We start from the raw sequence: 55,729 nt of genomic DNA on the forward strand, positions 1-55,729 counted from the left end.
GCCAGCCACCCGCCGAGGGTCGTCCGGTCCCACCCCTCGGCCTCCGGCGTCGCCCAGGGTGCGGCCGGGTCGAGTCGTGCGGCGTACTCGTCGAGCAGACCGAGCACCTGGCCGACCTGCGCCGGCGGCTCGGCCCGGCGCTCACCGGCCCAGAGCACTGTGGGCGCGCCGACCGATGCCGAGGCAAAGGTGGCCAGCCCGTGCTCGGCGACCAACGCGTACATCCGGTCCTGGGTCGGCCCGATCCACTGCGCCCCCAGGTCGAGCTGCGTGAGCTCGGGCAGCCAGCGGGTCAACACTCGTCCGCCCACCCGGTCGCGGGCCTCCAGCACCCGCACCTGGGCACCGGCGCGGCTCAGCGCCAACGCGGCCGCGAGACCGGAAAAGCCGGCGCCGACCACGACCACCCGTAAACCGTCGACCACACAGCGGTCTACCCACAACCGTCGCAGGCATGACTACCGGCTCCGGTCGCGGCACTGGCGGACCTGCCCCCGGTCCTTCGTCCTTTGCTCTGCACCCGCAGACGCGACACCCGTGTCTTCGCACCCGTCGCGTCCGCGGGTGCAGAGCAAAGGATGCCAACACCGGGCTGGTCGGCCGCCGAGAATTTTCCGCCGGCCTGTCGATCTGGACGGCGGCCGATCGTGTGGAGGATGAGAGGTCGGCGACGGGCCGGCCCCCCGCGAGGAGGAACGATGACGCTGTACCTGCTCAGCCTTCACCAGCCGCAGGGTGAGCTGCCTCCGGACCCGGAGTTTCTGGCCGGGGTGATGCGCCAGCTCGGTGAGCTGCGCGCCGAGTTGGCCTCCACCGGCTCGTGGGTCTTCGGCCAGGGACTGCACGGCCCGGAGACCGCCACCGTGCTGCGCGCCCGCGACGGCGACGTCCTGGTCACCGACGGCCCGTTCGTGGAGGGCAAGGAGTACCTGGGCGGCATCACCATCATCGACGTGCCGGACCTGGACGCCGCGATGCACTGGGGTCGCCGCTACGCGCTGGCCACCACCCTGCCGATCGAGGTGCGCCCCTTCCAGGGCGGGGCCGGCGACTGACCGTGCCCGAGGTGGAGGCGGTGTTCCGCGCGGAGTACGGCCGCGCGGTCGCCGTCCTGGTCCGCCTCCTCGGTGACATCGACCTCGCCGAGGAGGCCGTCCAGGAGGCTTTCGTGGTCGCGGTGGCGCGCTGGCCGACCACCGGCCCGCCGCCCAGTCCGGCCGGCTGGATCATCACCACGGCCCGGAACCGGGCGATCGACCGGCTGCGCCGCGACGCGTCCCGGGTCGACCGGCACGCCCAGGCGGCCCTGCTGTACGCCGCCGACCCACCCGCGGAGGAGGGACCGGTGCACGACGACCGGTTACGTCTGATCTTCACCTGCTGCCATCCGGCGCTCGCCCCGAACGCCCGGGTCGCCCTCACCCTGCGCCTGCTCGGCGGCCTGAGCACCGCCGAGATCGCCCGAGCCTTCCTGGTGCCGGAGCCGACCATGGCGCAGCGGCTGGTCCGTGCCAAGTCGAAGATCCGAAACGCCCGGATCCCGTACCGGGTGCCGCGCGACGCCGACCTGCCCGACCGGCTGCACGCGGTGCTCGCGGTGCTCTACCTGATCTTCAACGAGGGCTACACGGCCAGCGCCGGGCGGCAGCTGGTCCGCGCCGAGCTGTGCGTCGAGGCGATCCGGCTGACCCGGCTGCTGGTCGAGCTGATGCCGGACGAGCCGGAGGCGCTCGGTCTGCTCGCGTTGATGCTGCTCACCGAGTCCCGCCGCAACGCGCGGACCAACGCCGATGGCGAGCTGGTGGCGCTGCCGAGCCAGGACCGGGCCCGGTGGGACGCCCAGCTGATCACCGAGGGGCAGGCGCTGGTGCGCCGCTGCCTGCGCCGCGACCGGCCCGGCCCGTACCAGATCCAGGCCGCGATCGCCGCCGTGCACAGCGCCGCGCGGCGCGCCGCCGACACCGACTGGGCGCAGATCCTTCAGCTGTACGACCAACTGACGGTCGTCGCCCCCAGCCCGGTGGTGGCGCTGAACCGGGCCGTCGCGCTCGCCGAGCTGTCCGGACCGGCGGTGGCGCTGACCGAGGTGGACCGCCTCGACCTGGACAGCTACCACGTCTACCACGTGGTACGCGCCGACCTGCTGGCTCGGCTCGGCCGGGGCGGGGAGGCCGTCGAGGCGTACCGGACGGCTGTCGCCCTCACGGACAACGCGGCCGAACGGGCCTTTCTCACCGCACGCGCGACGGCCCTGGCGCCGCACTGACCCGCCGGGGGATCACTGGTCTGCCACCATCGGCTGACGCGTCGGTTGACCGGGGACGGTCTGCGGCTCGGCGAGGATGCCGCGCATCACGTCCTCGACGTTGGGCACCTGGGCGAGCTCACCCAGACCTTCGACGTAGCGCAGCAACCGGAGCTGCATCGCCGCCAGCTCCGCGCGGCAGGCGGCGTCGTCGGGCCAGGCGGACTCGGGCCCATCCGGGTTGGCCTGCTCCCACGCTCTCAGGCGAGGATGCCACGTCGAGAGGAAGGGCCTGAGCTCGTTGTTGAGCATGGCGATCCCGAGGTGTTCCACGGTGGGGCGACCGGTGGTACGAACGGACGGCGCCGCCTGGCTCAGCACCTCCCGGGTGATCGAGAACAGCTGGTACAACGACGTCATCGCCTCCCGGACGAGGCCCGTGCCGGTCCCCAGTGGCTGGCCGGACACCCGCGTGACCGCCTCGACGAACAGGCGCCACGCGGTCTGCTTGTTGTCCCGGGTGACGGCGAACCTCAGCTCGCTGAACTGCGGGACCGAGACGGTCACCTCGGCCAACTGGAAGAACCGCGAGTAGGAGGACGCCACCACCGCCGCGACGCCGCCCGCCGTCGTGCCACAGAGCGCGAACAGGGCAGGCCCGGTCAGTCGACTGGCCAGGTACACCGCCAACCCCGCAGCGGCACCGACCACCAGACCCAGGGCGACGTGGAACCACCGGGAACCGCGCCAGCGCATCAACATTCCTGCATCGTCCCAGACAAAATCCACTGCGGAACCGCGCGCCCCGCGACAACCTGTGCCGGTGTCACACCGGGGAGGACGGACCGACGCCGATGGTCCGGTCGATCGCCATCCTGAGTCTCTCCAGCCGGGCGTCGGGTGGCGCCGCCGATGTCCACTGCCGGAAGTCGGCTGCCAGGCGGTCACGCCGGACCCGGGTGGTGTCGAGGTCGGCTTCGTCAAGCAGAACCGGAATGAGGATCGGCTTCCCGGTGGCCTCCTCGCGCTCAAGGCAGTGGTTGATCTCCGCCTGCACCCACGAACTGGACAGCGCCGCTTGCGAGCAACAGAGGACAACCGCGTCGACGCCGTCGAGCGCCTGCTGAACGGCCGACAGGATCACGTCGCCGGGCAACAGGTCGACCCGGTCGAGCCAGCACCTGAATCCCCAGCCGGTCAACTGGTTGTAGAGCCAGACCGCGAAGTCCGCCTGGTCCCAGCTGTAGGAGATGAAGACGATGTGTTCCGGACGGCGCTGGACCGGGCAGACCAGGTAGCCGGGGGTCCGGCTGGTCCAACCGGCATCGAGCAGGATTCCGCTGAGCCGGTCGTAGTCGATCAACTCGATGTGCTGGCTGCGCGCGCCGTAGCCGGTCCGGACGTCGTCGGAGAACGAGGACCGCGTGACGATCGCGGCCTTGGACACCATGCTGCGGTCACGTGCCCCGTTGATACGGTCCACGACATCAATGCCGACGATCCCCGAGGGATCATGTTCGATCGACAGCAGCATCGCCGCCTCTGACCGATCTCCCGGATAGGCCAGCCAGAACCTGCCTCCCGCAACCTCGACCAGGCGGACACCCTGAGCGTTCGACTCGTTGAGCAGACTCAGCACCGTGCGCTCGAGGCCGGTCTGGCGCAGCCGGTCGAGGTAGTCGGGATGACGACGCAGAGATCGGAGGAACGCCCGGTCGAGCTCACCCCGTGGTTCGAGGATGCCGGTGCGGGCCTGGTCGGTCTCGGCGAACGCGGCATCGTACGAATCCAGCAGAAGGAGGTCGAAGCGGCGTTCGGTCAGCACCATGTGGGCCTTGGTGGGCGAATGAAGGCCGTCCTGTCCCACCTCTAGGTAACGACCGCTGATCGATGCCTCTCGAAAGTGCCAGGATGCTCCCTCCTGCACTCGCGTGAGGGCCTCGGCGAACTCGACCGCGTCGAGCTCGACGTCCGCCCAGTTGTACTCGTTGGTCCCCTCACTGACCTCGGCGCTGGCGGACCAGAGGTGCCCGCTCAAACGTACGCGCGGCCCGACCGACGTCGCGCCGACTCCCCAGTACGACCCATCCCACGAGTTCTCGTGGTGGGCGAGGAGCAGGGCGGGATCGTCCGCGGCGTTCTCGTCCGTCATCTGCCACTCCGTCCCGTACGTGTCCGGCTGGCTCGATGGTAGGAGGCGTCCCTGCCTGGGCGTGCGTTTGGCTGGGGACCGCGCCGGGAAACCGAGGCGTCCCGACCACGGGTCCGCCCGTGGTCGCACGAGTGGATGGAGGCGGCATGGCCTACCGTGCGACGACGGTTACGGACACCGCGCCCGATCTGTCCATCCTCACGCTCGGCGTGGAGGAGGAGTTCCTGCTGCTCGACCCGGACAGTGGCCGGAACCTGCCGGTCGCCGACCAGGTGCTCGCCGCGCTGCACGGCCCGGCCCGGGAGCAGAGCCGCCAGGAGTTCCGGCACAGCATGGTGGAGATGGTCACCCCGGTCTGCGCCGACCTCAGCGAACTGCGCACGCACCTGGTGGCGCTGCGCCGCTCCGCCGCCGAGGCCGCCACGGCGGCCGGGGCCCGGCTGGTGGCGGTCGGCGCCACCCCGGTGGCCGAGCCGCACCGGACGGTTCCCGACGAACCGCGCTACCACGCGATGTCCCGCCGGTACGGGCCGGTGGCGCACGACCCGGCGGTGTGCGGCTGTCACGTGCACGTCGGGCTGCCTGACCGGGAACTGGCCGTGCAGGTCTGCAATCACCTGCGGGGGTGGCTGCCGGTGGTGCAGGCGATCACCACCAACTCGCCGCTGCACGACGGGTACGACACCGGGCACGCCAGTTGGCGCTCGATGCAGTTGGAACGCTGGCCCAGCATCGGACCGACGCCGTACTTCGACTCCCTCGCCGACTACGACCGCACGGTCGACGAGCTGATCGCCGCCGGCATCATGCTCGACGCCGCGATGGTCTACTGGTACGCCCGCCCGTCGTCGACCTTTCCGACGGTGGAGGTGCGGGTCGGTGACGTCTGCACCGAGGTGGACGACGCGGTGCTGGTCGCCGCGTTGGTCCGGTCCCTCGTGGCCACCCTCGCCGACGACGTCCGCGCCGGGGTGAGCGCCCCGAACGTCCGGGACTGCCTGGTCGCGGCGGCGCACTGGCGAGCCGCCCACGACGGCCTCGACGGCGAGCTGATCGACCTGCGTGCCGGTGGCACTCGGCCGGCCTGGGCGCTCGTCGACGAGCTGATGGCGGTGATCGCCCCGGCCCTGCTGCGCCACGGCGACCTCGGGTACGTGTTGGCGCAGCTCGCCCGGCTGCGCCGCGACGGCACCGGCGCCACCCGGCAGCGGCAGGTGCTGGAACGCGCCGGAGACCTGCACCGGGTCATCGACGACCTGATCGTCCGCACGGCCGCCGGCTGACCACCCGACGCGGCGGGCCGACGGCTCAACGGATGTCGTGCGTCTGAAGCCACAGCTCCAACAGGCCGAGCTGCCACAGCTTGTTGCTGCCGGCCGCCGCCTGCGCCCGGTCCGGCTCGGTGAGCAGCTGCGCCACGTACTCCGGGCGGAACAGCCCCCGCTCGCGCGCGGCCGGCGCCTGCAACGCCTCGGCGACCAGCTCGCGCACCGGGCCGTCCACGTTGCGCAGCGCCGGCACTGGGAAGTAGCCCTTGGGCCGGTCGATCACCTCGGCGGGCAGCACCTCCCGGGCGACCTCCTTGAGTACGCCCTTGCCGCCCTGGGCGACCTTGTGCTCCGGCGGGCAGTGCGCGGCCAGGGTGACCAGGTCCTGGTCGAGGAACGGTGTGCGCACCTCCAGGCCCCACGCCATGCTCATGCTGTCCACCCGCTTCACCGGGTCGTCGGGGAGCATCAGGTGGGTGTCCAGGCGCAGTACCGCGTCCAGCGCGCTCTGCGCCCCGGGCGCGGCGAGGTGCCCGGTGAGCAGGTCCCGGCTGGCGTCGTGCTCCAGCGCGTACGCCGGGCCGACGATGCGCCGCAACTCGTCGTGGTCGCGGTCGAAGAACGCGGCGGCGAACGTCTCGGCGGCCCCGTGTCGGGGTGCGTCAACCAGCGGCTGGTGGTAGCCGTAGCCGGCGAACACCTCGTCGGCGCCCTGCCCCGACTGTGCCACCTTCACGTGTTGTGCCACCTGCTCGGAGAGCAGGTGGAAGGCGACCACGTCGTGGCTGCCCATCGGCTCGGTCATCGCCAGCACGGCCCGTCGGACGGCGGGCACCAGGTCGTCGTCGGCCAGTCGGATCCGGTGGTGGTCGGTGTCGTACGCGCGGGCCACCAGGTCGGAGTAGTGGAACTCGTCGCCGGACTCGCCGTCACGGCTGTCGAAGCCGATGCTGAACGTACGCAGGTGTCGCTGGCCGGCCTCGGCGAGCAGCGCCACGATGAGGCTGGAGTCCAGTCCGCCGGAGAGCAGCACTCCCACCGGCACGTCGGCGACCAGCCGTCGGCGAACCGCCGCGCGCAGCGCGTCGCCGATGGCGGCCCGCCAGTCGGCGGCGTCCATCCCCGCGTCGGCGGGCTCCCGCACGTAGTCGGGTCGCCAGTAGACCTCCTCGCGGCTGCGCCCGTCCGCCTCGATCACCCGCAGGGTGGCCGGCGGCAGCTTGCGCACGCCGCGCAGCACGGTGCGCGGCGCGGGCACGATGGAGTGCCAGGACAGGTAGTGGTGCAGCGCCACCGGGTCGATGCCGGTGTCGACGTCGCCGGCCCGCAGCAGCGCGGGTAGGGTGGAGGCGAACCGGAGCCGCCCCGGTGTCTCGGCGAGGTAGAGCGGCTTGATGCCGAGCCGGTCGCGGGCCAGGATCAGTCGCCGCCGGGCCCGGTCGACCAGCCCGATCGCGAACATGCCGACCAGGTGGTCGACGAATCGTTCACCCCAGTGCGCGTACGCCACCAGGATCACCTCGGTGTCGCTGGTGGAGTGGAAGGCGTACCCGGCGTTGCGCAGCTCCTCGCGCAGCTCCGGGTAGTTGTAGATGCAGCCGTTGAAGACCAGCGCCAGGCCCAGGTCGTCGCGGACCATCGGCTGCCCGCCCGCGTCGGACAGGTCGATGATGGTCAACCGACGGTGCCCGAGGGTCACCCAGCCGTCGGCGAACAGGCCCTCGTCGTCCGGGCCGCGTGAGCGCATCGCCTCGGTCATCCGGGTGACCGCCGCCGCGTCGGGCGAGCGGCCGTCGAATCGCGCTTCCCCGCTGATCCCGCACATCAGCCGGGCCTCCTGTCACCTCACCCCCGGCCGGTGCCGGCCGGTCCCGCCGACCGGACGGGGGCCGCTGGCTACCCGGGCGGGCGGCGGGCAAACCCGTCAGCCACGCAGGGTGCGCAGGATGCGGGCCAGCTCGGCGCGGTCGGTGTTGTTGAGGTGGCCGAAGAAGCGGTCGGCCTCGGCCCGGCGCGCGGCCCGGATGGCGGTGCTGACCCGGTCGCCCTCCTCGGTGAGCGCGACCAGGGTCGCCCGACGGTCGGCCGGGTCGGGTCGACGCTCGACCAGCCCTCGGGTCTGGAGGTCGTCGACGACCTCGGTCGCCGAGCGGGGCGCGATGTGCAGGTGCTCGGCGAGGGTGCCGGGACGTACCTCGCCGTGCCGGGCCAGCACGCCGAGGGCCCGGGATTGGCTGGGGGTCACATCCCAGGGTGCCAGTGAGTCGCGGGTCTGCCGGCGCAAACGGGACGCCACCGCCCAGAACGTCTCCGCCAGGCTCTCGTCATCGGCGCTGTCGACGGTGTGCTCGGTCACCGGAATACCGTAGCAGGAGATGTGGTTGCTACCTCATGATGAGGTAACCTCAGCAATATTGCCCGACGAAAGGTAGTGCCCCGTTGGAACCCACCCCGAAGGGCCGCGACCGCGGCCACCGCACCCTCAGCGCCGAAGAAAAGACGCAGGCCCGTCAGGTGTCGCTGCGCCGCATCGGCCGCCTGTTCACCCCCCACCGGCCCGCGCTGGCCGCCGTCACCGCGATCATCGTGGTCTCCTCGATCATCGCGATGGCCACCCCGTTCCTGCTGCGCGCCGTGATCGACCGGGCCCTGCCGCAGCGCGACGTGACGCTGCTGGTCTGGCTGGTCCTCGGCATGGTCGCCGTCGCGGCGGTGACCTCCGCGCTCGGCGTCGTGCAGACCTGGATCTCCACCCAGGTCGGTCAGCGGGTCATGCACCGGCTGCGCACCGACGTCTTCAGCCACCTCCAGCGCCAGTCACTCGGCTTCTTCACCCGCACCCGCACCGGTGAGGTGCAGTCCCGCATCACCAACGACATCGGCGGGATGCAGTCGGTGGTCACCTCCACCGCCACCGCCGTCGCCGCCAACCTCACCACCGTGGTCGCCACCGCGGTCGCCATGGTCGCGCTCTCCTGGCAGCTCTCCCTGGTCTCGCTCGTGGTGCTGCCGCCGGCCATCTGGCTGACCCGCCGGGTCGCCCGGATGCGCCGCGAGATCACCGCCCAGCGGCAGCGCGAACTCGCCGACCTCAACGTCACCGTCGAGGAGGGGCTCTCGATCAGCGGCGTACAGCTGGCCAAGACGCTCGGCACCGGGCCCGCGCTGATCGAGCGGTTCACCGCCTCCTCGGCCCGCCTGGTCGACCTGGAACTGCGCAGTGAGTTGGCCGGCCGCTGGCGGATGGCCTCGATGAGCATCATCTTCGCCGCCGTACCGGCGGTCATCTACCTCGCCGCCGGGCTGCCCGGCACCGCCGGCACGCTGAGCATCGGCACCCTGGTCGCCTTCACGGCCCTCCAGGGCGGCCTGTTCCGGCCGTTGATGGGGCTGCTCAACGTGGGTGTGTCGCTCACCGCGTCGCTGGCGCTCTTCGCCCGGATCTTCGAATACCTGGACCTGCCGGTCGACGTGGCCGACCCCGACGAACCGGTCCGCCTCGACCCCACCCGGGTTCGCGGCCACCTGCGCCTGGAGGACGTCACCTTCGGCTACCCGGGCAGCGACACCGCCGCCCTCGCCGGGATCACCCTCGACGTGCCCGCCGGCACCAGCCTCGCCCTGGTCGGTGAGACGGGCTCCGGCAAGAGCACCCTCGCCGGGCTGGTCAGCCGGCTGCACGACCCGACCGCCGGCCGGATCACCGTCGACGGCGTCGACCTGCGCGACCTGCGCCTGACCGACCTGGCCGCGATCGTCGGCGTGGTCAGCCAGGAGACGTACCTGCTGCACACCACGGTCCGGGAGAACCTGCGCTACGCCCGGCCGGGGGCCACCGACACCGAGATCGAGGACGCCGCCCGCGCCGCCCAGATCCACGACCTCATCGCCGGGCTGCCCGACGGGTACGACACCATGGTCGGCTCACGCGGCCACCGGTTCTCCGGCGGTGAGAAGCAGCGCCTCGCCATCGCCCGGACGCTGCTGCGCGACCCGCGCATCCTGGTCCTCGACGAGGCCACCAGCGCGCTGGACACCGAGACCGAACGCGCCGTACAGCGGGCCTTCGACGTGCTCGCTCAGGGGCGCACCACGATCACCATCGCGCACCGGCTCTCCACGGTCCGCGACGCCGACCAGATCGCGGTGCTCGACCACGGTCGGATCGTCGAGGCCGGCACCCACGACAGCCTGCTGGGCCGCAACGGCCGCTACGCCACGCTGGCGGCCTGAGCCTTCGGCTCACAACCGTCTCGAAACAGTCTTAGAACCGTCTCGTTATGACGCCGTCAGGTGGCGATAGACGGTGGCCCGCGAGACACCCAGCGCGGCGGCGATGGCGTCCACCGAGTGGGTGCCCGCCGCGTGCATCCGCCGAGCCGCCTCGACCTGCTCCCGGCCCAAGGCCGGCGGCCGTCCCGGCCGCCGACGCCGGCTCGCCGCCCCCGAAGATGTCGTCGATGTCGCGCTTCCCGGGGCCGCGTCCCCCGCGCTCACGGGCGTCGGATTCTCCCGCGCCAGCGCCGGGATTGTCGTGGTGGTGCGCGCTCCGGCGTGCGGTCCCGCCGCGGGGTTCGCGTGCGGTCCCGCCGCGGCGTCCGTTCGCGCCCCGGCCGTGGGTTCCGCGTGCGGCGTGGCTGTGGCGTCGGCGGGCAGCGGGGCCAGCAGTCGGCGTACGCCGTCGAGCATGTCGGCGCGCAGCACCTCGTCGGACACGTCGGTGAAGAAGACGACCGGATCACTGCACGCGGCCACCGCCTGTTGCGCCCGGACCCGCTCGCGACGTCCGGCGTCCGGCCCGGCGATGAGGTCGTTGGCCCGCATCGCGATCACTATCAACCGGTGGTACGTGTCGCCCCGGCCGATCAGCGCGATGTCGTGGAAGAGCATGCCGAGCGGTCGGCGATGGGCGAGCATGATGTCCACCCAGCCCTCCAGCACCGCCCACCGGGCCCGCTCCGTGGGCTGTGTCTGGGCCGAGTCGAGCAGCGCCTCCAGGTCCGCCACCAACGGCTCGACCAGGGCGGCGAGCAGGTGTTCCTTGGCCGGGAAGTGGTACAGGATCGCGGTCTTGGTCAGCCGCAGCCGCTCGCCGATCTGGCGCAGCGAGGTGCGCTGGTAGCCGTGTTCGGCGAACAGGTCGAGTGCGGCGCGCAGGATCCGGCTGCGGGTGTCGTCCGCGGGATCGGCGGTCATGCCGGCCAGCCTAGCGACGTCCTGACCGGTGGGCACGATCACCGTTGATTCGACTGACCGGTGGTCAGTACAGTGGTGACGGTCGACGCAGCCAACGGCAGGAGGGGCGATGCCCGTCATCTCGATCGGCAACCTGGTCAAGACGTTCGGCGCCATCCGGGCACTCGACGGGCTGGACCTGCGGGTCGAGCAGGGGGAGGTGCACGGCTTCCTCGGGCCCAACGGCTCCGGAAAGTCCACCACCATTCGAATCCTGCTCGGGCTGCTCCGCCGCGACTCCGGTGACGCCCAGGTGCTCGGCGCGGACCCGTGGCGCGACGCGGTCCGGCTGCACCGCCGGCTGGCGTACGTGCCGGGCGACGTCAGTCTCTGGCCCAACCTCACCGGCGGGGAAGCCATCGACCTGCTCGGTCAGCTACGCGGCGGCCTCGACCGGCGTCGCCGCGACGAGCTGCTGCACCGTTTCGACCTGGACCCCACCCGCCGCTGCCGCACCTACTCCAAGGGCAACCGGCAGAAGGTCGCCATCGTCGCCGCCTTCTCCTCCCCGGTGGAGCTGTACGTGCTCGACGAGCCGACCTCCGGCCTCGACCCCCTCATGGAGGCGGTGTTCCAGGACGAGGTCCGGCGGGTCAAGCAGGCCGGCGCCACCGTGCTGCTCTCCAGCCACGTGCTCGCCGAGGTCGAGGCGCTCTGCGACCGGGTCAGCATCATCCGCGAGGGCCGCACCGTCGAATCCGGCACCCTCGCCGAGCTGCGCCACCTCACCCGCACGGCGGTGACCGTCGAGACCACCCGCCCGGTCACCGGCCTGGACGCGCTGCCCGGCGTGCACGACGTGCACGAGGTCGACGGCCGTACCCACCTGGAGGTCGACCCCGCCCACCTCGACGAGCTGCTCAGCCAGCTCATCCGCTTCGGCGTCCGCGCGCTGACCAGCACGCCACCCACCCTGGAACAGCTCTTCCTCCGCCACTACGGCGACGACCCCGCCGCCGCAGCCACTGGCGCTCCTGCCGCTGCCGCATCGGGCGCTTCCGCCGCTGTCGCCTCGGACGCCGATGCGCAGGCTGACGCCCCGCAGGGCGGTGCCCGGTGAGCGCCCTCACCGGCACCACCCGGCTGGCCCGGCTCGTGCTGCGCCGCGACCGGATCCGCCTCGCCATCTGGATCCTCGGCACGCCCCTGCTCGGCTACGCCCTCGCCGGCAGCGTCGCCGGCATCTACCCGGACCAGGAGGCCCGGCTCGGCTACGCCACCACCTCGGCGTCCAGCCTGGTCGCCCGCGCCTTCAACGGCCCCATCCACGGCACCGACCTCGGCGCCGTGGCGGTCGCCGAGACGTACGTGACGCTGGCCCTGATCGTCGCGCTGCTGAGCACCTTCGCGGTGACCCGGCACACCCGGCAGAACGAGGAGACCGGCCGGGCCGAACTGCTCGGCGCCAACGTGGTCGGCCGGTACGCGCCACTCACCGCCGCGTTGCTCGTCATCGTCGCGGCGAACGCCCTGGCCGCCGCACTGCTCGCGGTCGCGCTGGTCGGCGCCGGTCTACCGCTCGCCGGCTCCGTCGCGGCAGCGGCCGCCATCGGCGGCGTCGGAGTCGCCTTCACCGCGATCGCCGCGGTCACCGCCCAGCTCTCCGTCACCTCGCGCGGCGCCAACGCGCTCGCCGCCGCCACCGTCGGGCTCTCCTTCGTGCTACGCGCCGCCGGAGACGTGCTCGGCGAACAGAGCGCCGACGGCACCCGCGTGCGCAGCGCCTGGCCATCGTGGATCTCCCCGCTCGGCTGGGGCAACCAGGTGCGAGCCTTCGACGGCGAACGCTGGTGGGTGCTCGCCCTACCCGTCGCGCTGCTGCTCGCCGGGGTGGCGCTGGCGTACGCCCTCGCCGAGCGACGCGACCAGGGCGCCGGGCTGATCGCACCCCGACGGGGCCCGGCCACCGGCGCGCCACGGCTGCTCAGCCCCGCCGGGTTGGCCTGGCGGATGCAGCGCGGCACGCTGCTCGGCTGGGCGGTCGGGGTGGCCGTGCTCGGCTTCTCCATGGGCGTCGCCGCCGACGAGTTCAACGACATGATCGACGCGAATCCAGCCGCCGCCGAAGCGATCAACGCGATGGGTGGCGGAGCCGACCTGATCAACGCGTACCTGGCCGCGATGCTCGGCCTCTTCGCCCTGACCATCGGCGCGTACGTCGTGCAGGCCCTGCTCCGCGTACGCGCCGACGAAGCCGACGGGGTGCTGGAGGCCGCCCTCGCCACGGCGGTCAGCCGCACCCGCTGGCTCGGCACCCAGGTGCTCGCCGCGACACTCGGCGCGCTCGCCCTGCTGCTCCTCGCCGGCGTGACCACCGGCCTCGGCTACGGCATCGTCACCGGAGAGCCGCTCGGCCAGGCCGCCGAGCTGGGCGGCGCCGCCCTGCTGCGCCTGCCCGCCCTGCTCGTGGTGGCCGGGGTGGTGACCGCGATCTTCGGGCTGCTGCCCCGCTGGTCGGTGGTGCTGTCCTGGACGGCGCTGCTGGTCTTCCTGCTCCTCGGGCAGCTCGGCGCGGTGCTGGAGTTGCCGCAGGCCGCGCTCAACGTCTCGCCGTACACCCATGTGCCGTCCGTGCCCGCTGTCGACCCGGCGGCGCTTCCCCTGGTGGTGCTGGCGGCGGTGGCCGCGGCCCTGCTGGCCGTCGGCGTGGCCGCCTTCCGCCACCGCGACGTCCCGTCCTGAGCCGCAGCTCGGCGTCCCGATGATCGCTGGCAGCTCAGCGACTCGACACGGCGACACCAGCTTTGCTGAGCTGCCACCGATCATCCGGTCCAGAGCCGGGCAATCAGTGGGCGTGGGCCGGGGCGGACGGGGTTGCCCGGGGCTGGCAGCCTCGACCGGGTGAGCGATTTCCTGACGCAGCTTCCGGCGCTCCTCGGCGTCCTGGTTGGCACCCTGGGCACCATCCTCGCCACCTCGCTCGCCGACCGTGCCCGGTGGCGGCGCAGCCAAAGCGTCCGCTGGGACGAGCGGCGGCTCGACGCGTACGTCGACTACGCGCACGCCCTCAAGGAGAGTCACGCGGTGGCGCTGCGACTGACGGCCGACCACCGGCCGGGTTCGCGAAGCCACCCCATCGACCGCGAGGAGGGGCTGACCCGGCTGGCCGAGGCGGACGCTCGGCGCACCATCGTCTGGGAGAACCTGCTGCTGCTCGGCGACGAGCCGACGGTCGCCGCCGCCGCCAACTGGCGGGACGCGATCTGGCAGGTCGAACGACTCGCCCGGGGGATCGTCGAGGCGCCACCGGACGTGGCGGAGATGCTGACCCGCGTCAACGATGCCCGCGACGGGTACTACCGGGCGGCCCGGCGGAGTCTCGGGGTGCGCGGGGGGTCGGTGGAGCAGTCCGCGACGCTACGGCAGGCGTTGGTCGACCGGTCCACCGTGACGCCGGAGATGCCCGCCAACTGAGCGCGGCGGTGCCGGGGCTTCAGCTGTGCCACGCGGTGATCGTGCAACAGGCGTTGGGCCCATTCGCGGTCGCGGTGTCCCGAGGGCTGGTCGCTGTCCTCGCCGAGCCGGCCATCGTCGTGCAAACCGTCAACCGCAACGCCCCCCATGTGGCACGGCGGCTGAGGTCTGATCAGGGCGGATGCCCATTCGATGGAGATCGACCTGGCGGATCATCGCGGTAGCGCCGCCCGTTGTCGGGAGCCGAACCGCATGCGCTCATGCAAGCCTCTACTTTCACAAACTTCGATGTCACGGTCTCGGCTCGACGCGGAGCTGCCATGCACCGTGGACGGTGATGTGAGGAGGCTTCATGCGCGGACGCAGATGGGCGACCCTGGTGACGGCGGTGGCGTTGGCGCTGGGCGGGCTGGTCGGGTTCGGTGCCACTCCGGCTGCGGCGGATCCGCCGGGCGGCACGCTGCGCAATGTCTACTCCGACGGTCAGTTCTGCAACAGTTACGGCAGTGAGGGTGTTCAGACCGGCTTGTGGAGCGGGTACTACTGCGAGTACCGCCAGTACGGCCCCAACGCCCCCGGCTTCTACTTCCTCTGGACCTTCACCTACTAGCGCTCGCTGCTCGGAGGGGCGCTTTCGGCCCCGATTGGCCGCCGCCGGGTCGACCAGACCGGCGGCGGCCATTCGCCATGGGTAGGTGGCTGCCCAACCGGTCCGTCCGTGCGGCGCGCTCAGCGGCGCCTACCACAGCCGGGTAGGACTCGGGCGTCATCCACAGGTGCTTCTGCTGTCCACAGCACCCCCCGCGAGGGCGACGCTCGACGGCAGGGTGGGCCGGTGGACGCACGCTCGCAATCCCTGCTCGACCGAGGCGGTGGCCTGGCTACCAGACGGGACGTACTCCGCGTGGCGCCGCCGTGGACACTCCAGGGCGCGTGCCGGGCCGGTCGAGTGGTCCGAGTCCTGCCGGAGGTCTACGTCGATACAGCGCTCGTCCGGGATGCCCACCCTGATCTGCCACCTCTCGCGCGGGTCGAACCGTCGCTGGCCCGTCGCGCCGCGCTGGCTTATGTGGGAGGGCGCGGGGCGCTCAGTCGACTGACCGCGCTCGACGTCTGGGGCCTGCGGAGTCAACCACCGGGTGAGCCGGTGCATATCGACCTGCCCACCGAATCGGGCATGAGGAGCCTGCCGCATCTCGTGATGCGGCACCGGCCCGGCTTGGCAATGGAGCCGCCGCACGTGGTGATAATGCCGAGGTTCACCCGGCAGGCGCGGGTACGGGTCGGCGCTCGGACGATCTATCTCGACATGTTCGCCGAGGCGGAACGGGTCAACATCGAGCTGGACGGCGCGACAAGCCATGGCGATCCGGCCGAACGCGAGATCGACCTCCGCCGCGACGCCCTGCTCGCCACCGTTGGCATCCTCGTCGTCCGCTTCAGCCACCGTCGCCTCACCACGGATCCGGCCATGGTCCGCCAGGAGACTCTGGCCATCCTCGCCAACCGTCACGGCCGCCCATGATCACTCGATGCTCAGTAGTTCTCGACAGCCCCAAACAACTACTCACCATCAAGTGATCGTGAAGAAGCTTGTGGGGGGACTCGGGCGGTCGGGTCGCTCGAGGGGTTGGCGTGGCGGTGGAGGAGTTCGGCGATCCATCGTGCGGCTTCTCTCTGCGCGGTGAGCATGTGGTCGCGGGCGTCGGCCAGGTCGTGGTCGTCCGCGTGATCATCCAGGATCGCCGCCCACTGGCGGCTCAGCTCCTCGGCGTACCGGGCCATTCGGATCTGCTCGTCGAACTGGTACTCCAGCTTGACCAGGCGGTCGACGTGCGGCTGAAGCGCCGGCATGATCCGTTCGTCGAGTCGTACGGCGGCGTCGGGGCGACAGGTGAGCGTGATGTCGCCCCGCTGGTAGTGCCACAGGGGATCCTCGGCGAGCGCCCGCTGCAACGCCACCTCCAGGTCACCGGCCCGGTGCGGGGGCAGGTCCCGGGCGGCGTCGGCAGCGAGCCGGGTCAGCCGCTGGATGGCGTTGGCTTGGAAGTACTGCACGTACCAGCTCAGCACCTCCGACCGCAGGCTCGCCGGCGACGACCAGGCGAACGTGGCGCGGATGTAGAACGAGTACACGTACCCGCGGGCCGGGACCGCGATCAGCCGGGGCGCGTCGCGTTGTTCGACGAGGGGACCGGACGGCGACGGCGCGGCGGCGGAGCCGACGGGCGCCTCGTCCTGGAGTGCGGCGACCAGCCGATCCCAGCTTCGCGCCCACCACCGCCAGCCACGCACACCGGCGTCGCGGGCGATGGTCAACCCTCGTGTGCCCCGGTGCCGCCACTGGTCCGCCGGCCTCGGCCTCCCGTCGGGGGCGTCCGTCATGGCACCCCTCCACGGTCCCGGATCCGCGTTTCACGCTAACAACCGATGACCGATATGCCGGCCGCCACGCCGTCACCGAGCAGACCGCATATCGACACGAATCCGACGCCGTGCCGTCGACGACGGGACGACCGAGCCGGTACGTCATCACCCCGTCGCCTGGTGATCGTCCGGGCGTCGGGTGCCGGTCAGCCGTGGACGACATCCTGCCCGGGTGCGCACACTGCCGACCGTCGTCGCGTACCGGCTGCTCGGGGGCGTCGGTGCCACGTTGCTGTCCGGCGCCGGTCTGGCCGCCGGTGCGCTCCCCATCGGCGCGCACGCCGCCTGGTGGAGCGCGCTGCGGCAGCTCGCGGGGCCGGGTCTGCTCTGCGGGTACGCCGGCCTGACCCTGCTCGTCGCCGCCTGGTGGTGGGCGGGCCGGCACCCGCACGCACCCGACGAGGTCGTCGACCGGCGGTCCGCTGCGCTCACCCTGCTCTGCTGGGCGGGGCCGTTGCTGGTGGCGCCGCCGCTGTTCAGCCGGGACGCGTACAGCTACCTGGCGCAGGGCGCGATGGTCCTCGCCGACATCGATGTGTACCGGCACGGGGTGGCCCAGTTGGGCGGCGCGTTGGCCGGTGAGGTGCCGCAGATGTGGCAGCAGACCCCCGCGCCGTACGGGCCGGTGTTCCTGGCGGTGGCGGCAGTTGTCAGTGGCGTGACCGGCGGCAAGCTGGTGCTCGGCGTGCTCGCTCTGCGCCTGGTGGCGCTGGCCGGGGTGGCGCTGCTGGTGGCGTACCTGCCCCGGTTGGCCCGGCACTGTGGTGTCGACCCGGCCGCCGCGCTCTGGCTGGGCGTGCTCAACCCGCTCGTACCGCTGCACCTCGTCGCGGGCGCGCACAACGAGGCGGTGATGCTGGGGCTGCTGGTGGCCGGGCTGAGTCTCGCCTTCGAACACCGCTACGGCGCGGCCACCGTGCTGGTCACCCTCGCCGCGCTGGTCAAGGTGCCGGCGGTGGTCGGGCTGCTGGTGGTCGCGTCGCTCGCCGCGCGTCACCGCGGGCTGCCGACCTCGGTGGCCCGCACCGCCGGGTTCGCGCTGGGCACCGCCGCCGCGGTCACCTGGGCCACCGGCATCGGGTACGGGTGGGTCGGTGCGCTCGGCACCCCGATGTACCGGCACAGCTGGTCGATCTCCAGCGCGCTGGGTCGGGTGGCGGTGCGCGCGGCTGGGCGGTTCGGTCTGCACCTGGGCGACGCACCGATGCGGCTCTGCCTGGCGCTGGGCGTGGCCGCCGCACTGGCCGTGGCGGTCGGCGCGTGGTGGCATCGGCGGCGGCTCGGCCCGGCGTACGCGCTGGGGTTGGTGCTGGTGGCGGCGGCGCTGCTCGGCCCGGCGACCCGGCCCTGGTACGCGCTCTGGGGTCTGGTGCTGATCGCGGCGGCGGCGCACGGCCGGGCCCGGCCGGTGGCGGCGCTGGGCGCGGTGGTACTCGCGTTCGTGGCGCTGCCCAGTGGCTTCGGACCGGACATGGCGCAGGCGGTGCTGTCCACCGCCGGGGTGCTGGTGGGGTTGCTCGCGGTCGGTTCGCTGCGGTTGCTGGTGCCGCCCGCCCCGGTGGAGTTGGCCCGGTGAGCGCGGGTTGGCGGCAGGTGGTGACGATCCTCGGCCTGGTCACCGTGCTCGCGGTGGCGATCGCGGTGCTGCCCGGGCATCGGGGCTGGTTCGACGTCGGTGTCTACCACGGCGCGGTCGGGCACTGGGCGCGCGGCGGCGACCTGTACGAGTGGACCACCGGCAACGGGTACGGCTTCACCTATCCACCGTTCGCGGCGGTGACGATGGCGCCGATGGCCGCGCTGGCCTGGTACCCGACGATCGTGGCGAACCTGCTGCTCACCGCGTTGGCCGTCGCGTTCCTGCTGCACCTGCTGGTCGACCCGTTGGCCCGGCGGCAGGGGTGGACCCGCTGGTACGCGCTCGCGTTGGCCTGCTGTCTGCTGGCCGGGCTCAACCCGGTGCGGGACACGGTCAGCTTCGGGCAGGTCAACCTGCTGCTGGTGGCGCTGGTCTACCTGGACCTGTGGTTGGTGGAGCGGGGCAGCCGGCTGGCCGGCGTGGGGGTGGGGCTGGCCGCCGCCGTCAAGCTCACCCCGGCGGTCTTCATCGGGTATCTGCTGGTCACCGGGCGGTGGCGGGCCGCCGCCACGGCCATCGGCACCGCCGTCGGCGCCACACTGGTCGCGGCGGCGCTGGCGCCGCAGGCCAGCCGCACGTTCTTCGCCGAGGCGCTGTGGGACACCGACCGGGTCGGTGAGTTGGCGTACGTGTCGAACCAGTCGCTGCTCGGCCTGGTCGCCCGGCTCGGTCCGGCGCACCCGGACCGGCGGCTGTGGCTGCTGCTGGTCGTCGCCGTGCTGGCGGTGTGGGCGGTACGGGTGCGTCGGGCCGTGCGCGACGGCGACGAACGGGCCGGCTTCGCGCTGACCGGCGTCGCCGCGTGCCTGGTCAGCCCGGTCACCTGGGTGCATCACCTGGTGTGGCTGGTACCGGGGCTGGTGGTGCTCGCCGCGTCCACGCTGCCGTGGCCACCGGTCGACGCGACGGCCCGTCGTCGGGCGCGCGCCGGTGCCGTCGGCTACGTCGTGCTGTGCAGTGGGCTGGTCTGGGTCTTCGCGAACGGGTCGGCCGGGCCGTGGGGGTTCGTGGGTGCCAACGCGTACGTCTGGGTCAGCATCGGCATGCTCGCGCTGCTGCCGATCGGGCGCGCCGAGACAGATGATCATTCGGGGTTAACCGAGCATTGTGGAGCCGTTGGGGCGCCGAGGGGTGTTGTCGCCGACCGGCGGCGGTGAGACTGGGTCCGGTTCGACAATCACTCGGATCGATGGATCGGATGGTCTGGAGGCAGCCTGTGTCCACCCTCGTGTCCCCGCTGGCAACGCTCGGCGCGATCCGCCGGCGTACCACCACCCTCGCCCTGCTCCTCGCCATGGTCGCCGCCGCGCTGGTCGGCCCGTCCGTGGTCTCCCCCCGGTTGACCGACCCGGCCTCGGCGGCGGTCTACAGCTCCTGCACCATGAGCCGCTGCGCGGACGCCCGCACCGCCCGTTCGGGCTGGTCCGCCAAGGGGTTCCCGACCAGCCGAGGCTGGTACTCCTGGAGCGGCGGGAAGTCCAACTTCGCCGGCGGTCAGTTCTACAACTACGAGGGTCAACTGCCCGCCAACGCCACCTACTACGAGTACGACGTCTACCCGCGCACCCAGGGCGCCGCCCGGGACGCTTACCGGATCGTGGTGAACCGCAGCACCGGGGTCACCTGGTTCTCGCCCAACCACTACACCGACTTCTACCGGCTCTGACCGGCCTGGGGGCCGGCCGGTCGGGGTCGGTCGGCCCCCGCGTCGTCGTCTCGGTCAGGTGTCGCCCGGTCAGGTGTCGCCCGGTCAGATCAGGAGGAACGTGATGGTCGACGAGCACGCGGGTCGGGTGCCCGATTGGCTGATCGTCTGCCACGACGGTGGCCTCGACATGCCTGGCGCGGTGGTGCTGGCCGGAGCGACGACGCGGACCAGGGCGGGCTTGTTCGCCGCGCTCGCCGCCGTACTGGCCCTGCCGGCGTACCTGGGGGACACCTGGGACGCCCTCTCCGACGTGCTCCGGGACCGGCTCGACGCCGGCCCCCTCACCCTCCTGATCACCGACGCCGGCCAACTGCTCGTCGACGAGCCGACCGATCAGTACGGCCTGCTGCTCGCCGTGCTCGGCAACCTCGCCACCAGCGCCCCGCATCCGCTGCGCGTCGTCCTCGACGAGGCCGCGCCCGCCTGATCGCTGATTCGGGCCCGGCGTGGGCGGCGGTGGGGACGGCCTCTCACCGTGGGTGACGGTCGCCGGAAACAGCTCCTTCGATGAGCGATATACCTCAGAGGTATCAATATGACTTTGAGGTATATCGCTCTCCGGAGTGACACGCCTCCCGCGCCGGGGCGCGCCTCCCTTCCGGGCACGAGGTTGGTGGCCCGGCGGTGCGGGTGGCGGGACCCGCACCGCCGGCCATCCGGGTCAGTGTGTCGCGGGCGGGATGCTCTGCTCGTACTGGAAGACGTTGTGCGGGTCGTACTTCGCCTTGATCTTGCGCAGCCGGGGGAAGTTGTGCCCCCAGTAGGCATTCTCCCACTCGGCCATGCCGATGTTCGGCACGTTGACGTACGCGCCGTGCACGTAGGGCCGCAGCGCCTGGCTGAACTCGGCGATCCAGGTCTGGGCGATCGGAGTCACAGCGTCGTCGCTGTCCGGTTCGCCGCGGGTGCCCCAGCCGACGCCGGGCTCGGAGTAGAAGAGCGCGTCGCGGTGCGGGAAGGCCGCGCCACCGAACGGCTCCTGCCGGTGCGCCCCCCTGCCGAATGCCTGAGTGAAGAAGTTGCTGTCGGGCGAGGGCGACTTCTCCATGAAGGCTTGGATCACGCTGACCGCCTTCGCCGGGAACGGCTCGCGGGTGAACTGGGAGAAGAATGTCCACTTCGCCGGCTCGTCCTCGTTCGGGATCTGGAAGCCGGCGTAGACGTCGCCCCAGCCGCCCGTCTGCACGGTGAGCGTGGGGTTGCCGATCGACAGGATCGGCGCCAGCAGCTTCCTGGCCTCTGCCTCCGACCCGTCCGCGAGCACCGCGAACAGCAGGATCTCATCCGGGTGGACCTCGACCTGGGTGCCGAGGCGGGGGTCGGTGAACGGTGCGACACGCTGCCAGGCGTCGAAGACCTCGTGCAGGTCGCCGAGGCTGGGCCAGGTCACCTGAAGGTAGGCGACGCTGGTGAGCGGAGCGACCTTGTAGGTCAGCGGTTCCTCGCCTATCCGAGAACGTGTCTCGGAACCCGGTCGGGTGATCCGGCCGTCGTCAGTTCGGCGCGGGCTGGTCCAGGATCGCGCTGAACCGCTCCTCGGCAAGGTCCAACTGACCGAAGATGTGCCGCTTCACCGCCGGTGACAACGGGGTGTCCGGCCGGCCGATCAGGTCCCGGAACAGCGGCACCAGCGGCCGGTACTTCCGGGCCGACGAGATCACCTTCGGCCCGACCGTGTGGATCACGCCCACCCCGTTGTCGGTGAAGTCCGACACCTTGATCACTCGGGCCCAGGGCTCCCGGTCCAGGCTGACCGCCAGGTGCTCCCGGTACTGCTCGTTGCGGTCCCGCTCGGGGTCGTACACCGGGTTGGTGACCGCGGCGACCAGGGTGGCCACCCGTGGCCCGAACCGCGCCGCGAGCGCGGCCAGCGCGGCCCCGGTCGGGTCGGTGCCCGGGTCGCCGTCGGCCAGCTCGGCCGGGTGGTCCTCCACCGCGTCGTGCAGCAGACCGGCGACGATCACGTCCACGTCCCGCACCTGGTAGTGGTGCATCAACCGGATCGCCACCCGCAGCAGGTGGTTCAGGTACGGCTCACGGACGCGTCGATCGTCGCGGTGCAGTTCGGCGGCGAGGTCGAGCGCCGCGGTCAACCGCGCCCGGGCGGCGTCGTCGAACTGCTGGACCTCCAACCGGAAACGTTCCAGCAGGCCCGGTTCGCCGTGGATCTCGGTGATCGCGTGCATCGGCATACTGCCCAGGTGCGGCGGGAAGTCCATGCGTCACTTATAGCCGATCTTCACCACATCGATGAGCCCGTACGTCGCGGACCCGACCGCGAGTCGCCGGCGCGCCGAGCCCTCAGATCGGCAGCCGGTCAGCGCCGGCGAGCGGGCCCACCAGGAGGGGGACCAGCGGCGCCGGCAGGACGGGGTCGCGACGCAGGGTCGGCGTCCAGCCCGCGTCCGCGGCCAGGTCGGGGTCATGGGTCGCGTTGTACGCCGCCAGCAGGTCGACCGGTCGGGCCGTGCCGCCGCCCTGGCGGACCCAGGAACCTCGCTCGGTCACCGCGGTGCCACCCCAGTCGTAGAGCAGGTCGGCCGGGTCGACCGGCGCGTCCAGGGTGAAGAAGTTGTTCTGCGCGTAGATCGCCGACTGCACACCGACGCCGAGTGCGTACTGGAAGCCGTCCCCACCGAGTCGGTAGTGGTTGTTGTAGACGTCGACCTGACCGAAGCGCACCCGGGGCAGCCGTTGCAGGACGCCGTCGAAGAGGTTGTGGTGCAGGGTGACCCGCAGCCGGCCCACGTCCGGGCCGACGGTGTTGGACGAGCCGATCAGCAGCAGCTTGTCCCGACCCGTGAAGCGGTTCCACGACGCGGTGACCAGGCTGGCGGTGTGCGTGATGTCCAGCGAGCCGTCGTGCACCTGGTAGGGCCGTCCGAAGTACACCGGCTGGGCGCTGTCCGGGTTGTCGCCGTCGGTGAAGGTGTTGTGGTCGACCCAGACGTTCTCGCTGCGGCGTACCGAGATCTGGTCGTACTGGCTGTTCCAGTTGCCCGCCTCGCCGTCGGTCGGTGACCAGGCGGGGAAGCAGTCCCGGGCGTCGACGAGGGTCAGATTGCGGACGATGACGTTCGACGCCCGGTCGATCATGAGGGTGAGCCCGGTCAGGCGAGCGCCGCGCAGCCCGACGATTGTGGTGTTCGGGCCGACGTTGATCTGGGTCTGCCGGGTCTGGTTGGTCACCGAGCGCAACCGGGCCTCCTCCAGCGGCCCGCTCGGTGGCACCCGTCCCCACACCGCCGGGTCGTACGCGGCCAGGTAGGCGTCCAACCGGTACCCCGGGTCGGCCAGGTCGGCGCAGCTCAGCGCCGTGCCGTCCGGCCCTTCGAAGCCGTCGACCACGCCGTCGACGTAGATCAGCTTCGGGGTGGCGTCGGTGGCGTTGCTGGCGTTGTCGCCGCCCAGCGCGGCGACCAGCCCCGCCCGGTCGTGGACCACCCGGGTTCGCTCGGGGGTGGCCGCCGAGCCGCCGGTGGTGCCGGGGCCGTCGGCCGCCCAACCGTCCCGCTCGGGCAGCGCCTGCCGGCCGAGGTGCCGGGCGGTCCAGGAGAGCCGGTCGGCGGACAGGGCGTCCGAGTGGGCGGCGGCGACGGTGGGGGCCGCGCCGAGGAGGAGGGCGACCACGGTGGCGCCGCCGAGGATTCTGCGCATCAGCGCTCTCCATTCGTTGGTGGTGGGTCCGTCCCAGGTGCCGCCTGTCCCGCTATCCGGCCAGCTCGGCGCGGTACGCGGCGGACGCCCACGGCACCGCCAGCTCGCTCGGCAGCGCCCCCCGCTCGGCCGCCCTCCGCAACACGTCGACGACGCCCCGCAGGTGGCGGACCCGCTCCCCGCCCTCGCCGACGGTGCTCACCAGGTCGCCGTCGAGCAGCCGGGGCTCCGGCGCGGGCCGCAACGCGTCCAGCAGCGCGGTGAACGGCGCGGTACGGGCCAGCGGCGCGATCAGCGGCACCCCCACCGGGTCGACCCGGTGGGCGAGCAGGTTCTCCAGCAGCCCCACCCGCCCCGGCACGCGGCGGGTCACCACGTCCCCGGGCAGACGCAACCGGTCGGTCGGGTACTCCAGCACCGCCTGCCCCGTCGTACCCGTCACCACCACCTCGCCCGCGACGAACTCCTCGGCGGCCAGGGTCACCGCCACCAGCACCGGCGGCCCGACGCGGAACAGGACCCGCAGCACGGCCGTGTCCTCCACCTCGATCGGCCGGACCCGGTACCGCTCCACCTCGATCGCGACCGGCCAAGGTGTCGCCCCGGCGAGCGCCTCGGCGATCGCCAGGCACTGCATCACCGCGTGCGCGAGCGGGTTGGCGAGCGCGCCGTCCAGCACCGGCCGGCCGTCCAGACTCCGTCGACCGGCCCAGGGGGAGCGGGCGTAGTAGGCGTCCGGTCGTTGCCAGGCGGCGATGGTGGAGATGCCGGTGACCGTGCCCAGCCGGCCGGCGGCCAGCGCGTCGGTCAGCGCGGTGAGGGCCGCCGAGCCGAGCGCCTGGAAACCCACCTGGGCCACCCGGCCGGCGGCGGTGAGCGCCCAGGTCAGCTCCTCGTGCTCGGCCAGCGACAACACCGGCGGCTTCTCCAGGAGCAGGTCCGCGCCGGTGGCCAGGGCGTCGCGGGCGATCGCCAGGTGGGTGTGCGGCGGCGTGCAGATCACCACCACCTCGGGCCGGGTGGTGGCGAGCATCGCCCGGTGGTCGGTGAACACCTCCACCCCGGGCGGCACCGGGGCTGCCGGGTCGTCCTCCACCGGCCGGACGTCGACCAGGGCGACCAACCGCAGCCGACCGGCGGCGTGCAGGGGCGCGATCACCCGCCGGTGCCAGCGACCGTGCCCGTTCGCCCCGATCACCGCCACCCGGGGTGGCGGCGTAACCCCGCTCACCGCCGACCGGCCCGGGTGGACCCGGTCACCGGGCACCGGCCAGGGTGGCCTCGACGCCGTGCCGTTCCAACGCGGTCAGCCAGGCGATCACGTCGGCGCGGACCTCGTCGTCCTCGGCCACCTCCATCGGGATGACGTCGCGCAGCGCGAAGACCGCGTCGACCGCGCCCTCCGGGGTCTGCGCGCCGGCGTCCAGCGCGGCCCGGATCGGCCCGGCCAGCGGGTCCTGGAACGGCAACGGCCGGCCGTCATCGGCGTACCCGAGCGCGAAGCGCAACCAGGACGCCACGACCAGCGCGCCCCAGCGCGCGGACCGCCCGGCCGCGCGCAGGTCGGCGATGGTGTGCAGGACGCGCTGCGGCAGCTTCTGGGAGCCGTCGATCGCGACCTGGAGGGTGCGGTGGTGGATCGCCGGGTTACCGAATCGGGCCAGGGCCTGCTCGCCGTAGTCGACCACCCGGACCCCGTCCGGTGGGGTGAAGCTGGCCGCCACGTCCTCGGCGATCAGCCGGCGCAGCACGTCGCGCAGGTGTGGGATCTCCAGCGCGTCGGCGATCGTCTCCCGGCCGGCCAACGCCCCGAGGTACGCGATGGCCGAGTGCACCCCGTTGAGGGCGCGCAGCTTCAACCGCTCCCACGGGCCGGCGTCGTCGGTGAGCACGGCCCCGGCGAACTCCCAGCCCGGTCTGCCGCCGGGGAAGTCGTCCTCGATCACCCACTGCGCGTACGGCTCGGCGGCCACCGCGGCCAGGTCGGTCACGCCGAGCGCCCGGCGGGCCGCCTCGATCGTCTCCGGCGTGCTGGCCGGCACGATCCGGTCCACCATGGTGCCCGGGCAGGTGACGTTGCCGGCCACCCACTCGACCAGCCCGGTGGGCACACCGCCGGCCCGCTCGACCGCCTGGTCGAGCATGCCGCGCAGTCGTCGACCGTTGGCCGGCAGGTTGTCGCAGCTCACCAGGGCCACCGGCCCGGCGTCCGCGGCGGCCCGGGCGGCCAGCCCGCGCAGCAGCAGCCCCGGCACCGTGGTCGGGCGTCCGCCGCCGGCCAGGTCCGCGGCGAGCGCCGAGTCCGGGGACAGTTGGCCGGTCACCGGGTCGAGTTGGTAGGCCTTCTCGGTGACGGTCAGGGTCACCACGCGGACCGCCGGGTCGGCGAGCAGCGCCACCACGGCGTCCGGGTCGCTGGGTGCGTGCCGGACGCCGCTCAGGGCACCGACCACCCGGGTGGCGCTGCCGGCGGCGGAGAGGGCGCTGACGCTGAACAGGTTGTCCTGGGCGGCGATCGCCTCGACCATGGCGGTGCTGCGCGGGGCGACGGCCACGATGCCCCAGTCGCCGCCGGCCGCGCCGACCGCCGCCTCGGTGAAGACGGCCTGGTGGGCCCGGTGGAACGCGCCCAACCCCAGGTGCACGACGCCGGTCGGCACGGTGCCCGGCCGGATCAGCGGGCGGGCCTCGGCGGGCAGCCGACGCAACATGCCCAGGCCGAGCCGGGAGGCCCCGATGGTCACCGCCATGCCGGACCGTCCGGGAAGCGGAACTCGGCGATCGACGCGGGCTTCATGGTGGCGCTGTAACCGGGCCGCTCCGGCAGCAGGTAGCGGCCACCGCGGGTCCGCACCGGATCGACGAAGTGTTCGTGCAGGTGGTCGACGTACTCGATCATCCGACCGTCCAGCCCGGTGCCCACCCGCAGGTAGTCGAAGATCGCCAGGTGCTGGACGTACTCGCAGAGGCCCACGCCGCCGGCGTGCGGGCAGACCGGCACGCCGAACTTCGCCGCCAGCAGCAGCTCGGCCAGGACCTCGTTGACGCCACCGACCCGGCAGGCGTCGATCTGCATCACCCCGATCGCCTCGGCCTGGAGCAACTGCTTGAAGATCACCCGGTTGGCGGCCACCTCACCGGTGGCCACCCGGCAGCGGCCGGCGGTCAACTCGGTCACCGCCCGGGCGATCCGGGCGTGCCCGAGGATGTCGTCGGCGTGGGTGGGCTCCTCGATCCAGTACGGGTTCACCTCGGCCAGCGCCGTCATCGCGGTGATCGCCTCGTCGACGTCCCAGACCTGGTTGGCGTCCATCATCAACAGTGCGTCCGGGCCGATCTCCTCCCGGATGATCCGGGCCCGCCGCAGATCGTCGGCGAGCGGGCCGCCGACCTTCATCTTCATCGCCCGCCAGCCGTCGGCGTACGCCTGCCGGGTCAGCGCCCGCACCTTGTCGTCGGGGTAGCCGAGCCACCCGACCGAGGTGGTGTACGAAGGGAAACCGTCACGTTCGAGGACGGCCAACCGGTCGGCCAGCCCGTCGCGCCCCTTGTCCAGGATGGCCGCCGCCTCGTCCGGGGTGAGCGCGTCGGTGATGTGCCGGAAGTCGACGCTGGCCACGAGGTCGTCGGTGGGCAGGTCGGCGAGGAAGCGCCACATCGGCTTGCCGGCCAGCGTGGCCCGCAGGTCCCACACCGCGTTGACCAGCGCGCCGGTCGCCATGTGGATGACGCCCTTCTCCGGGCCCAACCAGCGCAGCTGCACGTCCGCGCTGAGCGAGCGCCAGAACGCCACCGGCTCGGCGGTGATCTCCTCGATGGTGCGGCCCCGCACGTGGTGGGCCAGGGCACGCACCGCCGCGCAGGTGATCTCGTTGCCCCGGCCGTTGGTGAAGGTGAACCCGGCGCCGGTCGGGCCGGCGTCGGTGCCCAGCTCCACGTACGTCGCCGAGTAGTCGCCCCGGTTGATCGCGTCGGAGCCGTCGCCCCGGGCGGCGGTGGGGAACCGCACGTCGTGCACCTCGACGGAGGTGATGGTGACCGTCATTGAGCCTGCCTTTCGTTCGCGACTGCGGGGCTCCGCTGCGCTGCACTCCTCGCGCTCACCGGTGGTCGTCCCCGACGAAGTTGAAGACCCGCTTGGGCAGCCGGTACGCCAGGTCGACGATGGTCTCGGCGGCCTCGTCCAGCGGCAGCCGGTGCTCGGCGACGAGCCGGGCCAGGAAGCCGGCGTCCACCCGGCGGGCCACGTCGTGGCGTACCGGGATGGAGCAGAACGCCCGGGTGTCGTCGACGAACCCGGTGGTGTTGTAGAAGCCGGCGCTCTCGGTGACCGTCTCCCGGAACCGGCGCAGCACCTCCGGCGAGTCCAGGAACCACCAGGGCGCGCCGAGCAGCAGCGCGGCGTACCCGCCCGCGAGGGGTGCCAGCTCGCGGGTGAAGGTGTCCTCGTCGAGGGTGTAGAGCACCAGTCGCAGCCGGGGGTCGTTGCCGTAGCGCCCCAGCAGTGGGGCGAGCGCGTGCACGTACTCGGTGGCCTGCGGGATGTCGCCGCCGACGTCGCGGCCGTGCCGGGCGTGCAACCACCGGTTGTGGTTGCGCACCGCGCCGGGGTGCAGCTGCATGACCAGGCCGTCGTCGAGCGACATCCGGGCGAACTCCACGAGCATGTGCGCCCGGAACGCCTCCGCGTCGGCGGCGTCGGCCTCGCCGCGCCGGCCCCGGTCGTAGAGCCGCTCGGCCTCGGCCGGGGTCAGGTCCAGGGTGCGCGCGGTGGGGTGGCCGTGGTCGGAGGAGGTCGCGCCGGCGGCGATGAACGCGGCGCGTCGGCCCCGCAGCGCGGCCAGGTAGCCGGCGTACGTGCCGGTGTCCTCACCGGCCCGCTCGCCGAGCCGGTCCACGTTCGTCGACCAGCCCTCGAACTCCATGTCCACCACGTCGTCCGGGCGGAACGTGGTGACCACCCGGCCGCCCGGCCCGCCCCAGCCGTCGGCGGCGAGCTTGGCGTGCTGCGCGAGGTCGTCCAGCGGCGACTCGGTGGTGGCGAGCACCTCGATGTTGAACCGCTCGAACAGCGCCCGGGGCCGGAAGTCCGGCTCGGCGAGCCGGGCCGCGATCTCGTCGTAGAGGGCGTCGGCGGTGGCCGGGCCGAGCGGGGTGTGCACCCCGAACACGGTGCGGAAGGTCTGCTCCAGCCAGAGCCGCGACGGGGTGCCCCGGAACAGGTGCCAGTGCGCGGCGAAGCGTCGCCAGATCACCCGGCCGTCGGTCTCCACCGGGCTGCCGTCGCGGGTGGGCACCCCCAGGTCCGCCGGGGGTACGCCCTGACTGAGCAGCATCCGGGTCAGGTAGTGGTCGGGCACGATGAGCAGCTGCGCCGGGTCCGGGAAGGGGCGGTCCTCGGCGAGCAGGGCCGGGTCGACGTGTCCGTGCGGCGAGATGATGGGTTGCGCCGCGGCCAGGGCGTACAGCTCCCGGGCCAGCGCGCGCTGGCCCGGTTCGGGCGGCAGGAGCAGGTCGGTGTGGTCGAACGTGGGCACGGGGTGGGGCTCCTCGTCTCCTGTGTCAGCGGGGGTTGAGCAGGTCGGCCACGCGGACGGGTTGGCCGGTCTCGAAGGACCGGTTGGCGGCCAGGCCGGTGAGCAGGGCCAACGCGCCGTCGTCGGCGGTTGCGGCGCGGCCCAGCGGGTCGGGTTGACCGCCGAGGAGCACCCCGGTCATCCGGGCGTCCGCGCCGCCGTGCCCGTGCCGACTGCGACCCTCCACCGGGATCTGCCGGGGCGGGGCCCAGAACGGGCGCAGGGTCAGCGTCGCACCTCCGCCCTCGGCCGGCGCCTCGGCGCCGTGCAGGGCGGCGCCCTTGACCGCGCCGGCGGTGCCCCGGTCGACGAAGTCGTTCTCGGCCACGTCCAGCTCCAGCCGGCCCCGGCTGCCGTTGACCATCACCCGGTAGCCCTCCCAGGGCGCGTACGCGGTGAGGTGGTAGGTCATGGTGGCGCCGGTGGAGTAGCGGGCCAGCACCGCCATGTCGTCCTCGATGCTCACCCCGGGGGCGAAGACGTTGCGATCGCGCTGGTAGCCGTCCTCGGCCTCGGCGTCGAGGTACAGCTCGCGCAGCCGAGGGTGCGCGTCCAGCCGCAGCGCGAACGGGTCGTCGGCGGCGGCGGGGGAGCCGTGCGCCCGGTCGTAGTCGCGGGCGTAGCCGTGCCGACGACCGTCCTCGCCGTAGAAGAAGAGTCGGCCGGCCGCGTACACCTCGACGGGTGTGGCGGCCAGCCACCAGTTGACCAGGTCGAAGTGGTGACTGGCCTTGTGCACCATCAGCCCGCCGGAGGTGGCCTTGTCGCGGTGCCAGCGGCGGAAGTAGTCGGCGCCGTGGCGGACGTCGAGCAGCCACTCGAAGTGCACCGAGCCGATCTCGCCGACCGCGCCCTCGGCGAGCAGTCGGCGAACCTGTTCGTGCAGCGGGTTGTACCGGTAGTTGAAGGCGACCGTCACCCGGCCGCCGGTGTCGGCCACCGTGTCCAGAATCCGCCGGCAGCGTGCCACGTCCACGGTCATCGGCTTCTCGGTGACGACCTCCCGGCCGGCGCGCAGCGCGGCCACCACGTACTCGTCGTGGGTGACGTCGACGCTGGTGACCAGGACGACGTCGACGCGTTCGGAGTCCAGCATGGCCGCGAAGTCACCGGCCGGGTACGTGGGCACCGGGCGGTGGCCCAGCTCGCCCAGCCAGCGGTTGTGCGCGTCCATTCGGGACTGGTTGGTGTCGGCGAAGGCGACCAGCTCGGTGGTGTCGGCGTGGTCGAGCACCAGCGCCCGGACGAACATCTCCGCCCGCGCGCCGGTGCCCACGACGGCGTACCGGGCCCGTCCGGCGGCTCTCGGTGACATCGGTCGCCTCCCGTGATCCTGCAAAGGTTTGCAATGAAGTAATCACGATCGATCCGATCGCGTCAACGACGACAGCGGTATCGGCGTCATATGTCAGTGTTTGGGGGGTAGCAGGTCACCAAGGGGAGCGTGGGTGCAACGAAGCCGTAACCATTGACCGTTGACACTGACGCAACCGTTTGCATTAATGGGCCACACCTGCGTGACCGCCACCACATCGGACGAAGGGGCCGCCGTGCCAGTCACCATCCGGGACGTCGCCCGGGCGTCCGGTGTGCACATCTCCACCGTGTCCCGCACCTTCTCCGCCCCGCACCTGGTCAACCCGGAGACCCGGGTCCGGGTGCTGGCGTGCGCTGAGGATCTGGGCTACCGGCCGAACCGCGCCGCCCGGGCCCTGATCACCGGGCGGACGCACAACATCGGGCTGATCATCGCGGACATCGCGAACCCGTTCTTCCCGCCGCTGATCAAGGCGGCGGAGAGTCAGGCCCGGCACCGCGACTACCACGTCTTCGTGGCCGACACCAACGAGGACCCGACCGCTGAGGAAGAACTGGTCCACGCGCTGGCCAAGCAGGTGGACGGAGTGCTGCTGTGCAGCCCTCGGATGAGCAACAGCCTGATCGAGCAGCTCAGCCGCGAGGTGCCACTGGTCGTGGTGAACCGCCAGGTGACCGGCCTGCCCTGCGTGCTGATGGACGTCGGGCAGGGCGCCCGCTCGGCGATCGAGCACCTGGTCGGCCTGGGGCACCGCAGCATCGCGCTGCTCGGTGGCCCGCGCAGCTCGTGGACCAACCGGGAGATGCGCCGTGCCGCCGGTGCGGCCGCCCGCGCCGCCGGTGCGGAGCTGACCCTGCTCGGCCCCAACGCGCCCACCGAGGTCGGCGGCTCCGCGGTCGCCGAGCAGGTGCGACGCAGCGGCGTGTCGGCGGTGCTCGCCTACAACGACCTGATGGCGATCGGCCTGATCGAAGGGCTGGACGCGCTCGGGGTCCGGGTGCCGCAGGAGGTGAGCGTCGTCGGGGTCGACGACATCACCCTGAGCCGGCTGACCCGACCCAAACTGACGACGGTGGCCACACCCACCGGGGCCGCCGGCCGGACGGCCGTCGACATGCTGCTGCAACAGGACATCGAGTCACCGCGCGGTGCGCGGGGATCCGGTGCCGGCACGGCGCTCGGCGTCCGTCGTACCACCGCACAGGTAATGCTCCAGACCGACCTGGTCATCCGCGACTCGACCGGCCCGGGCCCGTACGCCCGGCCGGCACGTCCCCTGGCCGCACCGCGTGGCCCGGACCCGCATTGCCCTGCGGGCCCGGGCAACCCGACTGCGGCCACCGGTGACGCCGTCGCCTCCTAATGCCGAGGAGTGAGCGCACATGCACCCCGCAACGCCCCCCACCACTGACGCGCCCGTCGGGCGCGCCCACCGTACCCCGCTGCCTCGGCGGGGCCTGCTCCGTGGCCTGCTTGCCGTGACGGTCGCCGCACCACTGATGTTCGGCGCCGCCGCCTGCGGAGACGACAGCGGCGGCGCCGCCGATCCGAACGCCCCGGTCAAGCTCTCCGTCTTCTGGTGGGGCGGCGACGCCCGGGCCAAGCTGACCGAGGACGCGCTGGCCCTCTACACCAAGAAGCACCCGAACGTGACCTTCGAGAAGACCTGGCAGGCCAACCAGGGTTACTTCGACAAGCTGGCCACGCTCACCGCCGGCGGCAACCCGCCGGACCTGTTCCAGATCGACGACAACTACCTCGCCGAGTACGCGGCCCGCAACACCACCCTCGACCTGACCTCGTACCAGAAGTCCGGAAAGCTGGACACCTCCAAGTTCCCCGAGAGCCTCTGGCAGTACGGCGTGGTCGACGGCAAGCTCGCCGGTCTGGCCGCCGGGGAGAACACACAGGGCCTGGTCTACAACAAGACGCTGTTGACCAAGCACAACCTGCCCGAGCCCACCACCGGAATGTCGTGGGAGGAGCACATCGCCTGGGCCGAGCAGGTCACCGCCAAGACCAAGGTGCCCGGCACGCAGGACCCGAGCGCCGACTACAAGGCGTTCTGGGTCTGGCTTCGGCAGCAGGGCAAGGACCTCTACAAGGGCAAGGAGCTGGGCTTCACCGCCGAGGACGTGACCAAGTGGTTCGACCTGTGGAAGGGCGCCCGGGACCGCAAGGCCACCCCGACCGCCGACGTCATCCACGAGGGCAACTCCAGTGACATCACCAAGCAGCTGGTCGTCACCGGCAAGTCGGCGACCTCCTGGGTCTGGGCCAACCAGATGCCGGACCTGAAGAAGAACACCAAGGACGAGTTGGGCGTCATCGCCTACCCCGGTGACCCGAGCGCCCAGTGGGCCCGGGCCTCGATGTACTGGTCGGTGTTCAAGGGCAGCAAGAACAAGGACGTCGCGGTCGACGTGATCAACTTCCTGAACAACGACGTGGAGGCGGTCAAGCTGCTCGGCACCGACCGCGGTCTGCCGTCCAACCAGGACCTGCGCCGCGTGGTCAGCGACGACACCACCGACCCGGCCATGAAGCAGTCCATCGCCGTCGAGGCGGAGCTGACCCAGAAGTTCGGCAAGGCACCGCAGGTGCCGATCAAGGGACACAGCAAGGTGCGATCCGAGCTGATCAAGGCTGCCGAGAACGCGCAGTACGGTCGGGCCACCACCGCCGAGGCCGCCGCCCAGTTCGTCGAGGCGTGCAAGTCCGCCATCGCCTGACGCCGCAAGGCTAGGAGAGGAGAGGTTCGTGGCGTTGACCACGGCGCCCGACCCGACCCGACGCGGCCCCGGATCCGACCGGGCCCACGCTGAGCGGCGTGGGCCCGGACGCTTCCGGCACAGCGAAGGTCTGGCGGGGTACGTCTTCCTGTCGCCGTGGCTCATCGGCCTGATGGGTGTCACGGCAATCCCCATGCTGCTGTCGCTCTACCTGAGCTTCACCAACTACGACATCCTCACCCCCTTCTCCGAGGTGCAGTGGGTGGGGCTGGCCAACTACGAGCGGATGTTCACCGCCGACCCGTCGTACTGGCACGCGGTGCGGGTGACCCTGACCTTCGCGCTGATCGCCGTACCGCTGAAGCTGGCCGCCGCGCTCGGCGTGGCGCTGCTGCTCAACCGCGCCTGGCGCGGCGTCGGGCTGTTCCGCGGGCTGTTCTACCTGCCGTCCCTGCTCGGCGGCAGCGTCGCGCTGGCCATCGTCTGGGTCAACATGTTCAACCGCGACGGCGCGTTCAACTCGCTGCTGAGCCTCTTCGGCATCACCGGCAAACCGTGGGTGAACGACCCGGACTGGGCCCTGGAAACGCTCATGGTGCTGGCCATCTGGCAGTTCGGCGCGCCGATGGTGATCTTCCTGGCCGGGCTCAAGCAGGTGCCCACCGAGCTGTACGAGGCGGCCTCCGTCGACGGGGCCGGCCGGTTCCGCCAGTTCCGCAACGTCACCCTGCCGATGCTCTCCCCGGTCATCTTCTTCAACCTGGTGCTGGAGACCATCAACGGTTTCCAGGGCTTCACCGCCGCGTTCGTGCTCAGCAACGGCACCGGCGGTCCGGTCGACTCCACCCTGATGTACACGCTGAACCTCTACATCACCGGCTTCACCGAACTCGACATGGGCTACGCCTCGGCGATGGCCTGGGTGTTCCTGCTCGCCATCGCGGTGATCACCGCGGTCTTCTTCAGCACCGGACGGTTCTGGGTGCACTACTCCGACGGGGAGGACCGGTGATGGTGACGGTGACCCCGACGGCCGACGCGCCGACCGGAGCAACACCGACCACGCGTCGCCGGCCCGGCGGCCGGCCGGTGCTGCGGCTGCTCATCCTGGTGGTGATCGTCGCGGTGGTGCTCTACCCACTGTTCTGGATGATCGGGACGTCGATGAAGTCCCAGGAGGAGATCGTCAACAACCTCGGGCTGCTGCCCGAGCGGTTCACCCCGGGCAACTACACCGCCGGCTGGTCCAACTTCGACGTCAGCTTCGGCCGGTTCTTCCTGAACAGTGCCATGGTCAGCCTGCTCACCGTCGTCGGCAACGGCCTGTCCTGCCTGCTGGCCGCGTACGCCTTCGCCCGGCTGCGGTTCCGGCTGCGCGGCATGTGGTTCGCCGTCATGATCGGCACGCTGCTGCTGCCCCAGCACGTGCTGATCGTGCCGCAGTACATCCTGTTCCGCACGCTCGGGCTGGTCGGCGGCGAATGGCCCTACCTGCCGCTGCTCATCCCGCAGTTCCTGGCCACCGAGGCGTTCTTCGTCTTCCTCATGGTGCAGTTCATGCGCGGCGTCCCCCGGGAACTGGACGAGGCGGCCCGCATCGACGGCGCCGGCCCGTTCGGCATCTTCCGGCACATCATCCTGCCGCTGAGCCGCCCCGCGCTGGTCACCACGGCGATCTTCTCGTTCATCTGGACCTGGAACGACTTCTTCCGCCAGCTGGTCTTCCTGTCCCAACTGGAGGACTACACGGTCCCGGTCGCGCTGACCCTGTTCATCGACTCGACCAGCCAGAGCGCGGTCGGCCCGATGTTCGCCATGTCGGTGCTGTCGCTGCTGCCGGTCTTCCTGTTCTTCGTCGCGTTCCAGCGGATGCTCGTCGAAGGGATCAACACCAGTGGCATCAAGGGCTGAACCGGCATCACGGGCTGAACCCGCCGACACCGGCGGGCGGCGGGACTGGCGCGACGTCGCCCGTGACGCCGCTGACCTGGCGCTGCTCGGCATCCTGCTGACCCTCGCGGCGGTGCCCCTGCTCACCGCCGCCGCGGCGGTGGGCACGGCCAGTGCGGCGGTGCACGACTGGACGCGTACCGGCAGCTGGCCGTCGGCGCGCACGACCGTGCGCCGGTTCGGCCGCTCGGTGCTGCCCGGTGTGCCGGTCAGCCTGCTCGCGCTCGTCGGCGCCGCGCTGCTCGCCGCCGACCTGGCCGCGCTGGCCACCGGCCGGGTGCCGGGCGGCCCGGTGGCGCTGCTGGTGACGGCGCTGATCGCGGCCGGCCTGGCCGGGTACGCCGGGCTGGTCGTCGTCGAGGTGGGCGGCAACGGGGGCGGGCGGTGGCGGACCTCGGCCCGGTCCGCCGCCCGCGCCTGCCTCGACGCGCCCACCCGCTGGGCCGCGCTCACCGGGGTCGTCGCGCTGGCCGGACTGCTCGCCGTCCTGGTCACCCCGGTCGCGGTGCCGATCCTCGCCGGCTACACCGTGGCCGCCCTGCACGCCGTCACCGTCCGCCGGTCGGTCACGGCCGATCTCACCGTCCGCCGGTCGGTCACGGCCGATCTCACCGTCCGCCGGCCGGTCTCGGTCGCCGTCGTCGGCCGCCGGGAGCTGTCGTGAGTGAGGAGACGGTGCGGCTGGCGGCCGGGGCCACGGAGGTGGCCGAGTACGTGCTCGACCCGGCGCTGGACGCGCGGCACGGGCCCCGACCGTACCTGCACCCGGTACGCACCCTCGGCGGAACGGTGGTCACCGACGCGCTCCCCGCCGACCACGTGTGGCACCTCGGCGCGTCCCTCGCGGTGCAGGACGTCGACGGCAGCAACCTCTGGGGTGGACGCACCTACGTCCGCGACATCGGCTACACCTGGCGGGACGACCACGGCGTCATCGCGCACACCGGCGAGGTCGAACGGTCCCCGGGCCGGTACGTGCACGACCTCCAGTGGCGCGACCGGGCCGGCGGGGTGCTGCTGACCGAGCGGAGGTGGCTCGCCGCGTCCGTGGTCGCGCCGGACGCCTGGCGGCTCGACCTGGAGTCCGTCCTCGTCGCCCCGGACGATCGGGAGGTGCGGTTGGGCAGCCCGGCCACCAACGGCCGGCCGGGCGGGGCCGGCTACGGCGGGTTCTTCTGGCGGGCCGCCGCCGACGGTGAACCGGCGGTGTTCACCGCCGACGCGGCCGGGGAGGAGACGGTCAACGGCAGCGCGGCGCCGTGGCTCGCGCTGACCGGCGCCCGGTCGGGCGGTGGGGCGTACACCCTGGTCTTCACGGGCCTCGGCCGCAACGACCGGTGGTTCGTGCGGACCGGGATGTATCCAGGGGTCTGCGTGGCGTTCGCGTTCGACCGCCCGGCGGTGGTGCCGGCCGGTGGGAGCCGGCATGGCCGGTACCGGGTGTGGGTGGCCGACGGGACCCTCGACCGGGACGGTGTCGGCGCCCTGCTCGCGTCGGTGCCATGAGCACCCCAAGTGGCCTCGGTCAGCGCGCGGACGGCCCCAACCCGCTCTCGTTGATCATGAAGTTATTGCCAGGACACGTCGGGCAGAGTGGCAATAACTTCATGATCAACGCGGCGAGGAGCGGGCGGTGGTGGCGCGGGTCGGTAGGGCGGCGGTTACTCGGACGGCTTTGACGATCGCCGGGATGGAGCCGATCAGCAGCACCAGTCCCCAGATGATCGCGATGATCGCGAAGACCAGCGCCGCCACGTCGTCGACGATGCTGACCAGGATCACCGGCACCAGGTTGTGCAGGAACTCCAGCACGACCGTGCACAGCAGGGTGGTGAGGATCAGCAGGACGAGACCCTTGTTCTGCAGGAAACGCGGCTGGGCCAGCACCAGCATCCCGGCCCACACCAGCTTGAGCAGCAGCACCAGCCCGAGCAGCACCGCCGCCTCGCCGACCGGGAAGAACCCCCACAACGCCAGGTACGCCAGGGTGCCGAACGGGACGGCCAGGAACAGCGACACCATGATGGACAGTTCGACGAACGCGACGACCAGCGCGACCAGCGCGACGATGATCAGGATGATCGAGAAGATCAGGCTGGCGACGCCCTGCACCCGACCCTGGACCCGCTCGGGCAGCAGCAGGCCCAGGCAGAACAGCCCGGTGCTCCAGACCGCCACCGCGTCGATCAACGCCAGGTAGCCGGTGCCCCGACCGGACGGCTCGCTGACCCCGGACACGTCGTCGATCTCCACGTCCAGCGCGCCGGCGCTGTCCGCGAGGGCCGCACCGGCATCGGCGCCGCCGAGCAGCAGCCCGGCACCGAGCTCCACCCCGATCGCCAGGACGATGGCGAGCATGGCCAGCAGCAGGAACGGTTTGCGCAGATCACCCACGGTGGCACCTTCCTCTCAGTCCAGGTCGGGTCAGGAGGTCGCCACGACGACCGTGCAGCCGCCCAGGCCGGGGCAGACCAGGCCCACCTCGGCGGCCTGGTCGACGGCGATCTTCGCCACCGCGCCGGTGCCATCCGCCGCCGGCTCGACCTCGTCGCGGATGGTGAGGTCGGCGTCGCCGGGCGCCGGGGCGACGACCGTGAACCGCGCCGCGCTGCGCAGCACCAGGGTGCGCAGTCCGCCGGGGTCCGCGACCCGCACCACACAGCTGCCGGAGAACGCCAACCGGCCCGTCTCGTCGGCGCAGTCGGCGCTGACCGTCGCCGGATCCACCGCCGAACGCTCGCCACCCAGCGCGCCCAACCGGTCGACGAACCCGTGCCGGGCCCCCGGATCACCCCGGTCGTCGCGGCCCGCGCCGACCGCGACCACGAAGAGCGCCACCAGCAGGACGGCGAGCAGCCCCAGCAGGGCCTTCTGCCGACCACTCATCGCGCCACGGCCTGCGCCACGACCTCGGTGAACCGGATCGTGTCCACCCCGGCGAAGTAGGAGTTCGTGCCCTGCGTCTTGCCGACCACCAGCAGCGTCACCTGGTGGGGGCCCTTGGCGAGCCGGACCGTGCCGACGTCCAGGAACTCCGTCTTCCGCACCGTCGGCGTGAAGCCGAGGAAGGTGCCGCCGACCTGGTTGCCGTCGATGGCGAAGACGGTGTTGGCGTAGTCGAGGGCCGTGGTGCGTACCGCGGCGAAACGCCAGGTGCCGTCGGCCGGGATCTGCACCGTCACGGTGACCTGATCGCCGATCGCCAGCCCCGTGAAGAAGAGCTGCTTGTCCCCGGACCAGGTCACCCCACAGCAGTTGGGCTGCGCGCCCACCGCCGCCTTGCTGTTCTGCGGCGACTTGATCACCGCACCCTCCACCAGGCTCTCCGCCTCGACGGTGACCACCCGCGGCTCGCCGGGGGCCGGCTCGCCGTCGCGGGTCAGCAACACCACCCCCACGGCGACCACCACCAGCACCAACGCCGCCGCGGCGGCGATCCACAACCACGGGGTACGCCGTGGCGGCGCGACCGCCCGCACCTCATAGGTGACCCGGCCGCTGGAGCGGGAACTCTCCTCCGGCGCGGTGTTCGCCGAGTACGCGAACCCGGTCATGTCGTAGCGCCGAGGTGGGGTGCCGGCCGGCACGGCGAGCTTGACCAGGAACGACACCGAGCCCTGGCCGGGTACCACCCGTTGGGGTTCGACGACGGTGAACCACGCCCGCTGGGAGCCGTCACCGGGTGCCACGTCGAACACCACCGTGTCCGGCGCGTTGCCTGGGTTGGAGACGGTGAAGGTCAGCTCGCCGCTGTTGCGCGGGTCGAGGGTGAACTGTTCGGCGGCGGCGACGACCGCCCACTCGGTGGTCATGACGACTCCTCTTCCAGGACGATCTCGACGGTGGCCGAGGCGGGTTTCTCCGCCTCGACGATGCGGGTGATCACGGCGAGCTGGCCGGCGGCGGCGACCGGCACCCGCACCACGACGTGGAAGGCCCGCTCGGCGGGCTCGTCGATGGCGAAGCCCGACATCCCGGTGGCCAACTCCAGGGCTCGGCGCATTCCGTACGGGGTGCCGCGCCAGCGGGCCAGCAGGGCGGCGTTGGCCACCAGGTCGCGCAGCCGACCCACCGGCAGCGGCAGTGGGGCGTCCGGCCGGGGCGAGGCCACCACGTGATCCATCGCCACCCAGCGGGTCAACCGCACGACCAGGCCGTCCGGCGCCCGGTACGGGTCGAACAGCGCCTCCACCTCGGCGAGGACCGCCTCGTCCGGGGCGTGCAGCCCCTCCATCACGTCCAGCAGCGCCCAGAGCACGCTGCCCGGCACGCAGGCCCGCTGGTAGGCGGCGGGCAGCAGCCGTTCAATCGCCGAGCGTCGCATCCTGGCGCACCACCTCGATGTCGTGCTCGCCGGAGCAGAGCAGCCAGGTATCCGGGACGGTCACCACGTCGGCGGTGGCCTGGTTGGCGCTGGGCGTCCAGGTGACGGCGTCGGCGCTGCGGTGCACGCCGCGTTCCCCGCTGGCCAGGATCAACCGCTCCGCCGCGCCGGTGCCGCCGGCCGCCGTGCCGCCGGCCGTCGCGCTGCCGGTCGTCGGGCCGCTCACCGCGATGGCGTCGACCGGCACGAACCGGGTCCGGTCCCGCAACGGCAGCCCGCAGTTGACCGACACCGCCTGCCACTGCGGCTGAGCGGCGAGGGTGTCCAGCCGCAGCACCCCGCCGCTCTGCGTGGCCGCCACCGCCTGCTGACCGGCGAACGCGAGGTCCCGGCAGGTGCCGCCGAGCCACCCGGCCTGCATCGACTGCCACTTCACGTCGGACTCGAACAGCCGGGTGCGGTGGCAGCCCTGGCCGGGCTTCTTCGGGTCCGGTTCGCCCGCGCCGCTCCACAGCAGGGTGGCCGGACCGTCGTACTGCACGGCGAGAACCCGATTGTCCACATTGGCCAGACCGACGTGACTGAAGCTGCCGGGTCGGCCGCCGCTGGTCGACAGGTACACCCCGAAGCTCGCCTGCGCGGCCACCGCCACCCCGGGCGCGCCCCGCTCGGAGACGAACGTGCGGACCGCGTAGAAACCCCGGTCGGCGTCGGACGGGTCGACCAGGATCTGCAACGGCACCGCCCCGGGCAGCAGCGACACCTCGTACAGGCCGGTGTCGGTGGCCACCAGCAGCGCGCCCGCGCCGTCGCGGTCCAGCCAGGCCACGTCGGAGATCCGCGAGTCCAGGTCGGTGAGCAGCGACCACGTCTCGCCCAGGTCGGTGCTCAGGTGCACCCGGGAGCCCCCCGAGGCGCGCAGCGTCACCACGGCCACCGAGCCGGAACGCGCGACGATGCCCGGCCGTACCGGCGCGGGCGCGGGTGCGACCCGCAGCACCGTCTCATCGTCGAAGCGACCGGCCGGTTCCCAACCCGCGCCGCCGTTGCTGGAGCGGAACAACACCGGGCCGCGCCCGGCGTACCAGGTGCGCGGCTGGTACTGGTCCACGGCCAGGGCGCGGACGTCCGCGTCGGGGGCCTCGTCGACGACGAACCGCACCGACTCGACGTAGCGCACCCCCGGCTCGGCGTGCTCCAGCAGCCGGTACACGTTGGACGCCCGCAGCGGCTCACCGAACGGCCAGCCGGTCGGGTTGAGCGCGGTGGGCAGTGGGCTCAACGTCTGATGCAGCCGATCGTGGATGCGGCGACGGACCGCGTCGACGTCCTCCTCGCGGCGGACCACCACCCGGGCCCGCACGGACACCGCCTTGAACCGCGCCCAGGTGGCCCGGGAGCGGATGCCGACCATCCGGCGTTCCTCCAGGTCCGCCTCGACCCGGTGGCGCGCCTCGGGCACCTCGTGCTCGCGCAGCACCGCCACCGGCAGCCGACCGCCCGGTCGGGCCGCCTCCGGCACGTACGGCACCAGCACCACCTCGACCTCACCCGGCCGGGCGAAGCTGTACACCGCCGCGCGGGTGAACGCCCGCGCCCGCGCCACCGCGCCGGAGCTGGTCGCGAGGACCTCGAAGTCGCGGGCGGTGACCGCCCGTTGCTGGGCGAAGAACTCGTACGGGCCGCGCAGCAGCACCGACTCCAGCGTCTCCATCTCCCGGCCGCCGGCCGCCGGGGTGGGGTTGTCCACGCGTACCCCGGTTAGTGGGTCGCGCAGGCTGGTCAGCGTGCCCGCCGCCACGTTGCCGGTGGGTCCGCCACCGGCGCGGTACCAGAGCCGGATCTGCCGCCCGGCCGGTGGCACCGCCGCGACGGTCACCGGCGGCGCGGTGCTCGCCGGTGTGGCCGCGTCGGCGGTGACGTCGCCGTGCGGGGGCGTACCGGCGGGGGGTCGCAGGTCGAGGGCCGGGGCGAAGGTGACCGTGCCCGAGCAGCGGTCGACCAGGTACGCCTTGGCCTGCGGGCCGAGCCCGGCGAAGCTCTCCACCGGCTGCCAGATCTCGAACGTGCGACCGTCGTGCTCGCGGGCCGCCGCGCCCAGCTCGACCGTGCCGGCCGGCACCTCCACCCCGAGCAGCAGGTCCAGCGCCTCGGCGGTGTGCGTCAGCGGCGCGTGCGCCGCGCGCAGCACCTGCCCCGGCTGGCCGGTGCCCACGCCGAGCAGCTCCGCCTCGACCGGTTCGCAGTGGTGCATCCGGACCGTCACCGACGTCTCGTCGGCGGGCAGCAGCGTCGGCTCGGTGGTGACGAACACGACCGGCCGGGGGTCCGCGCCCCGGGCCGCCGCGACCCGCAGCCCGGCCGGTATCCGGACCGCGCCGCGGTCGGTGCCGGTGCGGGTGAACCGGATGTCCGCCCAGGCCGCGGTCGGCGCGTGCCGGGTGACCCCGAGCAGGTTCAGGAACGAGACGTACGCCTTCTCCGGCAACTGGTTCAGCCGGTAGATCATCACCTCGGTGAGGTGCGCGAACGTCTCCACCAGCGCCATGCCGGGGTCGTGCGCCGACAGGTCGGTCCACGCCGGGCAGGACTGCCGGATCCGTTCCCGGGCCTCGGTGACCAGGTCGAGGAACCCGCGATCGTCCAGGTGCGGCACGGGCAGCGTCATGACGGACCTCCCTGGGCGGTTTCGTCGACCGGGAGCAGATCCACGGAGAAGACCAGTTGCCCGGGTGTCAGGCTGGCCCGCACCCGGTAGTCCAACCGGATCACCAACCGCCACGCGTCGTCCGGGTCCGGCCCGGCGTCCACGTCGATCACCTCGACCCGGGGCTCCCACCGGGCGATGGCCTGCCGGACGTAGTGGATGGCCAGACCGGCCGTGGTGTCGTCGTTGGGCGCGAAGACCAACCGGTGCAGCCGGGAGCCGTACCCGGGTCGCATCAGCCGCTCGCCCGGCGTGGTCGACAGGAGCAGGAACAGCGCCTGCCGTACGCTCTCGTCACCCTCGGTCATCGCCAGGCCGCCGGCTGCGGTGAGCGCCAACCCGCCGCTACGGCCGGCGTCGAAGCCGGCGCCGACGAAGCGGAACGCCCTCATCGGTCCGCCCCCAGGAACTGCTGGCGGGGGTCGCGCACCGTGTGCTTGACCAGGCCCGGCGGTGTGCCGTTGGTGAACCCCTCCAGGTGCGACAGCACCACCCGGTGCCCGTCGACGCGGACCCAGTCGCTGTAGCCGACCCGGACGGTCAGCGTCGTCGTGCACGGCTTGATGGTCGGGCCGTAGTTCGGGCAGGCGATGATTGTGCGTCCCTGCGGGTCGTCGTCGACGAGCACGGGCACACCGGTGACGGTCACCCACTGCCGCGAGGGTCGGTTCTCGACCCGGCCGTCGTGATCGCAGGTGATCACGGAGTCACGGTGGATCCAGCGCATCAGCCGCCTCCTTGGTGGTGGGCGCGGGCGAGCGAACGAGCCTGCTCCGCCGCGGTGGTCGGGTCCTCGGTCGAGGCGGCGTGCAGGAAGTCCACGCTGCGGGCGCGCACCACCATGGCCCGGCCGGGTGCGGAGATCACCAGGTCGGACGCCGCGTGCAGGGTGGCCAGGTCGGGGGTCAACTCCAGGAAGCTGCCGCCCTCGGTGGCCAGCCGCAGGCTGCGCCGCACGTCGTCGACGACGATCGACTGCCCGCCGGCGGTGCGCATCGTCCAGCGGCGGGCCTTCCCGTCGTCGATGCCCGCGTCGTACGGCTCGACGGCGCCGAACAGCGAACCGAGCACGATGCCCGAGGCCGGCTCGCCGCCGGGCAGCACCACCAGCACGGTGTCGCCCGGATCGGGGAGCGCCACCAGGCCCTTGCCCGGCCCCGCCCCGGGGCAGAGCACGGCGAGCCAGCCGGCGTCCAGGTCCCCGTACGCCGGCAGGGTCAACCGGACCCGGCCCAGCCCGTCCGGGTCGGCGACGTCGGTGACGGTGCCGAGGGTGACCACCGCGCCGCCGGTCGGGGTGGCCGGGGTGGACGGCGGCACGGTGGAGAAACGGGTCAGGTGCCCGTCGCCGTCCACGGTGTGCACCACCTCGGTCAGCACGTACGCCCCGGCGACCGGGTCCGGCACCCCACCGAGGTCGACGCGCCGGCCGGGCCGCAGCGCCGGATCGCCCTCGGCCACTCCCTCGGCCGTGACCAGCGCCGCCGCCCGGGTGTCCAGGCGGGCCTGGGCCAGCGCCGCCAACTCGTCGTCGCTGCGGCCGGGCTGGTCCACGGCGGTGCGAACGCCGCCGGCACCCACGTCGGCCGGGTCCGGGCGGTCGTCGGCGGGTCGACCGCAGCGCGCCTCGTCGGCCTGCTGGCTGATCACCTCGGCCCGCTGCGGGTGCCAGCCCAGGGCCGCGCTGGCACCGCTGGCCTGGTCGGTGTTGGTGGACAGCCGCAGGGTGTGCACCCCCGCGCCGAGCGTCAACGCGACCGGCTCCCCGTAGCCGGCGAGGGTGATCAGCCGGACGCCGTCGCCGTCCGCGGCCAGGTGCAGCCCGGCCCGGCCGGCCACCTCACGCAGCAGCTCCAGGTCGCTGTGCCGGTGCTGGAGCAGCCGCTCCAACCGAGGGCCGTCGACCTCGGCGGTCACCGCCAGCCCCACCGCGCCGCACAGCTCCCGGGCCAGCTCGACGGCGGTCACCGAGGTGAAGACCCGCAACCCCTGCCGCTTGCGCAGCCGGTGCAGCGGGTCGTACGCCCGCAGCCGCAGCACCGCCGCCCCGTCGGCGGCGTACTCCACCTCCACGCAGGTGACCTCGCCGGTGAACAGCGCGTCCGCGTGATCGGTGAGCCGCACGTCGAGCGTCGCGCCGGGACGTACCGCCGGGTCGAACGCGCCGGTCCCGGCAGTGGTGGCCAGCACCAGTTCGGCCTGGGTGGGCTGGTCGAGGCGGGCCGCCACCCGCAGCGAGCGGACCCGCTGACGAGCCGCGCCGACCAGCTCGACGCCGTCGAGGAGGACGATCAACGCCCGGGGCGCAATGCTGGTCACGGCGTACCCCCGGGGTTGCCGGCCCCGCTCGCAGGCGCGCCGGTCGGGCCGGTGGCCGCGTTCCACGGCGCGCCGGCGATCGAGGCGCCCACCGCGCTGGCCACCGCCCGCGCCAGCCCGGTCACCGAGCCACCGACGGTCGGCCCGCCGCCGGTGCCGGCGACCGGTGGGACGGCGAGGGTGGTGCCGGCCGGCACGGCGAGGGGATCGGTGATCCGGTTGTGTTCGGCCAGCAGCCGCCAGCGCAGCGGCGAGCCGAGCGCGTCGTTGGCCAGCAGGTCGAAACGCACACCGGAGCGACCCGGCTCGGCCGCGCCGTCACCGGCGGCGATCACCGCGCTGCCCGGCGCGGCGGTCGGGGTGCTCGCGGCGGCCAACTCCTCGGCGAAGCCGGCCTCGGCCTGATCGGCCGTCTCGGCCGCGCGGACCAGCTTCAGCCGCAGCCAGGACCGTCGCGGCGACCCGGTGCCGGTGAACGCGTCGAAACGTTCCGCCACCGCGATGATCACACCGGGCACGTTCCAGGTCTTGCCCCACACCAACCGGACCAGCGGCGGTCGCAGCCAACCATGCTCGGCGGTGGAGTTCTCCGCCAGCATCCACAGCGGACGGGTGAGCACCCGGACGTCGGCCGGACGCAGTTGCGCCTCCACGAAGTCGACGTCGAAGAGCAGGTCGAGCACCAGCTCGGTACGTCCGCCGCCGGTGAAGACCAGCGGGTCGTCGGCCAGCCCGGACCCGGTGAGCTGCCCGCCGCCGGCACCCCGTTGGCGTACGCCGGCGAGCCGGGTCACCTGCACGGTCTCCGGGTTGAGCAGGCAGTCCACCCGAACGCCTGAGGAATCGATGAGGAAGGCGACCCGTTCCATCAGTCACCCGCCTGTTCCCGGTCGAGCCGGGTCAGCTGGGCGGCGTCCAGCGCCGCGCCGGCCACCGCCCACAGCGCGGTGTCGTCGGGCAGCGCCGGCCACGGGTCGAGCGCCGTCGTGTCAGGCGGGAACAGTCCGCTCTCCGGCCCCCACCCGCCGCCCGGATCGCGGTGCGCCGAGCCGCCCCAGGCGACACCCGCGGTCCTGGTGGCCGGACCGTTCCGATTTCCGGTGCCTGGTCCGAATCGCTCGCCAACCCGCTGCCCCGACCGTGCCCGATCGTCCGGAAGGGCCAGCCACCGGCCGCCCCCAGTAGCCCCCACCCCGCCGCCAGTAACCGCCACCCCGCCGCCAGTAACCCCCACGCCGCCGGCCGCCGCCTGGTCCGGCCTCACCCCACCGACGTCGGCGGAGTCAGTCGTGGACCTTGGAAGGTAAGCGCCCCTGGAGGGGCCGAGATCTTCCAAGATCTCAGTGAGGGCGGTGTGGATTGGGGGACGGGGTGGTTGCCCGAAAAGGGGCAGCCGGTTCGTGTCGGCGGTCGGGGCGTCGTCCCGCGCTGGTCCCGTCGCCGCGACCCGTCGGAATGGCGGGCGCAGACGCCAACCGTCCAGCAGCCCGACCGGCGGACGTCGGTCCCCATCGGAGGCGATTGGTACCGCGGCGGTCATCGCGACCGTGGCGGCGTCGCTGCTGGCCCGTTGGCTGGCACCGCTGATGCCGGGGCTGCCGGACCGGTCAGCTGCGCTCGCTGTGTGCGCCGACCTCCCGGTTCCGCCCGTCGCGGGCGACCCGTCCGGCCCTCCACCCCCGGCCACCACCTCGGACCCGTCGACGCCGTACAGCGCGCCCGCCGTCGCGTCGCTGCCCACCGTGCCGGGCGTGGCGGACGCCGGGCGGCCGCGCCCGTCGGGGTGCGCGGCAATCTCAGGGCCGCTCATGCTGGTGGCGCGGCCGGGCCCACTGCCCGTGCCGGGGCCACTGCCTATGCCGGGGCCACTACCCGTGCCGGGGGCACGACGACCCACGGTGCCGGGGGCGCGACCCACGGTGCCGGGGGCGCGACCCACGGTGCCGGGGGCGCGACCCACGGTGCCGGGGGCGCGACCCACGGTGCCGGGGGCGCGACCCACGGTGCCGGGGGCGCGACCCACGGTGCCGGGGGCGCGACCCACGGTGCCGGGGGCGCGACGACCCCCCGAGTCGGCGGGGAACCCGGCTCCCTCCCCGACGGGCCGAGTTGGTCGGGTCACTGCGGCCCACCGGTCCGGACCGTCCGGTTCGAGCCGATCGCCGAAGCCGGGCCCGCCGGCGGGGGCATCGCGCCCCTCCGTCGGTTCCGCAGCGGGCGGGTCGAGGTCCAGGTCGTGCAGCAGACCGGGCGCGTGGGCGGCGACCAGGTCCAGCCAGTGCTGCGGAGGCTCCCCGAAGCGGCGCGGTGTCGCCGCGGGGGTCTCCGACGGCGGCTGCGGCGGAAGGTGTCCGGCGGGCTCGACCCGCCCGGCGAGGCGCTGCACCGCCCCGGCCGCCGAGCGCAGCCGGCCGGCCAGCCAGCTACGCGGGCGTCGGCGCGGTGGCACCGCCGGTCTCCAGCTCCAGGCCCTCGTAGCGCAGGGTCAGCGAGGCGATGGCGATCTCATGGCTGAGAGTGTTGAGGTGCGCGCCGCGCCACCGGGTCGGCCAGGCGTCGATCAGGTTCCAGCGCAGCACCTCGGCGGTGCCGACCGAGTCGAGCAGCACCACGGAGACGTTGCGGCGGTTGAGGGTGCCCTGGGCGGTGGCGTTCACCCAGTCCCACAGCTCGCGGGAGGCGGTGAGGCCGAAGTGCAGCGTCACCGGCTCGTACTCGGCCTGACCGGGCACCATCCGCATTCGACCCAGGCCGTGCTCCCGGTACGGCTGCCCGGGGATGTTCACCTCCAACCCGGTCATCTCGGTGAAGTGGCCGTTGGTGACGCCGTTGATGAGCAGCCGGAAGTTGTACGCCCGGTACGGGTCGACCGGGGCCCCGGGTTGCGGGGTGGCGGTGGTGGGCATGTCAGCCTCCGATCGTCTCGGTCTCGGTGCCGCCGGCCCACTGGCTCAGCTTGAACACCACGAATTCGGCGGGCTTGACGACCGCGATGCCGATGTGGGCGATCACCATGCCCGCGTCGCGGACGTCCGGCGGGTTGGTCTCCTCGTCGCACTTGACGAAGAACGCCTCCTCGGGGCTGCGTCCCAGCAGCGCGCCGTCGCGCCACACCCGGGTGAGGAACGCCCCGATGTCGCGCCGGATCGAGCGCCAGAGGGTGAAGTCGTTGGGCTCGAACACCATCCACCGGGTGCCGTTGGCGATGGCCTGCTCGATGGCGATGCTGAGGCGTCGCACGTTGAGGTAGCGCCACTCGCTGGCCTCGGCGGCGAGCGTACGGGCGCCCCAGACACGGATGCCCTCGCCGGCGAAGTAGCGGATCACGTTGACGCCCTTGGGGTTGAGCACGTCGTGTTCCGGTCGGGTGACCAGGTAGCCCAGGTCGACGGCGCCACGCACGGGTTCGTTGGCCGGAGCCTTGTGCACCCCGCGCAGGGCGTCGGTGCGGGCCCAGATGCCGGCCAGGTGCCCGCTCGGTGGGGTGAGCTCCAACTCGCCGCTGATCGGGTCGCGTACCCGTAGCCAGGGGTAGTAGAACGCGCCGAACTCGGACTGCCGCGGCCGGTAGGCGGCCCCCTCGTGCCCGCCGGAGCCGCCCGGTTGCGCCGCGCCGCCACCGGCACCGCCGGCCGCCCCGCCACCGGCACCGCCGGCCGCCCCGCCGCCGGCACCCTCGGCGGGCTTGGGGGGTTTGCCGGAGGACGGCGTGGCGACCCGGGTCAACGCGGAGATGTCGTCGATGTCCGGTGCCGGGTCACAGATCGCGACCATGGTGCGGGTGCGCTCGGCCATGCTGAGCAGCGCCTCGTGGGACACCACGTCGTGGAAGCCGGGCGCGGCGATGATGGAGATCTCGTCGACGGCCTCCAGCAGTTGCAGGCCGCCGCGCCGCTGCCCGGTTCCGGTGATCGCGCCACCCTCGCCGACGTTGACCACCCAGCAGCGGGCGCCCCCGTTGTCGAGGAAGCCGAAGACCGCCCGGGCCAGCGGGGTGCTCTCCACCCGCTCCCCATCGGCAAAGAGTCGCAGGAACTCCGTCCAGTTGTTGACCGGCACCGCCTTGCCCAGATGGGCGGAGCGGTCCGGGGCGACGCCGACGAAGGCGGCGATGCTGGTGCTCGCCGGCCCGATCGGTCGGGCGCCGCTGGGGACCTCCTCGACATAGATGCCGGGGGAGAAGTAACTGGGCATCGGTCCTCCTGTGCGGGTGGGTGTCAGTGGGTCGGTGGCGCGCAGACGATGACGATGTCGTCCTCGGCCGGATCGACGTCGGCGGTGAGGACGAGCCCGCGTCCGGTCAGCCGCAGCCGGACCGGGCTCGGGTGCTCGGGGTCGTGCGGGACGCCGACGATCAGGAACCGGCCTTCGGTGTCGGTGCGGGTGGCGGACCCGGTGCCGGGCAGCTCGACCCGCATCGCGGCCAGTGGCTGCTCCTGGGGGCCGACCACCCGCCCACTGAGGCTGCGCACGTCGAGTTGCCGCAGCCGCAGCGGTTGCAGCACCGGCGGCGCGGCCGGAGTCGGGTGGTCCACCTGCGCCGCCACGTCGATCAGCAGGGCCGGTCGGGGTGGCGTGCCGAACGCCGTCCACAGCGTCGCGTCGCCGGCCTCCAACACGACCGGGTAACTGCCGTCGCTGGTCGCGGCGGTGAGCACCCGGTCCAGCCGGGGCAGGCCGGCCGGCCCGGTCACGCAGAGCAGGTGGCGGACCGTGAACCGGTACGGTTCGCGGACCGCGCCGCTGGAGCGGGTCTGCCGGGCCGGGCGCAGCTCCATCGGCCAGAGGGTGAGCCCGTCGGCGTCGTCGCACGCGCGGGGCGGGCCGACCGGGACGGTTTCCCCCGCCGCGCTGGTCACCCAGGCAACCAGCTCGGCGGTGGCGGTCTCGATCGGCCCGCGCCCGTGGGTGCTCATCGCGGCGGCGTGCCCTGGATCCGGTACGCGATGGCCTCGTTCCACACGTGCGGGTAGACGCCGATCTCGAAGTACCGGGTGAAGCGGTTGATCGGCGCGTTGGTGTGGTCGTGGTAGAGCAGCCACACCGGCGCGATGGTGAACAGGACGTAGTTGGCCAGCACCAGCGGGATGTAGAGCGGCCCGAGCAGGCGACCCTGGAAGATGTGCACGTCCTCGTGGCGTTGGATGCCCGAGCTGGAGCCGGCGCAGACGGTGCCGATGGTGGTGGCGTACCGGGGCGAGACCCCCTCGACCACGCTGACCCGGCCGCTGCCCAGCGACGTGGGCCGGTCCAGTGAGTGCCCGAAGATCAGGTGCACGGTCAGGTAGATGGCGCCGACGACCGTGTTGAGCAGACTCCAGGTGTGGTCGACGACGAAGAGGAAGATGCCGCGGGCGTCCGAGGCGTACACCCCGGCCGAGGCGACCGACCAGCCGAAGACCGCGCCGAACACCAGGCCCACGACGGCGCCGATCAGCAGCCCGATCGGGCCACCGGCGAGGAAGCCGAGCAGGGCGCCGAAGCCGACCTGGATGGCTGCGCTGAGAATTCCGAAGACCATGACGACACCCCTCAGACCCAGGAGCGGAAGACTCGGGGCTCACGACCGCTCGCGACCTGGGTCGGCGTCGCCTGTCGGTTGCCGGGCGGGAACTGGTTGACGCCGAGCGCGGCGGAGAAGATGACCAGCGCGTTGAAGAACGCGATGACCCACTTCTCGCCGCCGGCGTCGTCGGCGAACGCCGCTGTCACGTAGGACAGCAGCAGCGCGATGGCGATGGCGATCCACTTGCGGAGCTTGTCGCCGCTCGGGCCGATCAGCCCGCCGATGACGTTGGTGGCCAGCAGGGTCGCGGCGCTCGCGCCGGCGATGGTCCCCAGGGCTGCCCAGGTGAAGAGATCGTTCATGACGATCCCCCTTCTGCGATGGTGCGACCGGGATGTGGTGGTGGTGAGGTCCGGTGCCCCCTGCGGGGAGCACCGGGGCCGGTCGCCGTCGTTTCGGGGGCGGCCGGGGCCGGGCGTGGCCGGCTGAGCCGGCCACCAGGTGGATCAGCCGGGCCCCGGGGCGCCGGCGGGCGGGCCCGGCGGCGGGGTCGGACCGGGCGCAGCCGGCGCCGCGGGTTGGCGACGGCGCATCAGGAATACGCCCACCGTGGCGAGCAGCAGCAGCAGGAGGAGGAGACCGCCGACGGCCAGCAGCCAGGGGAATCCGCCGTCGTCGTCGCCGGCGGCGACCGGCGAGGTGGACGGTCGAGGTGGCGCCTCGGCCACTGCCCGCAACTCGGCCGGCTTCTCCTGGTTGGGGTCGACCTTCCAACTGACCGAACGGCCGTTGACGGTGCCATTGCTGTCGATCACCCGGCCGGGAAATGTCACCGAGATCTCGAACGACATGAGCTTGAGGAACGCCTGTTGGTTTTGCGGATTCTGCTCCGCAACCTTTCCGCCATATTTCTTCGGATCGAGCGGCAGGGTGAAGCGGTACAGGTCGCCGTCCCTGACCAGTTTCACGCTCTCGGTGTCGAAACCGGCCAGCGGCGCCTTGCGGTAACTGATCTGGGAGCCGAGCAGTTTGTCGTCCTCGTACCCGGTCTCTTCTCCGGCCGGCAGCGCGGGGATGTTCTGTCGCAGCTCCGCGAAGGCGACCGGGAGGTTCTTGTTACGTACGCTCAGCAGGGACTTCTGGGCTGTCAGCAGCAACTGCCCGTCGACCGTGTCGTCGGCGTTGACGGTCAAGCCCATGTTGAGTTGCATGCAGCCGCTGAGCGCGGCGAGAAGGAGTAGGCACACCGCGACGCGGAGGGCCCTACCGCGGTTGACTCTCCTGTTCATGGGCTCAGTGTGTGTGATCGCTTTCATCATCAGCAGTCAGCGATCGGTCACAACGAAGTCGCCGATTGTACCGGCGCACTGTCGCCTTTGATTAGCCCCAATGGCGACCCGAATGACTATTCTGGAGCTTTGGGGCGACGACGGTTCCTCGTCGCCGTAGGCTGGTCGGATGAGAATTGTCGCGTGCGTCCTGCTGGTGGATCCCGACGGACGGTTGCTGCTGCAACTGCGCGACGGTGACGCGACGCACCACCCGAACGTGTGGGGGCTGCCCGGCGGCCACGGCGAGCCGGGGGAGACGCCGGAGCAGACCGCCGAACGGGAGTTGTGGGAGGAGACCGGCCTGCGGGCCGACGGGCCACTACACCCGGTCGCCGTGCAACGGTTGCCCGAGCTGGATCGGGTGAAGCACTACTTCCTCGGCAGCACCCGGGCCCGGCAGGAGGACGTGGTGCTCGGTGAGGGCGCGGCGATGCTCTTCGTCCCCGGTGCCGAGGTGCTCGACGGTCGTCCCTGGACGCCGGGCACCGTGGAGGTGTTGACCGAGTTCCTCGCCTCGGCGGAGTTCACCGCCCTGGCCGCCGGTCGGGCCGCCGCCGGGCCGCCTCAGCCGGCCGGCGGTCGCCAGTCCGCGTAGCGGGCCATGCTGCGCAGGGCGACCCGGCCCGGGGTGAGCCGCAACGCGGTGTCCCGCATCCCGACGGCGACCGGATGGCGCAGCTGCTGTCCGAATCGGCCGGCGGTGAAGGAGGCCCGGGCAACGGCCTGACTACGCGGTCGACGCTGCTCGTCGTACGCGGCCAGGGCGGCCGGCAACCCCTCGGTGCCGCCGGCGCAGACCGCGCCGAGCACCACCGCGTCCTCGATGGCCTGCCCGGCGCCCTGCCCGAGGTTGGGTGTCATCGCGTGGGCCGCGTCGCCGAGCAGCGCCACCCGTCCCCGCACGTACGAGGGCAGCGGCTCGGCCAGATAGTGGATGTCGTTGCGCAGCACGACCTCGGGTGCGGTTGCCGCCAGAAGCGCCGGGATGGGGTCGTGCCAGTCGCCGAAGCGCTCCCGCACGGCCGCCAGCTCGTCGGGGGCGTGGCCGCCGGGTGGGGCGTTCAGCGCCGCGTACCAGTAGAGCTGGCCGTCGCCGATCGGCACCATGCCGAACTCGGCGCCCGGTCCCCAGCTGATGGCGGCCGGGACCGGGTCCGGAAACGCGATGGCCGCTCGCCACGTCGTCGATCCGGCGTAGACCGGGCCGGGGTGTTGCGGCCAGAGCTGGGCGCGGACCCGGCTGCGCAGGCCGTCGGCGCCGACCACCAGATCGGCGGTGAGGGTGTGCGCGCCGTCGGGCCCCCGATAGCGCACCTCGGCACGGTCCGGGCCGGAGTCGACGTGCTCCACCGTGGCGTTGGTGTGCAGGGACGAGGGAGGCAGCGCCTCGCGCAGCGTGCGATGCAGTGTGGCCCGGTGCACGCCGAGCGCCGTGGTGCCCAACTGCCGGATCATCTCCGAGGCGTCCACCCGGGACAGCCACCGCCCGTGCCGGTTGCGGATACCGCCGGGCGCCCCGCCGTGTCCACCCCGGCGCAGGGCCGGGCCGACGCCGAGGGCGTCCAGCGCGCGCACCGCGTTGGCCATCAGGCTCAGGCCGGCGCCGACCTCGCGGAGCTCCGGGGCGCGCTCCAGCACGGTGACCCGCCACCCGTGCCGGTGCAGGGCGAGCGCCGCGCTCAACCCGCCGATGCCGGCGCCGACCACCACCGCGTGTGCGTCGTCCATGTCGATCCTCCTTCTACACCTGTAGAAGGAGGATACTGCCTGCGGACCACCGGAAGGGAGGACTGCCATGACGGCGCGGGCGAACCGGATCGCGACACTGACCGACGCGGCCATCGAACTGATCGCCGACGGTGGCATGCGAGCCCTGACCCACCGGGCGGTCGACGGCCGCGCCGGAATGCCGCCGGGCACCACCTCCGCGTACCTACGGACCCGCCAAGCGCTGATCGAGGCGGTGGTGGGACGGCTCGCCGAACGGGACCTGGCCGACCTGGCCGCGTACGACCTGCCGACCGGCCCGCCACCCCCGACGCCCGCCCCCCGGCTCGGCAGCGGCGACCTCGACGCGCTCGCCGCCGGCGTCGCCGAGGTGCTCGACCGCTGGTTGAGCGCCGGACGCAGCCGGAGCCTCGCCCGCTACGCGTGCCTGCTGGAGGCGGTGCACCGGCCCGAGCTGCGCGGCATTCTTCAGCACGGCACCGGCCTGCGGGTGCAGGCCCGGGACCTGCTGACCCGGGCCGGGGCCACCGACCCCGACCGGCAGGGCGACCAGTTCGTCGCGTTCGTGGACGGGCTGCTCTTCGACCGCCTGGCCGGCGGGGGCGCGCTCAGCGCCCCGCAGCCCGGTACCGCGGCCAGCCGCGACGACCTGAGCGCCGCCGTCCGTACGCTGCTACGCGCCCTCACCGGCAGCTGACCCGACCGGCGCGCCCGTCGGCGAGCAGCTCGCCGGGCCGGGCCCGGCCCGGACGCGGGCGGCGTGGTGGTGCCCCGTCGCGAGCTGGTGGTGTCTGTCGTGACCTGACGGTGCCGTGGCGTGCGGTGCGGCGCCGGGGTTGGTGGCGTGCCGCCGTGAGCTGGTGGCGGGTGTGGTGAGCTGACGGTTGGTGTCGGAACGGGCGCGGGGGGCCGGCTGGCGTGGGTGGGAGAGGTTGGGCGATGGTGCGGTTCACCGGCCTGCGGACGGCCGGCGGGCGGCTGCGGCACGGCTGGCGGCCGGTGCTGGAGGCGACGCTCGCGGCGACCGTGGCCTGGCTGCTGGCCACCCGGTTGCTCGGGCACCCGCAGCCCTTCTTCGCGCCGGCCGCCGCGCTGATCGTCCTCGGTCAGGCCCGTGGGCAGCGCATCCGCCGAGCCGTCGAGGTCGTCCTCGGAGTCGCCGCCGGGGTGCTCGTCGCGGACCTGGTGGTGCAGGCGCTCGGCCCGGGCAGCACCTGGACGGTCTTCACCGTCATCCTGCTCACCGTCCTCCTCGCGGTGGCCTTCGGCGCCACCGGCGTGACGTTGGTGCAGGCGGCGGTCTCCGCGCTCTACCTGGTGGTGGTCGCACCGCCGGACGGGTCGTTGGTGCCGTTCCGCTTCGTCGACGCGCTGATCGGCGGCGCGGTCGCGCTCGCGGCGAGCCTGCTGATCGACGCCCGGCATCCGCTGGCCCCGCTGGTCGTCGAGGTGCGGCGGACCTTCGACGAGTTGGCCGGGCTGCTGGGCGGGATCGCCGCCGCGCTCGACCACCGTGACGAGCCGGCGGCGGTGGCCGCGCTGAGGCAGGCGCGGGGGATGGACGCCCGGGTGGACGGGCTGCGCGACGGAGTGCTGGCCGCCGGTGAGGCGCTGCGGCTCAACGTCCGTCGACGTCAGCACATCGGTCGGCTGCGCTCGGTGGACGAGTCGATCCGGCAGATCGACTACGCCGTCCGCAACGTCCGGGTGCTGGCCCGTGCCGGGGTGACCCTCAGTCGGCTGCACACCCCGGTCCCGGCCGAGCTGGGCGCCGCCCTGCGGTTGCTGGCCGAGGCGGTCCGTGCGGCCGGTGCCGCCCTCGCCGCCGACCTGAACGGGCAGGAGGAGACCGCCGACCGGCACGCCGCCCGGGCCGACGAGTCGGCGTTGGCCGCGGTGCACACCGCCGGGCAGCTCTTCGGTCCCGCGCAGACCCTTCCCCTGGCGATGATCATCGGTCAGGTCCGGGCTACCGCCATCGACCTGCTGCGCGGCGTCAATCCGGAGGACGACGCGGCCGTCCTCGCCCGCGTCGACGACGCCCTCGGCCTCCCCCCGGTCTGACACCCACAGTGATCAGGGATGGGCCCCTGCCCGTGGGGGATGGCCGGTGAGCCAGGTGGTGGCGGAGTCGCGGATCGAGGTGGGGATGTCGTGGCCGCCGGGGAATTCCTGGTAGGTCGCGTCGTAGCCGAGGTCGTGCAGGCGGGGGACGAGGCGGCGGCTGCACACGTCGATGGGCAGCACCCGGTCGTCGACGCCGTGTGAGATGAAGATCCGTGGCCGGCCGTGGGTGACCGGTGGCGCGGCGAAGCCGGGGGAGAAGGCCAGCACCGCGTCGAACAGATCCCCGTTGGTCAGGCCCAGCGACAATGCGTACGAGGCGCCGTCGGAGAAGCCGCCAATCGTCACGTCGGACACCGGGTAGCTGTCGAAGACGGTCGCCAGCAGCGCGTCGATCCGCCCCACGTCCGCCCCGAAGCCGCCGGCGAT

The 55,729-nt window shown here is 72.7% G+C and carries 55 protein-coding genes (2 of these 55 cut by a window edge); 22 read left to right on the plus strand and 33 right to left on the minus strand.

All coding sequences use genetic code 11. The features are described from left to right. Positions 1-407 carry the start of a flavin monoamine oxidase family protein gene (locus AC5L30_RS02190; RefSeq protein WP_494864915.1) on the minus strand. 898 nt of this gene lie to the left of the window's left edge, so 407 of the gene's 1,305 nt are visible here — the first part of the coding sequence; it begins with the start codon at positions 405-407; the stop codon falls past the left edge of the window. A 291-nt stretch (positions 408-698) separates the two neighbouring features. Between AC5L30_RS02190 and AC5L30_RS02195 the strand changes: the two genes are divergently transcribed. Next, positions 699-1,055 (plus strand): YciI family protein, encoded by a 357-nt coding sequence (locus AC5L30_RS02195; protein ID WP_494864917.1) that lies wholly within the window; start codon positions 699-701, stop codon positions 1,053-1,055. Positions 1,056-1,057: 2 nt separating this feature from the next. After that, positions 1,058-2,266, plus strand: coding sequence for an RNA polymerase sigma factor (locus tag AC5L30_RS02200; RefSeq protein ID WP_494864919.1), 1,209 nt, complete (start codon positions 1,058-1,060; stop codon positions 2,264-2,266). 12 nt (positions 2,267-2,278) lie between these two features. Here the strand turns inward: AC5L30_RS02200 and AC5L30_RS02205 are convergent, their stop codons facing one another. Beyond that, positions 2,279-3,007 (minus strand): hypothetical protein, encoded by a 729-nt coding sequence (locus AC5L30_RS02205; protein WP_494864921.1) that lies wholly within the window; start codon positions 3,005-3,007, stop codon positions 2,279-2,281. A gap of 64 nt (positions 3,008-3,071) precedes the next feature. After that, positions 3,072-4,073, minus strand: coding sequence for a TIR domain-containing protein (locus AC5L30_RS02210; protein WP_494864922.1), 1,002 nt, complete (start codon positions 4,071-4,073; stop codon positions 3,072-3,074). Positions 4,074-4,543: 470 nt separating this feature from the next. Here AC5L30_RS02210 and AC5L30_RS02215 point away from each other — a divergent pair, with 470 nt between their 5' ends. Then, positions 4,544-5,680 (plus strand): carboxylate-amine ligase, encoded by a 1,137-nt coding sequence (locus AC5L30_RS02215; protein WP_494864923.1) that lies wholly within the window; start codon positions 4,544-4,546, stop codon positions 5,678-5,680. Between the two features lie 25 nt (positions 5,681-5,705). On the opposite strand, the gene AC5L30_RS02220 is transcribed toward AC5L30_RS02215, so the two are convergent. Both AC5L30_RS02220 and AC5L30_RS02225 read right to left on the minus strand, forming a co-directional pair. After that, a complete protein-coding gene (locus tag AC5L30_RS02220; RefSeq protein WP_494864925.1) occupies positions 5,706-7,490 on the minus strand; it encodes an N-acetylglutaminylglutamine amidotransferase in 1,785 nt (594 codons plus the stop codon). A 99-nt stretch (positions 7,491-7,589) separates the two neighbouring features. Then, entirely contained in the window at positions 7,590-8,021 is a 432-nt protein-coding gene (locus AC5L30_RS02225; RefSeq protein ID WP_494864926.1) for a MarR family winged helix-turn-helix transcriptional regulator, read from the minus strand. An 83-nt stretch (positions 8,022-8,104) separates the two neighbouring features. On the opposite strand from AC5L30_RS02225, the gene AC5L30_RS02230 reads away from it, so the two are divergent. Then, positions 8,105-9,898 (plus strand): ABC transporter ATP-binding protein, encoded by a 1,794-nt coding sequence (locus AC5L30_RS02230; RefSeq protein ID WP_494864927.1) that lies wholly within the window; start codon positions 8,105-8,107, stop codon positions 9,896-9,898. 45 nt (positions 9,899-9,943) lie between these two features. Here AC5L30_RS02230 and AC5L30_RS02235 read toward each other — a convergent pair whose 3' ends face one another. Beyond that, positions 9,944-10,861, minus strand: a complete 918-nt coding sequence (locus AC5L30_RS02235; protein WP_494864928.1) for a TetR family transcriptional regulator — start codon at positions 10,859-10,861, stop codon at positions 9,944-9,946. Between the two features lie 109 nt (positions 10,862-10,970). Between AC5L30_RS02235 and AC5L30_RS02240 the strand changes: the two genes are divergently transcribed. The 5 genes from AC5L30_RS02240 to AC5L30_RS02260 all read left to right on the plus strand — a co-directional run bounded on the left by AC5L30_RS02240 (position 10,971) and on the right by AC5L30_RS02260 (position 15,839). Beyond that, positions 10,971-11,960, plus strand: a complete 990-nt coding sequence (locus AC5L30_RS02240; protein WP_494864929.1) for an ABC transporter ATP-binding protein — start codon at positions 10,971-10,973, stop codon at positions 11,958-11,960. After that, complete coding sequence (locus AC5L30_RS02245; protein WP_494864930.1) at positions 11,957-13,582, plus strand: ABC transporter permease; 1,626 nt, start codon at positions 11,957-11,959, stop codon at positions 13,580-13,582. The genes AC5L30_RS02240 and AC5L30_RS02245 overlap by 4 nt, the downstream gene beginning before the upstream one ends. Positions 13,583-13,741: 159 nt before the next feature. Then, positions 13,742-14,314, plus strand: a complete 573-nt coding sequence (locus AC5L30_RS02250; protein WP_494864931.1) for a hypothetical protein — start codon at positions 13,742-13,744, stop codon at positions 14,312-14,314. 352 nt (positions 14,315-14,666) lie between these two features. Further along, positions 14,667-14,924 (plus strand): hypothetical protein, encoded by a 258-nt coding sequence (locus AC5L30_RS02255; protein ID WP_494864932.1) that lies wholly within the window; start codon positions 14,667-14,669, stop codon positions 14,922-14,924. Positions 14,925-15,149: 225 nt separating this feature from the next. After that, a complete protein-coding gene (locus tag AC5L30_RS02260) occupies positions 15,150-15,839 on the plus strand; it encodes a DUF559 domain-containing protein (protein WP_494864934.1) in 690 nt (229 codons plus the stop codon). 38 nt (positions 15,840-15,877) lie between these two features. Here AC5L30_RS02260 and AC5L30_RS02265 read toward each other — a convergent pair whose 3' ends face one another. After that, positions 15,878-16,699 carry a hypothetical protein gene (locus tag AC5L30_RS02265; RefSeq protein ID WP_494864936.1) on the minus strand — a complete coding sequence of 274 codons (822 nt, stop codon included), beginning with the start codon at positions 16,697-16,699 and terminating at the stop codon, positions 15,878-15,880. Between the two features lie 214 nt (positions 16,700-16,913). Here AC5L30_RS02265 and mptB point away from each other — a divergent pair, with 214 nt between their 5' ends. The 4 genes from mptB (at position 16,914) to AC5L30_RS02285 (ending at position 20,515) form a co-directional block, all read left to right on the plus strand. Next, on the plus strand, positions 16,914-18,317 hold the full coding sequence (gene mptB / locus AC5L30_RS02270) for a polyprenol phosphomannose-dependent alpha 1,6 mannosyltransferase MptB (protein ID WP_494864937.1): 1,404 nt from the start codon (positions 16,914-16,916) through the stop codon (positions 18,315-18,317). After that, complete coding sequence (locus tag AC5L30_RS02275) at positions 18,314-19,537, plus strand: glycosyltransferase 87 family protein (protein ID WP_494864939.1); 1,224 nt, start codon at positions 18,314-18,316, stop codon at positions 19,535-19,537. The genes mptB and AC5L30_RS02275 overlap by 4 nt, the downstream gene beginning before the upstream one ends. Positions 19,538-19,596: 59 nt before the next feature. Next, the gene (locus tag AC5L30_RS02280; protein ID WP_494864941.1) at positions 19,597-20,046 is read left to right on the plus strand and encodes a ribonuclease domain-containing protein; all 450 of its coding nucleotides are present in this window, start codon (positions 19,597-19,599) and stop codon (positions 20,044-20,046) included. A 103-nt stretch (positions 20,047-20,149) separates the two neighbouring features. Continuing rightward, positions 20,150-20,515 (plus strand): barstar family protein, encoded by a 366-nt coding sequence (locus AC5L30_RS02285; RefSeq protein WP_494864943.1) that lies wholly within the window; start codon positions 20,150-20,152, stop codon positions 20,513-20,515. A 234-nt stretch (positions 20,516-20,749) separates the two neighbouring features. On the opposite strand, the gene AC5L30_RS02290 is transcribed toward AC5L30_RS02285, so the two are convergent. The 8 genes from AC5L30_RS02290 to AC5L30_RS02325 form a co-directional block, all read right to left on the minus strand. Further along, positions 20,750-21,478, minus strand: a complete 729-nt coding sequence (locus AC5L30_RS02290; protein ID WP_494864945.1) for an FAD-binding oxidoreductase — start codon at positions 21,476-21,478, stop codon at positions 20,750-20,752. Positions 21,479-21,581: 103 nt separating this feature from the next. Further along, the gene (locus AC5L30_RS02295) at positions 21,582-22,307 is read right to left on the minus strand and encodes an HD domain-containing protein (RefSeq protein WP_494864947.1); all 726 of its coding nucleotides are present in this window, start codon (positions 22,305-22,307) and stop codon (positions 21,582-21,584) included. Between the two features lie 82 nt (positions 22,308-22,389). Continuing rightward, a complete protein-coding gene (locus AC5L30_RS02300) occupies positions 22,390-23,745 on the minus strand; it encodes a pectate lyase family protein (RefSeq protein ID WP_494864949.1) in 1,356 nt (451 codons plus the stop codon). Between the two features lie 52 nt (positions 23,746-23,797). Next, positions 23,798-24,976 (minus strand): Gfo/Idh/MocA family protein, encoded by a 1,179-nt coding sequence (locus tag AC5L30_RS02305; RefSeq protein ID WP_494864950.1) that lies wholly within the window; start codon positions 24,974-24,976, stop codon positions 23,798-23,800. Positions 24,977-25,001: 25 nt separating this feature from the next. After that, complete coding sequence (locus tag AC5L30_RS02310) at positions 25,002-26,495, minus strand: mannitol dehydrogenase family protein (protein WP_494864952.1); 1,494 nt, start codon at positions 26,493-26,495, stop codon at positions 25,002-25,004. Next, on the minus strand, positions 26,486-27,790 hold the full coding sequence (locus AC5L30_RS02315; RefSeq protein ID WP_494864954.1) for an enolase C-terminal domain-like protein: 1,305 nt from the start codon (positions 27,788-27,790) through the stop codon (positions 26,486-26,488). Before AC5L30_RS02315 ends, AC5L30_RS02310 begins: the two co-directional genes overlap by 10 nt. A 55-nt stretch (positions 27,791-27,845) precedes the next feature. Next, positions 27,846-29,282: a glucuronate isomerase gene (gene uxaC / locus AC5L30_RS02320; protein ID WP_494864955.1), complete on the minus strand. Its 1,437-nt coding sequence runs from the start codon at positions 29,280-29,282 to the stop codon at positions 27,846-27,848. Positions 29,283-29,307: 25 nt separating this feature from the next. Beyond that, complete coding sequence (locus AC5L30_RS02325; protein ID WP_494864957.1) at positions 29,308-30,636, minus strand: Gfo/Idh/MocA family protein; 1,329 nt, start codon at positions 30,634-30,636, stop codon at positions 29,308-29,310. A 235-nt stretch (positions 30,637-30,871) separates the two neighbouring features. On the opposite strand from AC5L30_RS02325, the gene AC5L30_RS02330 reads away from it, so the two are divergent. From AC5L30_RS02330 to AC5L30_RS02355, 6 genes are read left to right on the plus strand one after another with little or no spacing between them, the layout of a single operon-like run. Next, complete coding sequence (locus AC5L30_RS02330; RefSeq protein ID WP_494864959.1) at positions 30,872-32,002, plus strand: LacI family DNA-binding transcriptional regulator; 1,131 nt, start codon at positions 30,872-30,874, stop codon at positions 32,000-32,002. 19 nt (positions 32,003-32,021) lie between these two features. After that, positions 32,022-33,371 carry an ABC transporter substrate-binding protein gene (locus AC5L30_RS02335; RefSeq protein WP_494864961.1) on the plus strand — a complete coding sequence of 450 codons (1,350 nt, stop codon included), beginning with the start codon at positions 32,022-32,024 and terminating at the stop codon, positions 33,369-33,371. A gap of 28 nt (positions 33,372-33,399) precedes the next feature. After that, positions 33,400-34,383, plus strand: coding sequence for a carbohydrate ABC transporter permease (locus AC5L30_RS02340; RefSeq protein WP_494864963.1), 984 nt, complete (start codon positions 33,400-33,402; stop codon positions 34,381-34,383). Next, a complete protein-coding gene (locus AC5L30_RS02345) occupies positions 34,383-35,282 on the plus strand; it encodes a carbohydrate ABC transporter permease (RefSeq protein WP_494865314.1) in 900 nt (299 codons plus the stop codon). The genes AC5L30_RS02340 and AC5L30_RS02345 overlap by 1 nt, the downstream gene beginning before the upstream one ends. Continuing rightward, positions 35,266-35,985, plus strand: a complete 720-nt coding sequence (locus AC5L30_RS02350; RefSeq protein ID WP_494864964.1) for a hypothetical protein — start codon at positions 35,266-35,268, stop codon at positions 35,983-35,985. Before AC5L30_RS02345 ends, AC5L30_RS02350 begins: the two co-directional genes overlap by 17 nt. Continuing rightward, on the plus strand, positions 35,982-36,827 hold the full coding sequence (locus AC5L30_RS02355; protein WP_494864966.1) for a DUF6807 domain-containing protein: 846 nt from the start codon (positions 35,982-35,984) through the stop codon (positions 36,825-36,827). Before AC5L30_RS02350 ends, AC5L30_RS02355 begins: the two co-directional genes overlap by 4 nt. A gap of 105 nt (positions 36,828-36,932) precedes the next feature. On the opposite strand, the gene AC5L30_RS02360 is transcribed toward AC5L30_RS02355, so the two are convergent. The 16 genes from AC5L30_RS02360 to AC5L30_RS02435 form a co-directional block, all read right to left on the minus strand. Next, entirely contained in the window at positions 36,933-37,715 is a 783-nt protein-coding gene (locus tag AC5L30_RS02360) for a hypothetical protein (protein WP_494864968.1), read from the minus strand. A 30-nt stretch (positions 37,716-37,745) separates the two neighbouring features. Beyond that, positions 37,746-38,207, minus strand: a complete 462-nt coding sequence (locus AC5L30_RS02365) for a hypothetical protein (RefSeq protein ID WP_494864969.1) — start codon at positions 38,205-38,207, stop codon at positions 37,746-37,748. Next, complete coding sequence (locus AC5L30_RS02370; protein WP_494864970.1) at positions 38,204-39,133, minus strand: hypothetical protein; 930 nt, start codon at positions 39,131-39,133, stop codon at positions 38,204-38,206. The genes AC5L30_RS02365 and AC5L30_RS02370 overlap by 4 nt, the downstream gene beginning before the upstream one ends. Beyond that, on the minus strand, positions 39,130-39,645 hold the full coding sequence (locus tag AC5L30_RS02375; protein ID WP_494864971.1) for a phage tail protein: 516 nt from the start codon (positions 39,643-39,645) through the stop codon (positions 39,130-39,132). The genes AC5L30_RS02370 and AC5L30_RS02375 overlap by 4 nt, the downstream gene beginning before the upstream one ends. Further along, positions 39,626-42,313: a putative baseplate assembly protein gene (locus AC5L30_RS02380; RefSeq protein WP_494864972.1), complete on the minus strand. Its 2,688-nt coding sequence runs from the start codon at positions 42,311-42,313 to the stop codon at positions 39,626-39,628. Before AC5L30_RS02380 ends, AC5L30_RS02375 begins: the two co-directional genes overlap by 20 nt. Continuing rightward, complete coding sequence (locus AC5L30_RS02385; RefSeq protein ID WP_494864974.1) at positions 42,310-42,744, minus strand: GPW/gp25 family protein; 435 nt, start codon at positions 42,742-42,744, stop codon at positions 42,310-42,312. Before AC5L30_RS02385 ends, AC5L30_RS02380 begins: the two co-directional genes overlap by 4 nt. Beyond that, positions 42,741-43,079 (minus strand): hypothetical protein, encoded by a 339-nt coding sequence (locus AC5L30_RS02390; RefSeq protein WP_494864975.1) that lies wholly within the window; start codon positions 43,077-43,079, stop codon positions 42,741-42,743. Before AC5L30_RS02390 ends, AC5L30_RS02385 begins: the two co-directional genes overlap by 4 nt. Then, positions 43,079-44,671: a contractile injection system protein, VgrG/Pvc8 family gene (locus AC5L30_RS02395; RefSeq protein ID WP_494864977.1), complete on the minus strand. Its 1,593-nt coding sequence runs from the start codon at positions 44,669-44,671 to the stop codon at positions 43,079-43,081. Before AC5L30_RS02395 ends, AC5L30_RS02390 begins: the two co-directional genes overlap by 1 nt. Beyond that, on the minus strand, positions 44,668-45,540 hold the full coding sequence (locus AC5L30_RS02400) for a CIS tube protein (RefSeq protein ID WP_494864979.1): 873 nt from the start codon (positions 45,538-45,540) through the stop codon (positions 44,668-44,670). The genes AC5L30_RS02395 and AC5L30_RS02400 overlap by 4 nt, the downstream gene beginning before the upstream one ends. Continuing rightward, a complete protein-coding gene (locus AC5L30_RS02405; protein WP_494864980.1) occupies positions 45,540-45,863 on the minus strand; it encodes a hypothetical protein in 324 nt (107 codons plus the stop codon). The genes AC5L30_RS02400 and AC5L30_RS02405 overlap by 1 nt, the downstream gene beginning before the upstream one ends. 1,231 nt (positions 45,864-47,094) lie before the next feature. Next, positions 47,095-47,577 (minus strand): phage tail protein, encoded by a 483-nt coding sequence (locus AC5L30_RS02410; RefSeq protein ID WP_030327509.1) that lies wholly within the window; start codon positions 47,575-47,577, stop codon positions 47,095-47,097. A gap of 1 nt (position 47,578) precedes the next feature. Continuing rightward, positions 47,579-48,865, minus strand: coding sequence for a phage tail sheath family protein (locus AC5L30_RS02415; protein ID WP_494864983.1), 1,287 nt, complete (start codon positions 48,863-48,865; stop codon positions 47,579-47,581). A gap of 23 nt (positions 48,866-48,888) precedes the next feature. Then, positions 48,889-49,587, minus strand: a complete 699-nt coding sequence (locus AC5L30_RS02420) for a carboxypeptidase-like regulatory domain-containing protein (protein ID WP_494864984.1) — start codon at positions 49,585-49,587, stop codon at positions 48,889-48,891. After that, the gene (locus AC5L30_RS02425) at positions 49,584-50,192 is read right to left on the minus strand and encodes a glycine zipper family protein (RefSeq protein WP_494864985.1); all 609 of its coding nucleotides are present in this window, start codon (positions 50,190-50,192) and stop codon (positions 49,584-49,586) included. Before AC5L30_RS02425 ends, AC5L30_RS02420 begins: the two co-directional genes overlap by 4 nt. An 11-nt stretch (positions 50,193-50,203) precedes the next feature. Beyond that, on the minus strand, positions 50,204-50,539 hold the full coding sequence (locus AC5L30_RS02430; RefSeq protein ID WP_030327513.1) for a hypothetical protein: 336 nt from the start codon (positions 50,537-50,539) through the stop codon (positions 50,204-50,206). Between the two features lie 144 nt (positions 50,540-50,683). After that, the gene (locus tag AC5L30_RS02435) at positions 50,684-51,466 is read right to left on the minus strand and encodes an LppM family (lipo)protein (protein ID WP_494864988.1); all 783 of its coding nucleotides are present in this window, start codon (positions 51,464-51,466) and stop codon (positions 50,684-50,686) included. Between the two features lie 169 nt (positions 51,467-51,635). Between AC5L30_RS02435 and AC5L30_RS02440 the strand changes: the two genes are divergently transcribed. Then, positions 51,636-52,103, plus strand: coding sequence for an NUDIX domain-containing protein (locus AC5L30_RS02440; RefSeq protein WP_494864989.1), 468 nt, complete (start codon positions 51,636-51,638; stop codon positions 52,101-52,103). Here the strand turns inward: AC5L30_RS02440 and AC5L30_RS02445 are convergent. Further along, positions 52,073-53,236: an FAD-dependent oxidoreductase gene (locus tag AC5L30_RS02445; protein WP_494864991.1), complete on the minus strand. Its 1,164-nt coding sequence runs from the start codon at positions 53,234-53,236 to the stop codon at positions 52,073-52,075. The genes AC5L30_RS02440 and AC5L30_RS02445 overlap by 31 nt on opposite strands. A gap of 67 nt (positions 53,237-53,303) precedes the next feature. Here AC5L30_RS02445 and AC5L30_RS02450 point away from each other — a divergent pair, with 67 nt between their 5' ends. After that, on the plus strand, positions 53,304-53,933 hold the full coding sequence (locus tag AC5L30_RS02450) for a TetR/AcrR family transcriptional regulator (RefSeq protein WP_494864993.1): 630 nt from the start codon (positions 53,304-53,306) through the stop codon (positions 53,931-53,933). A 242-nt stretch (positions 53,934-54,175) separates the two neighbouring features. Further along, positions 54,176-55,300: an FUSC family protein gene (locus AC5L30_RS02455; protein WP_494864995.1), complete on the plus strand. Its 1,125-nt coding sequence runs from the start codon at positions 54,176-54,178 to the stop codon at positions 55,298-55,300. 12 nt (positions 55,301-55,312) lie between these two features. Here AC5L30_RS02455 and AC5L30_RS02460 read toward each other — a convergent pair whose 3' ends face one another. Further along, positions 55,313-55,729, minus strand: partial view of an alpha/beta hydrolase gene (locus AC5L30_RS02460; protein WP_494864997.1) — the 3' portion only. 312 nt of this gene lie beyond the right edge of the window; only the last 417 of its 729 coding nucleotides appear in the window; its start codon lies off the right edge, out of view; it ends in the stop codon at positions 55,313-55,315.

It is taken from the genome of Micromonospora sp. BQ32 (genome assembly GCF_059358895.1).

Excerpts from the sequence above, each read along its gene's own strand:
- AC5L30_RS02295 (WP_494864947.1), bottom strand. The coding sequence starts at position 22,307 with ATGGACTTCCCGCCGCACCTGGGCAGTATGCCGATGCACGCGATCACC.
- AC5L30_RS02385 (WP_494864974.1), bottom strand. The coding sequence starts at position 42,744 with ATGAGGGCGTTCCGCTTCGTCGGCGCCGGCTTCGACGCCGGCCGTAGC.
- AC5L30_RS02370 (WP_494864970.1), bottom strand. The coding sequence starts at position 39,133 with ATGACCACCGAGTGGGCGGTCGTCGCCGCCGCCGAACAGTTCACCCTC.
- AC5L30_RS02375 (WP_494864971.1), bottom strand. The coding sequence starts at position 39,645 with ATGCGACGCTCGGCGATTGAACGGCTGCTGCCCGCCGCCTACCAGCGG.
- AC5L30_RS02365 (WP_494864969.1), bottom strand. The coding sequence starts at position 38,207 with ATGAGTGGTCGGCAGAAGGCCCTGCTGGGGCTGCTCGCCGTCCTGCTG.
- AC5L30_RS02390 (WP_494864975.1), bottom strand. The coding sequence starts at position 43,079 with ATGCGCTGGATCCACCGTGACTCCGTGATCACCTGCGATCACGACGGC.
- AC5L30_RS02440 (WP_494864989.1), top strand. The coding sequence starts at position 51,636 with ATGAGAATTGTCGCGTGCGTCCTGCTGGTGGATCCCGACGGACGGTTG.
- AC5L30_RS02235 (WP_494864928.1), bottom strand. The coding sequence starts at position 10,861 with ATGACCGCCGATCCCGCGGACGACACCCGCAGCCGGATCCTGCGCGCC.
- AC5L30_RS02400 (WP_494864979.1), bottom strand. The coding sequence starts at position 45,540 with ATGGAACGGGTCGCCTTCCTCATCGATTCCTCAGGCGTTCGGGTGGAC.
- AC5L30_RS02300 (WP_494864949.1), bottom strand. The coding sequence starts at position 23,745 with ATGCGCAGAATCCTCGGCGGCGCCACCGTGGTCGCCCTCCTCCTCGGC.
- AC5L30_RS02425 (WP_494864985.1), bottom strand. The coding sequence starts at position 50,192 with ATGGTCTTCGGAATTCTCAGCGCAGCCATCCAGGTCGGCTTCGGCGCC.
- AC5L30_RS02435 (WP_494864988.1), bottom strand. The coding sequence starts at position 51,466 with ATGAACAGGAGAGTCAACCGCGGTAGGGCCCTCCGCGTCGCGGTGTGC.
- AC5L30_RS02420 (WP_494864984.1), bottom strand. The coding sequence starts at position 49,587 with ATGAGCACCCACGGGCGCGGGCCGATCGAGACCGCCACCGCCGAGCTG.
- AC5L30_RS02410 (WP_030327509.1), bottom strand. The coding sequence starts at position 47,577 with ATGCCCACCACCGCCACCCCGCAACCCGGGGCCCCGGTCGACCCGTAC.
- AC5L30_RS02255 (WP_494864932.1), top strand. The coding sequence starts at position 14,667 with ATGCGCGGACGCAGATGGGCGACCCTGGTGACGGCGGTGGCGTTGGCG.
- AC5L30_RS02325 (WP_494864957.1), bottom strand. The coding sequence starts at position 30,636 with ATGTCACCGAGAGCCGCCGGACGGGCCCGGTACGCCGTCGTGGGCACC.
- AC5L30_RS02265 (WP_494864936.1), bottom strand. The coding sequence starts at position 16,699 with ATGACGGACGCCCCCGACGGGAGGCCGAGGCCGGCGGACCAGTGGCGG.
- AC5L30_RS02415 (WP_494864983.1), bottom strand. The coding sequence starts at position 48,865 with ATGCCCAGTTACTTCTCCCCCGGCATCTATGTCGAGGAGGTCCCCAGC.
- AC5L30_RS02215 (WP_494864923.1), top strand. The coding sequence starts at position 4,544 with ATGGCCTACCGTGCGACGACGGTTACGGACACCGCGCCCGATCTGTCC.
- AC5L30_RS02205 (WP_494864921.1), bottom strand. The coding sequence starts at position 3,007 with ATGTTGATGCGCTGGCGCGGTTCCCGGTGGTTCCACGTCGCCCTGGGT.
- AC5L30_RS02450 (WP_494864993.1), top strand. The coding sequence starts at position 53,304 with ATGACGGCGCGGGCGAACCGGATCGCGACACTGACCGACGCGGCCATC.
- AC5L30_RS02445 (WP_494864991.1), bottom strand. The coding sequence starts at position 53,236 with ATGGACGACGCACACGCGGTGGTGGTCGGCGCCGGCATCGGCGGGTTG.
- AC5L30_RS02315 (WP_494864954.1), bottom strand. The coding sequence starts at position 27,790 with ATGACGGTCACCATCACCTCCGTCGAGGTGCACGACGTGCGGTTCCCC.
- AC5L30_RS02455 (WP_494864995.1), top strand. The coding sequence starts at position 54,176 with ATGGTGCGGTTCACCGGCCTGCGGACGGCCGGCGGGCGGCTGCGGCAC.
- AC5L30_RS02430 (WP_030327513.1), bottom strand. The coding sequence starts at position 50,539 with ATGAACGATCTCTTCACCTGGGCAGCCCTGGGGACCATCGCCGGCGCG.
- AC5L30_RS02220 (WP_494864925.1), bottom strand. The coding sequence starts at position 7,490 with ATGTGCGGGATCAGCGGGGAAGCGCGATTCGACGGCCGCTCGCCCGAC.
- AC5L30_RS02210 (WP_494864922.1), bottom strand. The coding sequence starts at position 4,073 with ATGGTGCTGACCGAACGCCGCTTCGACCTCCTTCTGCTGGATTCGTAC.
- AC5L30_RS02285 (WP_494864943.1), top strand. The coding sequence starts at position 20,150 with ATGGTCGACGAGCACGCGGGTCGGGTGCCCGATTGGCTGATCGTCTGC.
- AC5L30_RS02380 (WP_494864972.1), bottom strand. The coding sequence starts at position 42,313 with ATGACGCTGCCCGTGCCGCACCTGGACGATCGCGGGTTCCTCGACCTG.
- AC5L30_RS02310 (WP_494864952.1), bottom strand. The coding sequence starts at position 26,495 with ATGGCGGTGACCATCGGGGCCTCCCGGCTCGGCCTGGGCATGTTGCGT.
- AC5L30_RS02240 (WP_494864929.1), top strand. The coding sequence starts at position 10,971 with ATGCCCGTCATCTCGATCGGCAACCTGGTCAAGACGTTCGGCGCCATC.
- AC5L30_RS02195 (WP_494864917.1), top strand. The coding sequence starts at position 699 with ATGACGCTGTACCTGCTCAGCCTTCACCAGCCGCAGGGTGAGCTGCCT.
- AC5L30_RS02335 (WP_494864961.1), top strand. The coding sequence starts at position 32,022 with ATGCACCCCGCAACGCCCCCCACCACTGACGCGCCCGTCGGGCGCGCC.
- AC5L30_RS02345 (WP_494865314.1), top strand. The coding sequence starts at position 34,383 with ATGGTGACGGTGACCCCGACGGCCGACGCGCCGACCGGAGCAACACCG.